At 62.5% G+C, this 54,612-nt stretch carries 59 protein-coding genes, 1 tRNA gene and 1 pseudogene (2 of these 61 only partly in view); 48 read left to right on the top strand and 13 right to left on the bottom strand.

All coding sequences use genetic code 11. The features are described 5' to 3' along the window. Positions 1-19: the 3' portion of an HlyU family transcriptional regulator gene (locus tag DPM33_RS18125; RefSeq protein ID WP_112098813.1), read on the top strand. It extends 275 nt beyond the left edge of the window; 19 of the gene's 294 nt are visible here — the last part of the coding sequence; its start codon lies beyond the left edge, outside the window; the stop codon is at positions 17-19. A 267-nt stretch (positions 20-286) separates the two neighbouring features. Here DPM33_RS18125 and DPM33_RS18120 read toward each other — a convergent pair. Together DPM33_RS18120 and DPM33_RS18115 are read right to left on the bottom strand one after the other, a co-directional pair. Next, positions 287-544, bottom strand: a pseudogene (locus DPM33_RS18120) (3-keto-5-aminohexanoate cleavage protein); the annotation flags it as partial. Between the two features lie 105 nt (positions 545-649). Beyond that, positions 650-1,282, bottom strand: coding sequence for an FMN-dependent NADH-azoreductase (locus DPM33_RS18115; protein ID WP_112098812.1), 633 nt, complete (start codon positions 1,280-1,282; stop codon positions 650-652). A gap of 115 nt (positions 1,283-1,397) precedes the next feature. Between DPM33_RS18115 and DPM33_RS18110 the strand changes: the two genes are divergently transcribed. Beyond that, a complete protein-coding gene (locus DPM33_RS18110; RefSeq protein WP_112098811.1) occupies positions 1,398-2,312 on the top strand; it encodes a LysR family transcriptional regulator in 915 nt (304 codons plus the stop codon). Here DPM33_RS18110 and DPM33_RS18105 read toward each other — a convergent pair. Next, positions 2,287-2,913: a TetR/AcrR family transcriptional regulator gene (locus tag DPM33_RS18105; protein ID WP_112098810.1), complete on the bottom strand. Its 627-nt coding sequence runs from the start codon at positions 2,911-2,913 to the stop codon at positions 2,287-2,289. The two genes, DPM33_RS18110 and DPM33_RS18105, sit on opposite strands and share 26 nt — an antisense overlap. A gap of 66 nt (positions 2,914-2,979) precedes the next feature. Here DPM33_RS18105 and DPM33_RS18100 point away from each other — a divergent pair, with 66 nt between their 5' ends. Next, positions 2,980-3,405, top strand: coding sequence for a VOC family protein (locus DPM33_RS18100; RefSeq protein WP_112098809.1), 426 nt, complete (start codon positions 2,980-2,982; stop codon positions 3,403-3,405). Between the two features lie 14 nt (positions 3,406-3,419). Here DPM33_RS18100 and DPM33_RS18095 read toward each other — a convergent pair whose 3' ends face one another. Next, the gene (locus tag DPM33_RS18095; RefSeq protein WP_112098808.1) at positions 3,420-4,364 is read right to left on the bottom strand and encodes a S1C family serine protease; all 945 of its coding nucleotides are present in this window, start codon (positions 4,362-4,364) and stop codon (positions 3,420-3,422) included. A gap of 160 nt (positions 4,365-4,524) precedes the next feature. Between DPM33_RS18095 and DPM33_RS18090 the strand changes: the two genes are divergently transcribed. The 3 genes from DPM33_RS18090 to DPM33_RS18080 all read left to right on the top strand — a co-directional run bounded on the left by DPM33_RS18090 (position 4,525) and on the right by DPM33_RS18080 (position 7,021). Next, positions 4,525-5,400, top strand: coding sequence for a S1C family serine protease (locus DPM33_RS18090; RefSeq protein ID WP_112098807.1), 876 nt, complete (start codon positions 4,525-4,527; stop codon positions 5,398-5,400). 8 nt (positions 5,401-5,408) lie between these two features. After that, positions 5,409-6,050: a helix-turn-helix transcriptional regulator gene (locus tag DPM33_RS18085; protein ID WP_112098806.1), complete on the top strand. Its 642-nt coding sequence runs from the start codon at positions 5,409-5,411 to the stop codon at positions 6,048-6,050. A gap of 104 nt (positions 6,051-6,154) precedes the next feature. Next, positions 6,155-7,021 (top strand): SDR family oxidoreductase, encoded by an 867-nt coding sequence (locus DPM33_RS18080; RefSeq protein WP_112098805.1) that lies wholly within the window; start codon positions 6,155-6,157, stop codon positions 7,019-7,021. Between the two features lie 16 nt (positions 7,022-7,037). Here the strand turns inward: DPM33_RS18080 and DPM33_RS18075 are convergent, their stop codons facing one another. Then, the gene (locus tag DPM33_RS18075; RefSeq protein ID WP_112098804.1) at positions 7,038-7,556 is read right to left on the bottom strand and encodes a TIGR00645 family protein; all 519 of its coding nucleotides are present in this window, start codon (positions 7,554-7,556) and stop codon (positions 7,038-7,040) included. 405 nt (positions 7,557-7,961) lie between these two features. Next, positions 7,962-10,337 carry an OmpA family protein gene (locus DPM33_RS18070; protein WP_112098803.1) on the bottom strand — a complete coding sequence of 792 codons (2,376 nt, stop codon included), beginning with the start codon at positions 10,335-10,337 and terminating at the stop codon, positions 7,962-7,964. A gap of 198 nt (positions 10,338-10,535) precedes the next feature. Between DPM33_RS18070 and DPM33_RS18065 the strand changes: the two genes are divergently transcribed. Beyond that, complete coding sequence (locus DPM33_RS18065; RefSeq protein ID WP_112098802.1) at positions 10,536-10,982, top strand: YcgN family cysteine cluster protein; 447 nt, start codon at positions 10,536-10,538, stop codon at positions 10,980-10,982. A gap of 264 nt (positions 10,983-11,246) precedes the next feature. After that, a complete protein-coding gene (locus DPM33_RS18060) occupies positions 11,247-11,597 on the top strand; it encodes a hypothetical protein (RefSeq protein ID WP_112098801.1) in 351 nt (116 codons plus the stop codon). Positions 11,598-11,768: 171 nt separating this feature from the next. On the opposite strand, the gene DPM33_RS18055 is transcribed toward DPM33_RS18060, so the two are convergent. Further along, positions 11,769-12,479, bottom strand: coding sequence for an SIMPL domain-containing protein (locus tag DPM33_RS18055; protein ID WP_112098800.1), 711 nt, complete (start codon positions 12,477-12,479; stop codon positions 11,769-11,771). 222 nt (positions 12,480-12,701) lie between these two features. Here DPM33_RS18055 and DPM33_RS18050 point away from each other — a divergent pair. Further along, a tRNA-Ile gene (locus DPM33_RS18050) sits at positions 12,702-12,777 on the top strand. A gap of 116 nt (positions 12,778-12,893) precedes the next feature. Here the strand turns inward: DPM33_RS18050 and DPM33_RS18045 are convergent. The 3 genes from DPM33_RS18045 to DPM33_RS18035 form a co-directional block, all read right to left on the bottom strand. Beyond that, the gene (locus DPM33_RS18045) at positions 12,894-14,084 is read right to left on the bottom strand and encodes a tyrosine-type recombinase/integrase (RefSeq protein ID WP_112098799.1); all 1,191 of its coding nucleotides are present in this window, start codon (positions 14,082-14,084) and stop codon (positions 12,894-12,896) included. Positions 14,085-14,113: 29 nt separating this feature from the next. Next, the gene (locus tag DPM33_RS18040; protein ID WP_112098798.1) at positions 14,114-14,335 is read right to left on the bottom strand and encodes a helix-turn-helix domain-containing protein; all 222 of its coding nucleotides are present in this window, start codon (positions 14,333-14,335) and stop codon (positions 14,114-14,116) included. A 63-nt stretch (positions 14,336-14,398) separates the two neighbouring features. Continuing rightward, entirely contained in the window at positions 14,399-14,650 is a 252-nt protein-coding gene (locus tag DPM33_RS18035) for a hypothetical protein (protein WP_112098797.1), read from the bottom strand. Between the two features lie 423 nt (positions 14,651-15,073). Between DPM33_RS18035 and DPM33_RS18030 the strand changes: the two genes are divergently transcribed. The 24 genes from DPM33_RS18030 to DPM33_RS36290 all read left to right on the top strand — a co-directional run bounded on the left by DPM33_RS18030 (position 15,074) and on the right by DPM33_RS36290 (position 38,943). After that, positions 15,074-16,264, top strand: a complete 1,191-nt coding sequence (locus tag DPM33_RS18030; protein ID WP_112098796.1) for a DUF932 domain-containing protein — start codon at positions 15,074-15,076, stop codon at positions 16,262-16,264. Between the two features lie 169 nt (positions 16,265-16,433). Then, positions 16,434-18,530, top strand: coding sequence for a ParB/RepB/Spo0J family partition protein (locus DPM33_RS18025; RefSeq protein ID WP_112098795.1), 2,097 nt, complete (start codon positions 16,434-16,436; stop codon positions 18,528-18,530). Continuing rightward, entirely contained in the window at positions 18,472-19,644 is a 1,173-nt protein-coding gene (locus DPM33_RS18020) for a DUF7146 domain-containing protein (RefSeq protein ID WP_245442209.1), read from the top strand. Before DPM33_RS18025 ends, DPM33_RS18020 begins: the two co-directional genes overlap by 59 nt. A 322-nt stretch (positions 19,645-19,966) precedes the next feature. After that, positions 19,967-20,896 carry a DUF2493 domain-containing protein gene (locus DPM33_RS18015; RefSeq protein WP_112098794.1) on the top strand — a complete coding sequence of 310 codons (930 nt, stop codon included), beginning with the start codon at positions 19,967-19,969 and terminating at the stop codon, positions 20,894-20,896. Between the two features lie 319 nt (positions 20,897-21,215). Next, entirely contained in the window at positions 21,216-21,383 is a 168-nt protein-coding gene (locus tag DPM33_RS36295) for a hypothetical protein (RefSeq protein ID WP_167449125.1), read from the top strand. Positions 21,384-21,649: 266 nt separating this feature from the next. Continuing rightward, complete coding sequence (locus tag DPM33_RS18010; RefSeq protein WP_112098793.1) at positions 21,650-22,654, top strand: LacI family DNA-binding transcriptional regulator; 1,005 nt, start codon at positions 21,650-21,652, stop codon at positions 22,652-22,654. A gap of 50 nt (positions 22,655-22,704) precedes the next feature. Beyond that, complete coding sequence (locus DPM33_RS18005) at positions 22,705-23,982, top strand: ABC transporter substrate-binding protein (RefSeq protein ID WP_112098792.1); 1,278 nt, start codon at positions 22,705-22,707, stop codon at positions 23,980-23,982. Positions 23,983-24,070: 88 nt separating this feature from the next. After that, entirely contained in the window at positions 24,071-24,994 is a 924-nt protein-coding gene (locus DPM33_RS18000) for a carbohydrate ABC transporter permease (protein ID WP_112098791.1), read from the top strand. Continuing rightward, complete coding sequence (locus DPM33_RS17995) at positions 24,994-25,842, top strand: carbohydrate ABC transporter permease (protein WP_112098790.1); 849 nt, start codon at positions 24,994-24,996, stop codon at positions 25,840-25,842. Before DPM33_RS18000 ends, DPM33_RS17995 begins: the two co-directional genes overlap by 1 nt. A 3-nt stretch (positions 25,843-25,845) precedes the next feature. Continuing rightward, positions 25,846-26,913, top strand: coding sequence for an ABC transporter ATP-binding protein (locus DPM33_RS17990; RefSeq protein ID WP_112098789.1), 1,068 nt, complete (start codon positions 25,846-25,848; stop codon positions 26,911-26,913). A gap of 220 nt (positions 26,914-27,133) precedes the next feature. Next, complete coding sequence (locus DPM33_RS17985) at positions 27,134-28,828, top strand: GH32 C-terminal domain-containing protein (protein WP_112098788.1); 1,695 nt, start codon at positions 27,134-27,136, stop codon at positions 28,826-28,828. 1,132 nt (positions 28,829-29,960) lie between these two features. Beyond that, positions 29,961-30,287: a DUF736 domain-containing protein gene (locus tag DPM33_RS17975; RefSeq protein ID WP_112098787.1), complete on the top strand. Its 327-nt coding sequence runs from the start codon at positions 29,961-29,963 to the stop codon at positions 30,285-30,287. A 176-nt stretch (positions 30,288-30,463) separates the two neighbouring features. Then, positions 30,464-30,724 carry a DNA -binding domain-containing protein gene (locus DPM33_RS17970; RefSeq protein WP_112098786.1) on the top strand — a complete coding sequence of 87 codons (261 nt, stop codon included), beginning with the start codon at positions 30,464-30,466 and terminating at the stop codon, positions 30,722-30,724. Between the two features lie 108 nt (positions 30,725-30,832). Next, positions 30,833-31,057, top strand: coding sequence for a transcriptional regulator domain-containing protein (locus DPM33_RS37005; RefSeq protein WP_342634351.1), 225 nt, complete (start codon positions 30,833-30,835; stop codon positions 31,055-31,057). Between the two features lie 226 nt (positions 31,058-31,283). Next, positions 31,284-31,613 carry a DUF2285 domain-containing protein gene (locus tag DPM33_RS17960; protein ID WP_245442208.1) on the top strand — a complete coding sequence of 110 codons (330 nt, stop codon included), beginning with the start codon at positions 31,284-31,286 and terminating at the stop codon, positions 31,611-31,613. 126 nt (positions 31,614-31,739) lie between these two features. Next, the gene (locus DPM33_RS17955) at positions 31,740-32,021 is read left to right on the top strand and encodes a helix-turn-helix transcriptional regulator (RefSeq protein WP_112098784.1); all 282 of its coding nucleotides are present in this window, start codon (positions 31,740-31,742) and stop codon (positions 32,019-32,021) included. Positions 32,022-32,121: 100 nt separating this feature from the next. Continuing rightward, positions 32,122-32,640: a DUF2840 domain-containing protein gene (locus tag DPM33_RS17950; RefSeq protein WP_112098783.1), complete on the top strand. Its 519-nt coding sequence runs from the start codon at positions 32,122-32,124 to the stop codon at positions 32,638-32,640. Then, the gene (locus DPM33_RS17945) at positions 32,637-33,182 is read left to right on the top strand and encodes a S26 family signal peptidase (RefSeq protein WP_112098782.1); all 546 of its coding nucleotides are present in this window, start codon (positions 32,637-32,639) and stop codon (positions 33,180-33,182) included. Before DPM33_RS17950 ends, DPM33_RS17945 begins: the two co-directional genes overlap by 4 nt. Positions 33,183-33,251: 69 nt before the next feature. Continuing rightward, the gene (locus tag DPM33_RS17940; protein WP_112098781.1) at positions 33,252-33,590 is read left to right on the top strand and encodes a DUF736 domain-containing protein; all 339 of its coding nucleotides are present in this window, start codon (positions 33,252-33,254) and stop codon (positions 33,588-33,590) included. Further along, positions 33,590-34,363: a lytic transglycosylase domain-containing protein gene (locus DPM33_RS17935; RefSeq protein WP_112098780.1), complete on the top strand. Its 774-nt coding sequence runs from the start codon at positions 33,590-33,592 to the stop codon at positions 34,361-34,363. The genes DPM33_RS17940 and DPM33_RS17935 overlap by 1 nt, the downstream gene beginning before the upstream one ends. 243 nt (positions 34,364-34,606) lie before the next feature. Next, positions 34,607-36,346: a relaxase/mobilization nuclease domain-containing protein gene (locus DPM33_RS17930; RefSeq protein WP_112098779.1), complete on the top strand. Its 1,740-nt coding sequence runs from the start codon at positions 34,607-34,609 to the stop codon at positions 36,344-36,346. A gap of 22 nt (positions 36,347-36,368) precedes the next feature. After that, complete coding sequence (locus DPM33_RS17925; RefSeq protein ID WP_112098778.1) at positions 36,369-38,354, top strand: conjugal transfer protein TraG; 1,986 nt, start codon at positions 36,369-36,371, stop codon at positions 38,352-38,354. A 5-nt stretch (positions 38,355-38,359) separates the two neighbouring features. Next, entirely contained in the window at positions 38,360-38,800 is a 441-nt protein-coding gene (locus DPM33_RS17920) for a CopG family transcriptional regulator (RefSeq protein ID WP_112098777.1), read from the top strand. Positions 38,801-38,805: 5 nt separating this feature from the next. Beyond that, a complete protein-coding gene (locus tag DPM33_RS36290; protein ID WP_167449123.1) occupies positions 38,806-38,943 on the top strand; it encodes a hypothetical protein in 138 nt (45 codons plus the stop codon). On the opposite strand, the gene DPM33_RS17915 is transcribed toward DPM33_RS36290, so the two are convergent. Both DPM33_RS17915 and DPM33_RS17910 read right to left on the bottom strand, forming a co-directional pair. Further along, positions 38,903-40,213: a type II toxin-antitoxin system HipA family toxin gene (locus DPM33_RS17915; protein ID WP_112098776.1), complete on the bottom strand. Its 1,311-nt coding sequence runs from the start codon at positions 40,211-40,213 to the stop codon at positions 38,903-38,905. The genes DPM33_RS36290 and DPM33_RS17915 overlap by 41 nt on opposite strands. Next, positions 40,213-40,467 (bottom strand): helix-turn-helix domain-containing protein, encoded by a 255-nt coding sequence (locus DPM33_RS17910; RefSeq protein ID WP_112098775.1) that lies wholly within the window; start codon positions 40,465-40,467, stop codon positions 40,213-40,215. The genes DPM33_RS17915 and DPM33_RS17910 overlap by 1 nt, the downstream gene beginning before the upstream one ends. Before the next feature lie 769 nt (positions 40,468-41,236). Here DPM33_RS17910 and trbB point away from each other — a divergent pair. From trbB to DPM33_RS17855, 11 genes are read left to right on the top strand one after another with little or no spacing between them, the layout of a single operon-like run. Next, a complete protein-coding gene (trbB, locus tag DPM33_RS17905) occupies positions 41,237-42,172 on the top strand; it encodes a P-type conjugative transfer ATPase TrbB (RefSeq protein WP_112098925.1) in 936 nt (311 codons plus the stop codon). After that, positions 42,169-42,495 carry a TrbC/VirB2 family type IV secretion system protein gene (locus DPM33_RS17900; protein WP_112098774.1) on the top strand — a complete coding sequence of 109 codons (327 nt, stop codon included), beginning with the start codon at positions 42,169-42,171 and terminating at the stop codon, positions 42,493-42,495. The genes trbB and DPM33_RS17900 overlap by 4 nt, the downstream gene beginning before the upstream one ends. Next, positions 42,495-42,776: a VirB3 family type IV secretion system protein gene (locus DPM33_RS17895; protein ID WP_112098773.1), complete on the top strand. Its 282-nt coding sequence runs from the start codon at positions 42,495-42,497 to the stop codon at positions 42,774-42,776. Before DPM33_RS17900 ends, DPM33_RS17895 begins: the two co-directional genes overlap by 1 nt. A gap of 10 nt (positions 42,777-42,786) precedes the next feature. Further along, positions 42,787-45,243, top strand: coding sequence for a conjugal transfer protein TrbE (gene trbE, locus DPM33_RS17890; protein WP_112098772.1), 2,457 nt, complete (start codon positions 42,787-42,789; stop codon positions 45,241-45,243). Then, positions 45,240-45,998, top strand: a complete 759-nt coding sequence (gene trbJ, locus DPM33_RS17885; protein ID WP_112098771.1) for a P-type conjugative transfer protein TrbJ — start codon at positions 45,240-45,242, stop codon at positions 45,996-45,998. Before trbE ends, trbJ begins: the two co-directional genes overlap by 4 nt. A gap of 11 nt (positions 45,999-46,009) precedes the next feature. Further along, entirely contained in the window at positions 46,010-46,333 is a 324-nt protein-coding gene (gene trbK-alt / locus DPM33_RS17880; protein WP_112098770.1) for a putative entry exclusion protein TrbK-alt, read from the top strand. A 2-nt stretch (positions 46,334-46,335) separates the two neighbouring features. Further along, the gene (gene trbL / locus DPM33_RS17875; protein WP_112098769.1) at positions 46,336-47,712 is read left to right on the top strand and encodes a P-type conjugative transfer protein TrbL; all 1,377 of its coding nucleotides are present in this window, start codon (positions 46,336-46,338) and stop codon (positions 47,710-47,712) included. Between the two features lie 3 nt (positions 47,713-47,715). Then, the gene (gene trbF / locus DPM33_RS17870; protein ID WP_112098768.1) at positions 47,716-48,405 is read left to right on the top strand and encodes a conjugal transfer protein TrbF; all 690 of its coding nucleotides are present in this window, start codon (positions 47,716-47,718) and stop codon (positions 48,403-48,405) included. Beyond that, complete coding sequence (gene trbG / locus DPM33_RS17865) at positions 48,402-49,463, top strand: P-type conjugative transfer protein TrbG (RefSeq protein ID WP_112098767.1); 1,062 nt, start codon at positions 48,402-48,404, stop codon at positions 49,461-49,463. Before trbF ends, trbG begins: the two co-directional genes overlap by 4 nt. Next, a complete protein-coding gene (locus tag DPM33_RS17860) occupies positions 49,460-50,596 on the top strand; it encodes a TraB/TrbI/VirB10 family type IV secretion system protein (protein WP_112098766.1) in 1,137 nt (378 codons plus the stop codon). The genes trbG and DPM33_RS17860 overlap by 4 nt, the downstream gene beginning before the upstream one ends. Before the next feature lies 1 nt (position 50,597). Next, complete coding sequence (locus DPM33_RS17855; RefSeq protein ID WP_112098765.1) at positions 50,598-50,822, top strand: DUF2274 domain-containing protein; 225 nt, start codon at positions 50,598-50,600, stop codon at positions 50,820-50,822. A gap of 10 nt (positions 50,823-50,832) precedes the next feature. On the opposite strand, the gene DPM33_RS17850 is transcribed toward DPM33_RS17855, so the two are convergent. After that, positions 50,833-51,798, bottom strand: a complete 966-nt coding sequence (locus DPM33_RS17850; RefSeq protein ID WP_112098764.1) for a LysR family transcriptional regulator — start codon at positions 51,796-51,798, stop codon at positions 50,833-50,835. A gap of 179 nt (positions 51,799-51,977) precedes the next feature. Between DPM33_RS17850 and DPM33_RS17845 the strand changes: the two genes are divergently transcribed. From DPM33_RS17845 to DPM33_RS17830, 4 genes are all read left to right on the top strand, one after another. Further along, entirely contained in the window at positions 51,978-52,199 is a 222-nt protein-coding gene (locus DPM33_RS17845) for a helix-turn-helix domain-containing protein (RefSeq protein WP_112098763.1), read from the top strand. A 401-nt stretch (positions 52,200-52,600) separates the two neighbouring features. Beyond that, positions 52,601-53,260 (top strand): ABC transporter permease subunit, encoded by a 660-nt coding sequence (locus tag DPM33_RS17840; RefSeq protein WP_112098924.1) that lies wholly within the window; start codon positions 52,601-52,603, stop codon positions 53,258-53,260. A gap of 12 nt (positions 53,261-53,272) precedes the next feature. Further along, positions 53,273-54,022, top strand: a complete 750-nt coding sequence (locus DPM33_RS17835) for an ABC transporter permease (RefSeq protein ID WP_112098762.1) — start codon at positions 53,273-53,275, stop codon at positions 54,020-54,022. A 53-nt stretch (positions 54,023-54,075) separates the two neighbouring features. Beyond that, positions 54,076-54,612 carry the 5' portion of a transporter substrate-binding domain-containing protein gene (locus DPM33_RS17830; protein ID WP_112098761.1) on the top strand. The gene runs 312 nt beyond the window's last position, so 537 of the gene's 849 nt are visible here — the first part of the coding sequence; it begins with the start codon at positions 54,076-54,078; the stop codon falls past the right edge of the window.

Here is a 54,612-nt window from a genome sequence, read left to right as displayed (position 1 = left end):
CGAGCGGATGTTCGGCTAGAGCGTTTCACCGTTTCACGGAATCGGCGAACCGCTGTATCTCGCAATTCCGGACGGAAGGCTACGGCGAAGTCGCCGAGCCTAACCGCTCGCACTTTTCCTGGAATTGCTCTAGCAGGCTGATGAAAAAGTCTCGGAGATACCTGTTTTGACTCTGATCTGTGCCGGGTTTGATTCCGATACGTTCCGTGAACAAAACAGTTTTTCAACAGCCTGCTAGCTGCCTCGGCGGCTTCCGATCCCGCTGGCTCGCTCCTCTCCGTTCCGATCAGAATGCGACCTTCTCGCCGCCCTTAGGCTGCAGGATCTGCCTCGCCTCGCCGGGGGTGGTGACCGAGGCGCCGAGGCCTTCGATGATCTGGCGGACCTTGGTCACCTGTTCGGCGCTGGAGCGGGCAAGCTTGCCCTTGCCGATCCACGGCGAATCCTCAAGGCCGACCCGCACATTGCCGCCGAGCGCGATCGCCTGCGTGGCGATCGGCAACTGATGGCGGCCGGCGCCCAGCACCGACCAGTCATAGTCATCTGGCCCGTGGTGCTGCCGCGGCTGCAGGGCGGCCACCTATCAAGGCGAATTGCAAAAGAGGCAGACGCTGGCGGGCGCCTGCCTCTTTCATTCGAGTACCGGCAATCAGGCGGCTGCCTGATCGGTATTGGCGGCAGCGATCGCGTCTACCTTGGCGGTGGCCTTGGCGAGCGCGGCGGCGACGGCGTCAGCGCCCATGCCGACGCCTTCGACGCGGATGACTTCGACATCAGTCATGCCGAGGAAGCCGAGCACGCTGCGCAGGTAAGGCACGGCATGGTCCATCTGGACCGCGGCGCCCTCAGAATAGATGCCGCCGGAAGCGAGCACAATATAGACCTTCTTGCCGCTAACGAGGCCCTTCGGGCCGCCTTCGCCATAGGAGAAGGTCTTGCCGGAGCGGGCGACATGGTCGACCCATGACTTCAACGTCGAGGAGATGTTGAAGTTGATGAAGCCGGTGGCGAGGATGATCGTGTCGGCGGCGAAGACCTCGTCGAGCACGGCATCCGAAACGCCGACGACTTCAGCCTGGCGCGGGGTGCGGGCCTCGGCCGGCGTATAGATGCCAGTCGAATAGTCGGGATCGATATGCGGCAGCGGATTGGCAACCAGGTCGCGCACGACAAGCGTGTTGGACGGATCGGCGGCAACCAGCTTATGGGCGAGATCGGTGGCGACATGGGTCGAGTGCGAAGCAGCGCCGCGCGGGCTGGATGTAACGAGAAGAATAGACATGGCGGTGTCCCCTTGGGGTTGGATTGAACTTTCCCCGCCAATATGGGATTGCTGCCCTATCAGGATAACTGGTATAAAATATATACAATCCATCAACAAAACGGATTGATGTCCCATGCAACCGAACCCGACCTTAGATCAGCTCCAAATCCTGGTGGCGGTGGCCGACACCGGCAGCTTCTCGGCCGCCGGGCGCAAGCTCAACCGGGCGCAGTCGGTGGTGAGCTACGGCATCGCCAATCTCGAAGCGCAGCTCGGCCTGAAATTGTTCGAGCGCGAAGGCGTGCGCGAGCCGCAGCTGACCGATGTCGGCAAGGCGATGCTGGAGGATGCACGGCGCATGGTCAGTGTGCTGCAGCATATGCGCTCGCGGGTCGACGGCCATCATCAGGGGCTGGAGGCCGAAGTCGCGCTGTCGGTCGATGCGACGCTGCCCTCGCCGGTGCTGGTGCGGGTGCTGAAGGCGTTCGAGGCGCAGTTTCCGACCGTGATGTTGCGGCTGCATATCGGCACGCTCGGCATCATTCCGGATCATGTCCTCAGCGGGCAGGCCGACCTTGGCATCGGCGGCATGCTCGGTGAGGTCGATGTCCACCTCGTGCGCATCGGCTTCATGTCGATCGTGCTGGCCGCCGCGCCCAGCCATCCGCTGGCGCTGCTGCCGAAGCCGGTCGCGATCGAAGATGCGCGCGCACACACGCAGCTTGTCGTCACCGACCAGTCCGAACGTACCAAGGGGCGCGACTTTGGCGTTTTTGCCTACCGCACCTGGCGGCTGACGGACGTGCGCACCAAGCATACGCTGATGCGCGAGGGGCTGGGCTGGGGCGGGCTGCCGCGCTGGCTGATCGCCGACGACCTGGCGAGTGGCAGGCTTGTGGAACTCGACCTCGAGCTGTTCAGGGAGGTGCGCTCGCCGCTGTTTGCAATGCATCGTACCGACAGCAGCCCGAAGCCGGCGGCCGCCTGGCTGATCGACCAGTTCAAGCGGCAACTCGGTTGTTTCAATGAGATGGAGCCGGGCGCATAGACCGACGAGGAGATGGAGACAGTCCGTCGATCAGCGCCGTAAGCACGACGCGGTACTCTTCGCTCGATGCTCCGGCCTCGATGGCAAGTGCGGCACGGTCGAAGGCGGCGGCCAGCAGGGCGGTCAGTGCTTCGGCGGGCAATCTGGTCATCGCCTGCGCGCGCATAGCCGCGACAAGCCCTTCGCGCAGCGAGCGGTTGCCGTGACGGTTGTCGATCTCGTCCATGGCGGCGCGGCCGAGCACGGCCGGGCCGTCAAGCAGCAGCAGGCGCGTGCGGCCGGGCGCCCGCATTGCCTTCAGATAGGCGTCCGATCCGGCGGTCAAGGCGTCGCGGGCGGATAGCGAAGGTGGCGAGGCATGATCGATCTCCGCCGCCACTGCCGCCGCCTCCTGCTCGACGACCGCTGCGAACAGCGCCTGCTTGTCGGCGAAGTGATGGTAGAGCGCGCCGCGCGTCACGCCGGCCTCGGCGACGATCTCGGGCGTGCCGGTCTCGGCATAGGATTTTTCGGTAAACAGCTTTCGCGCCGCGCGGATCAGATCGGCGCGCGTCGCCTCGGTGCGGTCGCGATTGGAGCGGCGTCCGGATTCCTGTTGCATACATGCAGCCTGTATGTTACTTGAGTTTACATACAGACTGTATGTTGGATGAGAGGAGAAGGAAAGATGAAGACGACCAGCTATTATCCGGTGCTGATGACCGGCGACGTCGCAGGCACCGCGGATTTCTATGTTGAGCACTTCCGCTTCGAGCCGCTGTTTCAAAGCGACTGGTATGTCCATCTGCGCTCCAGCGAGGACCGGCGCGTCAACCTCGGCATCGTCCAGGGCGACCATGAGACGATCCCGGAAGAGGGGCGCGGACGCACGTCGGGCCTGCTGATCAATTTCGAGGTCCGCGATCCCGACGCCATCTATGAGCACGTCGTCGCCGCCGGCCTGCCGATCCTGCGTACGCTGCGCGACGAGCCGTTCGGCCAGCGCCATTTCATCACCAGGGATCCCAATGGCGTGCTGATCGACGTCGTCAAGCCGATCCCGCCGAGCGAGGAATTCCTGGCGCAATATGCCGAGGGCGCGGCTGGAAGCTAGGCTGACGGTTTCAGTTATGTCCGCGCCACCGGCGTCACCACCACCTGGCTGACGCCGGTGCGGCGCACGACGGTGCAGAGCGTTTCGCGACCGATGCGCTCGGCGTCGAGCATGCGCACCAGGTCGTCGACGCCGGTGACCGGCCGGCCGTCTATTGCCGCGATGATGTCGCCTTCCTTCAGGCCGGCCTTGGCGGCGGGGCCGTTCTTCTCGACGCTGCGCAGGCGCACTGCCGTGTTCGTGGTCACCTGCGACAGGAGCGCGGCGCGGCGCGGCAGGTTCGTCGTGTCGGCGGAGACCCCGATGAAGGCGCGGCGCACGCGTCCGAAACGGATGATTTCGGAGATGACGAAATTGGCGGTGTTGGAGGCGACCGCGAAGGCGATGCCCTGCGCGCCATGGATCATGGCGGTGTTGACGCCGATCACCTCGCCCGCCGACGACACCAGCGGGCCGCCGGAATTGCCGGGATTGAGCGCGACATCGGTCTGGATGACGTCGTCGATCAGCCGGCCGGTCGAGGCGCGCATCGAGCGGCCGAGCGCCGAGACGACGCCAGCGGTGACGGTCCATTCGAAACCGAGTGGATTGCCGATCGCGATCGCGATCTGGCCGCGGCGCAGCCGCTTGGAATCGCCGAGCGGCGCGACGTCGGCGAAATTGCCGTCGGCACGCACCAGCGCGATGTCGGTATCGGGGTCGCGGCCGAGCACCTGGCCTTCGCGCGCGGCGCCGTCCGGCATGGTGACGCGCACGGCGCGCGCATCGCCGACGACGTGGAAGTTGGTGATGACCAGCCCATCCTGCGCGATGACGAAGCCGGAGCCAGGGCCGCCGGCGCCGATGCGCTCGATGCGGCAGACCGCCGGGCCGATGCGGTCGACCGCGTCGGCGACGGATGCCGAGTAAGCGTCGAGCAAAGTGTCATCGGATGGAAGTTTTTCGGCTGCGAAAGCCATCGGCGTGTTCCCGTATCGAATGATGACTATATGTGCGGAGCAGCCGCGGGCGCCGCGACCTGACCACATGGCCAGTTCGCCCGCCGACTAGCCGTCAGGCGAGTATGCGCGGCTGCGTCTTGGAGCGATATCTGGGTCACCGAACCCAGGAGATTTTCTTATGAGCGACTTCAACCTCAGTGCCTTTTCCGACGCCATTGCCGACGTAGCGGCGGCGGCCGCTCCGGCGCTGGCGAGCTTCGCCACGCACCACCACCGCACCGCGAGCGCCTTCCATTGGCGCGACGGCTACTTCGTCACCGCCGAGGAGGCGGTCGAGGCGGGCGAGGAGATCGAACTGACGCTGGCCTCTGGCGAAACCGTCAAGGCCGAGCTCGTCGGCCGCGACCCTTCGACGGGTGTTGCCCTGCTGAAGCCGGCTTCGGCTTCCGCCGGTCTGCCGCAACTGGCGCAGTCCGGCGCCGTGCGCCCCGGCAATCTGGCGATCGCCGTCGGCAACAGCGACGGCGCCGCGCTTGCCGTGTTCGGCACGGTCGGCGAGGTCGGTCCGGCCTGGCGCTCGATGCGCGGCGGCACGATCGACCGGCGCATCAACCTCGCCATCAACACCGGCGGCCGCTTCGAGGGCGGGCCGGTGCTCGATGCCAAGGGAGGCTTGATCGGCATGCTCTTGTTCGGACCACGCCGGCGGGCCCTGGTCATGCCCTATGAGACCATCGAGCGCGCGGTGGCGACGCTGCGCGAGAAGGGGCATGTCGCGCGCGGCTATCTTGGCGCCGGGCTGCATCCGATCCACAACGGCGACACGAAAGGCGCCATGGTGATGAGTCTTGACGACAACGGTCCGGCCAAGGCCGCCGGGCTGCATGTCGGCGACATCGTCGTCGCCTGGAACGGCGAGGCCGTGCATGGCCCGCGTGAGCTGATCCGCAAGCTCGGCCCGGACAGCGCCGGCACCACCGTGATGCTCGGTGTTTCGAGCGGCGGCGCGCAGCGCGACGTCTCGATCACCATCGGCGAGAAGCCGCTGAGCTGAGAGGACCGATGGCGAACAGCGCAGCACGAGTGATCGCGCGACCGGAACCGTTAGCCCACCGGCTGACGGTGCTGGTGGCGCTCGGCGATGCCCAGCGCGCCGAGCAGCTTGCGGACGCGCTCGCCGCCAGTGACGACCTGCTGCCGACACTGGCTGGGCGCGGCACCGGCCAGCCAGCGGATGTCGCGGTGACCGATGACAGCGCGTTGGAGGGTCGAGCCATCGGCTCGACGATGCCCGTTGTGCTGATTTCCCGCCGCAGCGGGCAGGAACCGCTTCCCGGCAACGTGGTTGCCGTGCTGCCGCCGTCGGCCGATGGCCTGTTGATCGTCGCCGCGGCGCGGCTGGCTGCTTCCGGCTATCGCGTCAGCAGGGCGGGACCGTCAGAGGCCGCGCATGACGATTTCCACGATGACCTCGCCGACGAGGATGTGTCGGACAGTCTGGCACGCCCGGCCTTGTCGCCGCGCGAGGCGGAGGTGTTGGCGCTGCTCGCCGAAGGCGCGCCGAACAAGGTGATCGCCAGGCGACTCAACATTTCCGTGCACACAGCGAAGTTCCATGTCGCCGCCATCCTGATCAAGCTCGGCGCCGCCAACCGAACCGATGCGATCGCGATTGCCATGCGGCAGGGGCTGGTGCTGGTCTAGACCTTTCGGCACGACGCTGCGTAAGCTCGGACGGGCGCCTTGGGCCTTGCGCCAGGGCTGTCCGCCGCGCAAGTTGCCTTCCCACATGCAGAGGGAGGCGAAGGATGTCGCTCAACGGAAAGACGCTGTTCATCTCGGGCGGATCGCGCGGCATTGGTCTCGCCATCGCGCTGCGGGCAGCGCGCGACGGCGCCAATGTGACGATCGCGGCCAAAACCGCCGAGCCGCATCCGAAACTGCCAGGCACGATCTACAGCGCTGCCGAGGAGATCGAGCAGGCTGGCGGCAAAGCGCTGCCGGTGCTTTGCGACATCCGCGACGAGGCGCAGGTTGCCGATGCGGTGGCCAAGACGGTGGAGCGGTTCGGCGGCATCGACATCTGCGTCAACAACGCCAGCGCCATCCAGCTCACCGGCACGCTGGAGACCGACATGAAGCGCTACGACCTAATGCATCAGATCAACACGCGCGGCACCTTCCTGGTCTCCAAAACGTGCATCCCGCACCTTAAGTCGGCGAAGAACCCGCACATCCTCAATCTGGCGCCGCCGCTCGACATGAAGGCCAAGTGGTTCAAGAACCACGTCGCCTACACCATGGCGAAGTTCGGCATGTCGATGTGCACGCTGGGCATGAGCGCCGAGTTCGCCAAGGATGGCATCGCCGTCAATTCGCTCTGGCCGATCTCGACCATCGATACGGCCGCGGTGCGCAATCTTCTCGGCGGCGCGACGGTGGCGGCGATGAGCCGCTCGCCCGACATCATGGCCGACGCCGCGCGTGCGGTCTTCCTGCGCCCGTCGCGCGAGGCGACCGGCAATTTCTACATCGATGAGGAAGTGCTGCGCGCCGAAGGCGTGACGGACTTTTCGATCTACGCGCCGGGCGCGGCCGATCAGCTCGCGGGCGACTTTTTTGTCCCCGACGAGGTGTTTGCGAACTCGCAGACGAAGGTCAAAAGGATCTACTGACGGAGCGCGCCCCGCCTCAATCCATCTCGGCCTTCTTGCCTTTGGCCAGCGCCATGACGCGGTCGATATAGGCCAGCATCAGCGCCGAGACGACGAAGGCGAGGTGGATGATGGTCAGCCACATCAGCTGGTCGGTCGTATAGGACACGGAGTTCAGGAACACCTGCAAAAGGTGGATGGAGGAGATGGCGACGATGGTCGAGGCGACCTTGACCTTCAGCGAGCCGACGTCGATCGTGCCCAGCCAGTGGACCTCGCCGTCCTGCTCGTCGAAGCGGCTGACGAAATTCTCGTAGCCCGAGATGATCACCATCACCACCAGCGAAGCGACGAGAGCGGCGTCGATCAGGCCGAGCATCTTCAGGATCGTCTCGGTATCACCGAGTGTGAAGGCAGTCATCACGAACTCGTAGAGCTTCTTGCCGAACGACAGCGCGTAGATCGCCAATGCCACGCCGAGGCCGAGATAGAAGACGACGAGCAGCCAGCGCGAGGCCAGGATGACGGATTCGATGGCGAGTTCGAGACGCTTCATGAAGGGTTCCGGTCAAATTGCGATAGGGCGTATTTCGGCCAGATAGGACCAGTTTTCAAGACAAAAACCCCGCCGGAGAGGGGATCCGGCGGGGCTCAGTATGTCCCGCTGGAGTCGGGACAGGGCAGGGAACGCCCCTGTCCGGAATCTGGGTGCCGCAATGCGGCGATTCAATGAGCAGGGCGGGCCGGGCAGGACAATTCTTCTCGAGCCGGCAAGAAAAAGGCCCGTCCGGGCGGACGGGCCTTGATCTTGCGCACTGATTCCGAAAATCCGGGCAGGATCCTGAAATCAAACGCTAAACCGCGTCGCGCTGAATGGGCTCAGCGCGACGCGGTTTATGTCTCTGTTTAATGCATGTCGTTTTCCCAAAACCGCTGCACACTTTTGGGCGACATGCACTGATCACTGATCGCTGTTGCTTGCCACCGGCGCCACCAGCGAAGTGATGCGGCGGATCGCGACACGCCGGTTCTCACGGTTCGGACCGGGCGTGTTCACCTTGAGATACTCCTCGCCATAGCCCTGCGTGGTGAGGTTTTCGGCCGGGATGCCAAAGGCATTGGTGAGTGCCTCGGCAACCGCTTCGGCGCGGCGGTCCGAGAGGGCAAGATTTGCCTCCGGCGTGCCGACGGCGTCGGTGTGGCCTTCGATCAGGAAGGTCTCGGCAGGGTTTTTCTTCAGCAGCTTTTCCATGGCGTTGGCGACGCCATCGAGCTTCTGCACCTCCGCGTCGGAGATAGTCGCCGAGCCGAATTCGAAGTTCAGCGTGTCGAGATCGATACGCCGGGCGATGTCGCGCACGCGGGCCGAGCGCTTGACCTCGTCGATCGAATAGAGACGCTGCACTCTTTCCACCGGTGGCTGCTCGAGGAATGTGTAGTAGTCGTCGTCGCTTTCGACATCCTCGGAACCGAGAATGTAGTCCCGCCGCGGGATGGTGAGGCGCATCGGCGGCAGGTCGTCGCCGGGATCGCGCCAATCCTCGTTGTCCTGGTACTGCCGCTCGTCGACATAGCTCAGGATATATTCGCGGCCATCCGGCATGATGCGCGAGCGCTGGATGACATCGCCATAGCGGTTGCGGATGGTGACGACGCGAACGCCATTGCCGCGTTCGACCGTCTCGCGGGTGCGGCCGCCCGACAGATCCTCATAGTAGACGTCCCTGGCGCCGCGGGTGATGCGTGGCGCCTCATTGCTTTCGACGAACGTCTGGTTGTTGAACTGGAGGATCACGCGGTCGCCGAACTGCTTGACGACATCCGTGCCCTGCGGCCGGCGGCGTTCGCGGACGATCTGATCGGGCGTGAGCTCGATCCGCTTGCCCTTCTCCTCGTCCACAGGAACGATCTTCTCGGGCTTGATCGCCTGCTGCGCCGACTTGTCGTCGGTGGGCGGCGGACCCTGATCGACCGAAGCCGGCTTCTGCGTCTGCTGGCCACCTTGCTGCTCTCCGGCCTGATTGGCGTTTTGGCCGGTGCCGGCCTGGCCATTTTCGGTTTGAGCGCCACCGGTCTGAGCCCCGCCGTTCTGGCCGTTGTCGTTGCGGCCCCGGTGCTTGCGCACGGCATCCTTCTGGCTGTCCAGGACGGGCGCCTCGTTCGGATTGGCGGTTTCGCCCTGCGCGGCGTTGCCGCCATTGGCCGGTTGGTTGTTGTTGGCCGGCTGTTCGCCGTTGGCGGGCTGCTCGCCGGTTGCGGGTTGCTGCTCGCCGTTAAGGAGTTTGCGGCCGGTTTTTGTCTGCTCGCCGGTCTTTGGCTGCTCACCCGTCGCAGGCTGCTCGCCCGTCGCGGGCTGCTCGCCATTTGCCGGCTGTTCGAAAGTCGGCTTCTTGCCGCGCTTCTTCTTGTCCTGGGCCTGTTCACCCTGGGTCGGCTGCTCGCCATTTTGCAGCGGCTCGGCCTGCGGCACGGGTTCACCTGCCGGCGCCGGCTTTTTGGCCGGCTCGTTGGTCTGCGTCTGCTCGGCCGGGGCGGTCTCGCCCTGCTGGTTCTGCTTGTGTCTCTTCTTGAACTGATTGCCGCCTTGCTGGTTGTCGTTGGCGGGGGCCGCCTGTTCTGCGGGCGCAGCCTGGTCAGCAGGTTGCTCGGTCGAGGTGCCCTCCGTCTGCTGCTTGCGCTTCTTCTTGAACTGGTTGCCCTGCTGTGGTTGCTGATTGTCGGTCGCAGGGGCCAATTGCTCGGCGGGCTGTTCGGCCGGCGCCGCTTCGAAGTTGCGCTTCTTCTTGCGTGGCTGCTGGTCATCGGTCACAGGCGCGCCACCCTGATCGGCAGGAGCCGTTTCGGTCTGCTGCTGTTGATCGCGCTTCTTGCGCGGCTTGATCGGCTGTTCGTCGGTCGCAGGCTGGCCACCCTGATCGGCGGGCGCGGCCTCGATCTGCTGTTGCTGCTGTTCGCGCTTCTTGCGCGGCTTGAACTGCTGCTCGGTCGGGGCTTCCCCGGACTGGGCATTGTCCATCTGCTGCAGCTGCCGCTTCTTGCGCGGCTGTTGCTCGGTCTCGGCGGGCGCGGCTTGTTCAGCCGGCGCTGATCCGCTTTGCTGCTGCTGTTCGCGCTTCTTCTTGCGCGGCTGTTCGGCTCCCCCCTGCTGGCCACTACCCTGTTGGGCGCATTCCTCGGCCGACTGGCCTTCGGCGCAGGCAGCCTGCGCCAGGACGAGCGGTGTGCCGTGCAGGCTGCTGGAGGCGACACCCCCCTGCAGCGGGTACGCGCCCAACGGCGCGGATGCCATAAGCAGGCCGATTGCCGTGCCCGCCAGAATCCGTGGTTGGCGTTTCATATCAATTTTCTCCTAGTGGGGTCCCATCCCTGCCCAAACTTTCATCAACCGCAATTGGTTCCGTTACGAGGCATTGACGCCAGCCAAGGATGTTCGGCCGGCCTTTTGAAGGCAATTTCGTGTTTTTCTAATGTTGATACCGGGTCACTGTGACAGCAGCGCTTGACCGGAGAGCCGCGGAGGGCCAAATCCACCAAAATGACAGCGCCATTCTGGAAAACCAAGACGCTTGAGGCGATGACCCCGGCCGAGTGGGAATCGCTCTGCGACGGCTGCGGCAAATGCTGTCTGTCGAAGCTCGAGGACGAGGATACCGGCGAGATCTTCTGGACCAGCGTCGGCTGCCGGCTGTTCGATGCCGACAAATGCCGCTGCTCCGACTATGAGAACAGGCTCGCGCGCGTGCCCGATTGCGTTGGGCTGACCCCGCAGAATGTGCGCACGATCACCTGGCTGCCAAAAACCTGCGCCTACAGGCTGATCGCCGAGGGCCAGGATCTTTACTGGTGGCACAGGCTTGTTTCGGGAAGTGCGGAGACCGTGCATGAAGCCGGCATTTCGATCCAGGGCCGGGTGAAGGCCAAGGAAACCGACCTGAACGAGCCGGACGACTATTTTGATTATGTACTAGAGGACGAACCCTGAGGGGTGCTTTTTGACGAGGAACGACGAACCCTGCGGGTTCGCGTTTAGGTGAGGACGACCTTCGGGTTCGCTTGGACGACGAGCGACGAACCCTGGCGGGTTCGCGCTTACATGGGGACGACGAACCCTGCGGGTTCGCGTTTACATGAACCGGACATGAATGGCCGGTTCGCGGAAAGTTCAGACACAAGAAGGCATTTTCCAATCATTGGTTCGCCAATCATCGGTGCGAAGGGCTACAGCCCACAACAAGGAGAGAAGACGATGTTCAACATAATCAAGGCGGCAGCCCTTTCGGCCCTTGTCGGGCTTGGCACGCTCGGAGCGGCCCATGCGGACAGCCTCTATCTCGGCTTCGGCAACAAGCACGACCCGCGTTTCGGCGTCTACACCGGCGATGAGGAAGACTATAACCGCCGCGACTGGCGCCGCGACCGCGACTGGCGCGGCTGCTCGCCGGATCGAGCGCTCGACAAGGCCGAACGCATGGGCCTGCACCGCGCCCGCATCGTCGACATCAGCCGCCGCACGGTGAAGGTGGCCGGCCGTCAGTACGGCGACCGCGTGGTGGTGGTCTTCGCCAATGAGCGCGGCTGCCCGATCATCTATCGCTGAGGCCAGGGTGCCGAAGGACGATCCTCCGCGAGGATCGACTGTGGATATGACCTTCTGAAGTCAGTCTCGAGTAGCTGAGCCCCTTCAACCAGCTTGAAGCGTGGGGCTCGAAAAACCCCGGAGGGTCCGACCCTCCGGGGTTTTATTGCCGGTCCGGCCGTCGCCCGGATGTCACTTCAGCTCGAAGGTGACCGTCACCTGGACGTTGTAGGAGTTTTCGCCAGCCTGCACCGGCACGGCCGAGCGGGCGGCATCGAACGACTTGGCGGCCATCGGCATTGGCACCGGCCCGATGTTCTGATCGGTGATCTCGAGCACCTTGCCAAGGCTGACGCCGGCCGCTTCGGCGAGCGTCTTGGCCTTCGCCACCGCGTCGGCGACGGCCTTCTTGCGCGCCTCGGTGATCGTCGCCTTCGGATCGTCGTTGGTGAAGGCGATGCCGCCCCCCTGGTTGACGCCGAGCGACACCGCCTTGTCGAGGATCTCGCCGGTCTTGTCGACGTCGCGCACGCGCACGGACAATGTGTTGGTCACCTGATAGGCGACGAGCTCGGCTTCCTGGCTGCCGTCGGCCTTGTTGGTGTAGTTGTAGCGCGGGTTGATCTGGATGCCCGCGGTCTGCAGGTCGCGGTCGGCAATGCCGGCGGACTTCATCGCCGCGATCACCGCCGCCATGGCGTCGTTGTTGGCATCGAGCGCCTCGCGCGCGCTTTTTGCCTCGCGCATGACGCTGAGCGAAAGGATCGCCATGTCCGGCGCCACGGTCGCTTCGCCTTCGCCGGACACGATGATGCGGGGCGGCGGTTGTGTGTCGGCGGCGCTTGCAAGCGCCGGGAACGCGACCGCGGCAGCGAGCGCGATGGGCAAAAGATGTCTGGTCATGAAAACTCCTCGAGGTCTGCGATCCGGCGCGCTTCGCGCAGCATCTGCCCCGACTCGCAATGGCGTCGATGCCGGCGGTGCGGCGCTAAGGCCCGGACCTGTTTCGCGCCATACGGGCGCAGGCCGCTCTACGGCGCGAATATGGGCTGATTTTGACGTTTGGCGCCAGCGCTTTCGAAAGCCTTGTGCGGACGAGCGAAAAACACTAAGCCAGCCCGCGTGGGGCCTGTAGCTCAATGGTTAGAGCCGGCGGCTCATAACCGCTTGGTTGGGGGTTCGAGTCCCTCCGGGCCCACCATTGCCATTGATTTCATTGAAGAAAAATGGCCTCGGCCCAAAACGTTGTGGGCCTATTATGGGCCCACTGAAAAAGACGGCCAGTGCCGCCCTTCGATCGGGTTCTAATCTGCTCGCTCATTTGATGACGCGCAGTGGGGTTCGTTGGCGCATGGCATCGCGTTTAGCTTCTCGCTGGTTGATCGCACGGGCGATATCAATTGCAATCCGCTTCTTGTTTGCCTCGCGCACATATTCATCGGTCACGGTCATCGAGGAATGGCCCATCGCCTCCATGATGGCACGCGCCTGAATGTTGCATTCGGCGAGGTAGGTGCCGAAGGTGCGGCGCAGGCCGTGAAGTGTGTATCCTTCGGGAATGCCGGCCTGCTTGGTCCAATGTGCCATCATTCCGGTGAGGCTCTTTTCAGCAAACGGGAGACCATAGGCATTCTTGAGTACTGCACCGCCTTCAGACCGATCCAGAGGCTCCAATGCCAGTGCTAGTTTGTCGACGATTGGAATGAACATCTCGCGACCGCCGTGGCGGTTTTGGTTTTTTTGCTGACGGAAGTCGAACGCCTCGATCACCTCGATCGAACCGTCAAAAAGTTCTATCTCCTCAATCACCAAATGCTCCCAATCGAGCGCCGCGACATCGCCGCGCCGGTTGCCGAGCCAGAAGGCAAGTGAATAGCAGGTACGCGCTGCGGATCCGACCGGGTGATGTGCCTCGAATTTTTCGCGGATCGTGATTGGCCAGGCCGGATTTGCCGTGGATTTGGCTATGCGGACACGAACAGACAATGATGGGTCGTTCTGTGGCTTGATCCACTTCTCGACATGAATCGCCACCCACAGGAGCTTCTTGATCGCAACCAGGATGTGTTTCGCGACAGTCCGGTTGGTAGCGAAGATTGCCTCTACAATGACGCGTAGCCGATCTGCATCAAGATGTTCCACCGGGGTATCGCGCCACTTTAGCGGGTAGCCAGGATCAACCTTCATCTCGAGGAAACGTTCGATCAGTCGTGCGTTCTTCTGCTGCGTCGCTTCGTCGAAATCCAGCCATTCCATTGTGGTCTCAAGTCGACGTGCCGCGTGGCCGAAGGTCTTTGGCAGCGCCCGACCAGGCAGATCGATGATCGCGGCCAACTTGCCATGACCTTGCGTGGCCTTCTGGTATTCTGCTTCGAATTCCGGATCACCGGGGTTCCCGGGAAGTCGAATTTCGGGCATGCCCTTTGCCCTATAGCGGTAAACGATCCTGCCGTTCTTGATGCGCGAAGAGACGCCGGGGTAGCGGGCATCCTTGAAAGGTCTGGCCATTACGATCTCCTCCGGCACTTCTGCCGCAGCTAATCCTTGCGCGACGATTTCTGCTGCATTTCCTTGAGTGAAAGGGCATTGCATTCCATGGCGACGCGCAGGAGCAGCGAGTACGGGAAGCCTCTCCCTTGCTCGATGCCTTCAAACGTCCGCTTCGGTATTCCGAGCAGTTTTGCCGCGGCTTCGGCGGTGTATCCTGCTTCAGCTCGCCAGGCTTTCACTTCAAGCGCAAGCTTTTCAGTTTCGTCCACGTCGCACCTTCTTGAGGGCCAGCAAGGTTAATACGCCAGCAGCGTATACGCAAGCTGCGTATTCTACAACTTCTTTGCGTCCCTTTTGCTGCGATCCAAAAGCTCTTGCAGACCATTGTTTTTGTCGGGCAGTGCGGTGAATGCGATGTCGAGCGCAACGCGATCCCAGATGGCACGACTGTTGACGCTCTTGGGTTTTGGCATCCGCCCATCGACGACCATCTCGTCGAAGAGCGTTGCACCGACACCAACATATCGAGCCGCTTCATCCCGCGAGAGGCCTCGCGGCGGGTATGAGATAGCGTCACTCGTCATAGGTATAGCCCTAAGCCGTCGCCGCCCGCCTGCGGCTGCGCCAATCGACGGTCCGACGAAAATCGCACTGCCCGCTGCTGGATGACGAACGAAGATACATGCTCGCGAGTAACGAATTTCCGCCGCCACAGTTAGCGGACTGCGCGTTGCGCGGAAGACCGCGCAACAGCTTATCCGGCAAAAAGAAGCCGTAGCGTGCAATTCGGATAGATGTTGGGGTTGTGTGCCGCTGCGATCACGCCGCGATACAGGGCATCAGTGGCGAAACGCTGCGGTGGGGGCCGTCTGGCGCACTGGGCCTGTCGTCCGGACGCCGCTGTTCGCGGAAGACCCTACGACACATAGAGTTAGAGTTTGGATCAGCTTCAATGACGGGTTGAGGGCTGGGAGAGAAGCTCCCGGCGCCCGTCATGGAGACGACCCATGACACAAGTTTTGGACGCTACGCGTGATCGTTCCGGCGGCTATAAGGTTGATCTGAGCCGCGGCGAGCGGATTGGCCGCGTGTCCTCCGAATGGTTTTCGCGGCCGGCCGATGAGCGGTACCTGTCTTTGTCGGAGCTATTCGAGGCAGTGCAGATCCGGACAGAACGCAGCCGGACGAGGACGGTGGACAGCGCGGCTATTCGGGTGGAGGCGAGCCGCGACGATGCCGAGCGCCTCACTCTGGTGCTGCCGGGCTCCGATGCCCCGATCGCCCCAACCCATTGGAGCTTCGGCCAACTCGCGAGCCTTGTTGGCGCGCCGGCGGCCTATCTGCGCCAACTGCCAGCACCGCTCGCAGGCATTAATTTGCAGTACGGCCTGACGTCCCACCGCGCCGAGCAGGTAAAGACCCTTGAGATCGAAGATGGCCGGGTCGAACTGCGTGCGGTCACCGGCCCGGACTATGGCCGCATCTTTGACCACGAACTCGTGACCGCCGTGCAGCGTATTGCTGGCAACGGCATCGGCGACACCCGGTGGAAAGTGCCCGGCGTCCTTGAATGGTCGACCGGCATCTACAATCCTCGAGCCGCCATAACCAAGGACAGCACGACGCTCTATGCCTCCGACCGCGACGTTTTCCTTTTCCTCGTCGACGACCTCAACCCGATCGAGGCTGGTCGGCTCCCCGACGGCTCACCCGACCTCTATTTCCGCGGCTTCTATTGCTGGAACTCCGAGGTCGGCGCCAAAACGCTCGGCATTGCCAGCTTCTACCTCCGAGCCGTCTGTCAGAACCGGAACCTCTGGGGCGTTGAGGATTTCGAGCAGATCACCATCCGCCATTCGAAATATGCGGCCTCGCGTTTCGCACATGAGGCAGCGCCAGCGCTGGCACGCTTTGCCAACTCCTCACCGGTGCCCTTCATCAATGGCATCAAGGCGTCGCGCGAGCGGATCGTCGCCCGCTCCGATGACGACCGTAGCGATTTCCTGCGCAAGCGCGGTTTCTCCAAGGCGGAGGCGACGAAAATCATTGAGACGGTGCTGACTGAGGAGGGTCGTAAGCCCGAGAGTGTGTTCGACTTCGTGCAGGGCATCACGGCAGTCGCCCGCGACAAGGCTCATCAAGATGCTCGGCTTGATCTGGAGGCGCGGGCGAAGAAGCTGCTCGACCAGGCGGTATAGCCTCTGGGTACCGGGAGATGCGAACCTGCCCTCAGCGGGATCGCTTTGCGTTCCTTCTTTCTCGTAGCCCTTGGCGCCGTCCTCAAGAGTCAGAGGGCGGCGCTGCGCTTCGTGACGGGTTGGAGGCCGAGAGAGTGGCTTTCGGCCGCCCGTCGCGGAGTACATATCGATGGCTGCTATTGCCAAAAAGATCATCCTGTCGTCCTCGCGCGACATCCCTTTCAACAAGCTTGTGCTCAGCCAGGCGAACGTCCGGCGCGTGAAAGCCGGCGTCTCGGTCGAGGAATTGGCCGAGGACGTCGCCCGCCGTGGCCTGCTGCAGGGTCTCAGCGTCCGTCCGGTCAAGGACGAAGCGGGTCTGGAAACAGGCATGTTCGAGATTCCGGCTGGTGGCCGGCGCTATCGGGCGTTGGACCTGCTGGTGAGGCAGAAGCGCCTCAGCAAGACCGCGCCGGTCCCCTGCATCGTGCGAGAGGAAGGCATTGCCGAGGAGGACTCGCTGGCGGAAAACGTCCAGCGCGCGCCCCTTCACCCCCTAGATCAGTTCCGTGCCTTCCTCACTCTGCGGGAGAAGGGCCAATCGGAGGAGGAAATCGCTGCTGCCTTCTTCGTCTCGGTCAGCGTGGTCAAGCAGCGCTTGAAGCTGGCTTCGGTGTCACCGGCATTGCTCGAGATTTATGCCGAAGATGGTCTCTCGCTCGATCAACTCATGGCGTTCACGGTCTCAGGCGACCACGAACGCCAACAACAGGTGTTCGAGCGGCTGAAGGCTTCTTATGACAAGCAGCCCTATGCCATTCGACGCATGCTGACGGAGGGCGCCGTGCGTGCGTCAGACAAGCGGGTACAGTTCATCGGCATCGATGTCTATGCCGATGCCGGAGGCATGGTCATGCGCGACCTTTTCCAGGGCGATGACGGTGGTTGGCTACAGGACGTCGTGCTGGTAGATCGGCTGGTCGCGGATGAGTTGGAACGCCAGGCGGAGGGAGTTCGCACGGAAGGCTGGAAGTGGATCGAAATCGCGCCCGACTTCGCCTACGGTCACAACTTCGGACTCCGCCAACTTCGCGGCGAACCGGTGCCACTTACCGCCGATGAGGTGACCACCCGCGAGGCCTTCCAAGCCGAGTATAATCGCTTGTCCGAGGAATACGACTGCGTTGAAGATCTTCCGGAAGGGATCGATCAACGACTCGCTGAATTGGAGACCGGGCTCGAATCTTTCGAGGGCCGCCCACTCGCATTCGACCCTGCCGAGGTTGCCCGCGCCGGCGCCTTCATCAGCATTGCACCTGACGGTTGTCTGCGCGTCGAGCGTGGCCTTATGCGTCCTGAGGACGAACTCCCGATGGATGTACAGCCGGCTGAAGGAGCAAGCGAACCTCTCTCGGCTGCGGCAAGCCGCGATGACGACACCGTCACGACGGACAGTGGGCCACAGGCAGAGCTCGAGGACGCTGAAGGGCTGTCGCCTATCTCAGACCGGCTCATGACGGAATTGACCGCCCATCGCACGCTTGGCTTGCGCCAGGCACTCGGCGAACGGCCAGAGGTCGCTTTCCTCGCGGCGTTGCACGCGCCTACGCTGAAGACCTTTTATCATTATGGATTGGATAGTTGCCTTGAACTCGACCTGAAAAGCACTAGCTTCGGCGCACAAGCTCCAGGGTTGAACGACAGCATCTGTGCTCAGGCGATCCGAGTGCGACACGACAACTGGGCCAACGCGTTGCCGAAGGAAGCAACTGACCTGTGGGACGCACTGCAGGATTGGGACTGCGAACGCCAAACCGCACTGTTTGCCCATCTCGTCAGCCTGTCGGTTAACGCAGTGCACGAAGCTTGGAACCGGCGGCCGCGTGCATTCGCCCATGCCGACAAGTTGGCGAAGGCTGTTGACCTCGACATGACGGCGGCCGGGTGGCGTCCGACCGTGGACAGTTTCCTCGGGCGCGTAACGAAGGCCCGCATCCTCCAGGCGGTCACCGAAGCGAAAGGACAGCAGTCTGCTGAACGGATATCGCACCTTAAAAAGGGCGATATGGCTAGTGAGGCGCAGATACTGATGGCCGACAGCGGCTGGCTGCCTGAGCCACTGCGCACGCCGGGGCATTCGGATGCTGAAGCCGGGGAAGCGCCTACCTCGGAAATCTCGGTCGAGGCGACGGCGGAGAACGGCGGCGAAACGTCCATGGCTGAAGCGGATGGCTTCGCTCAAGATGGTGAAGCCAAGAAAGAACTTCACACGATCGCGGCCGAATAGGCAGCAGCAAGTCTTTAATTGGCCCGCCAGCGACGGCGGGCCTTTTCTTTGGAGGCGCACCGTGCCGAGCAACCAGCATGATCTTGCGCGCCGTCTCGGCCGGCAGGCGGAGGCGGTATGTCGCAATTATCTCTCCAACGGCCGACGCCAGGGCAACTATTGGCAGGTTGGCGACGTCCGAAACACACCGGGGCGATCAATGTACGTGCGGCTCAACGATTCTCCCAAAGGCCCGGCCGGCAAATGGACCGACGCTGCCACGGGAGAGCACGGCGACTTGCTCGACGTGATCCGGGAAAGCTGTTGCCTGATCGACTTTCTAGATGTCGCCGCGGAGGCCCGTACCTTCCTGAGCCTGCCCTGCTGCGAGCAGCAACTGGGAGCACCGAAGTGGAGCAAGATGCTTAAATCGTCCGGCTCCGCAGAGGCGGCACGGCGGCTGGTTTCCATCTCGCAGCCGATTTCACAGACGCTCGTGGAGACCTACTTGCGTGCACGCGGAATAACGGCTCTTCACGAAACTGGATGTCTGCGGTTTCACCCACGTTGTTATTACCGTCCGGACGAGCATGGCCCGACCGAGACCTGGCCTGCGATGATCGCAGCCGTCACCGACCTCGCTGGCAAGGTCACCGGCGCCCACCGAACCTGGCTCGATCCACAAGGTTTCACCGAGGCCCATCTTGGCCGGGCACCGATTGCCACGCCGAGGCGAGCCATGGGCGAACTGCTCGGGCACGCCGTCCGGTTTGGCACTGGCTGTGACGTGATGGTCGCGGGTGAGGGTATCGAGACCGTGCTCTCGCAACGCTCGGTGCTGCCTACCATGCCGATGATCGCAGCCCTGTCGGCGGCCCATCTGTCAGCGATCCAGTTCCCCAACGCCCTGCGGCGCCTTTACATTGCCCGAGACAATGATCCGGCAGGAGATGGGGCAATGATGACGCTCATCGAACGCACCAACTCGGCGGACATCGAGGCGGTGGTGCTGACGCCCCGGCTAGGTGACTTCAACGAGGATCTGCGGCTGCTCGGTTTCGAAGCCCTCAGGGCGATCCTGCGCTCTCAAATCGCTCCTCATGACGTCACCCGCTTTATGGCCCTGGCGGCCTGACCGGAAAGAGGAGTTGACGGGGCAGGTCGCTGTCGGGAGGTCCCGGTATGCGTGGTGATCCTCCCCGGAGAGGACCGACCCATGGCCTTCCAGAGGGCGATCGGGCGGCGGCCGACCCAGACCGGCAATGGCTGCGCCCGGCCATTTTCCGGCGCGCCCTTAAGGGGCGCGTTCCATCGCGAAACAAAATAGCCGGGCTTCGCCATCCTCCACTGCCGTTTCGGCCCTGCGCTGGCGCTACGGGTGCAAGTCCAGTCCGCCCGCCGCCTTCGTCGCCATGAAGGCCGCGATGGTGCGGCCGTTCCGGAGAAGGAAGACCACCATGAACGACCACGATGACATCACCTTCGAACCATCGCATGCCTCATCCCCAACTGACCATGTCCTCCAGGAACTCCAGCTCTATGGTTACCGTCCCTTCGAAGACGAACCCGATCCGCGTCCGCTTCCCGAAGGCCAAATTATCGCGGCCAGCATCGCCGACATCTTCGACGCCATGGTCGTGGCGCTAGCCGACACACGGCTCGAACCCGACCTTGAGGAACTCCTGTGGGGCTCGGTCAACCTTTTCCATCGCGCAACCCACCGGATCGAACGCGAGCTCGACGAGAACGAAATCGCTCAGCGTCGCCTCCAGCGGGAACAGGACGGATCCGAGGTCAAGTCGGTCGAACTCGAAAGGCTCATTGCACAGGGTCAGACGCTGCTCGAACGACGCGGCGCCTTCGAACTGATGCGCGACCAGGCCGCCGAGCACTTCGAGCGCCACACCCTTTCGATATGGCGGCCGCGTTCGGGCTCCAGGGTCGATCATCGGAATCTCACTGCGGCAATGATCGACAGCCGCGATTTTCTTGCCGCAAAGAAGCACGCCGCCGCTCAGGTGCTCTTGCCTCCCGGGCCGAAGGTAGCCCTTACCGGTGGGCTCGACTTCAGCGACCACCGGCTGATATGGGCCAAGCTCGACCAGGTACACGCCAAGCACCCTGAGATGGTCCTGCTCCATGGCGGATCACCCCGCGGTGCGGAGTTGATCGCATCCAAATGGGCCTACAGCCGCAAGGTGCCACAGATCGCCTTCAAACCTGACTGGACCAGACACGCCAAGGCCGCCCCCTTCAAACGTAATGACGCCATGCTCGATACGATGCCGATCGGGGTCGTCCATTTCCCCGGCACAGGCATCCAGGACAACCTTGCTGACAAGGCACGCATGCTGGGCATCCCGGTCATGAAATTCGGCGCCCCATGAGGGGGTGGCCAGTCAACGCCACACGCCATGCCTGTCCAATTGTGGTCGCTCCGATACCTCGGTCCGGCGATGGGAGGTCGTGAGCTTAGCGCCTCGCCTTGCCGGCTCCTGTTTGGAAGCGGGGATCGACCCACGCGTTCATAAGCGCAATTCCTTGGTCCGGTCCGAGGACCTGATGCCATCAACCCGTAAAGGGTCGGACTACGCAAAGCGTGCCGCCATTTCGGCTTCGCCTTCACGGTGATTGCTGCCCTCGGCCGGTCACATCGGGCGCCTGTCACGCGGGGATCGATCCCCGTTCAAAACAGGAGCCGGATCAATGTCCCTCATAGAAGCAAACGCCTTCGCCTTCAGCCTTGCCACCAGCCTGATGGTCAGCATCGTCATCTTTCGTGCCGGCGATGGCACGCTCGCCGTTATGCCGGCAGACGAGTACGACGGCGACAACTCGGAGATCATCGGGGAAATAGACCCCCACGCGGCTTGAGGCGCCGGTGCCTGGCGATTTGCCCGCAAGGCGCAACGCCTGGTTGCGTCCTGTTTGCCGGATGCTACTCCATGTCGGGCACTTCGCCGCCTACATAAAGCGTTACTGGCTCGCCATACTCGCCAATCGACGTGTTAGCCTCACGCGACCCGCGATGACGCGGGCATGGTTTTCCTGCCAGCGTCTTGGCGCTCCCCGATGGGATTGACAATATCTCGAGTTGCGAATATTCAAGATGGGTAATCGTTAACCCAGGCGACGCTATCTTGACCGCATCCCTCAATGACATTGCCTTGCGCGCCGGGGTCTCCGTGAAAACGGCGTCCGGCGCCCTGCATGGCGGCTCGGCCCGAATGTCAGACGCTACGCGCCAGCGCATCCTCGAGATCGCTGGGGAGCTAGGTTACGTCACGAACTTTGCTGCACGCAGCATGCGCCAGGGCTGGATGCCGCTGATCGGTGTTATTTCGGACGAGTTGATCACGTCGCGCTTTGCCACCGAGATCATTCGCGGCCTCGATGGAGCGGCGCGTGCGGCCGAGATGGCTGTTTTCGCCGTGACCCTCGGCAATCGGCGCGATGTGGGAAAGACCCTAGGGGAGATCCGCCAATTCCGGCCGCGCGCAATCGCCTATGCCGCCATGTATCACAAGAGAGTCACGCTGCCCCCAAGTGCAGCTGAAGCGATCGCGGTCATGATCAATTGCCAGGACGACGCCGGCCTCATTCCTTCCCTTGTGCCGGACGAGGAAGGCGCCGCGATCGAGGTCACGCGATATCTTCTTGAAAATGGGCGCAGGGCCATCGCCTTTATCAATCTGCCGGGGCTCCTGGCCGGTGCGTTACGCGAGGAGGGGTTTCGGAGGGCGCTTGTCGACGCAGGGATGGATGGCGAAGCAGCGCCGGTTTTACCTGCCGTCCGGCAGACGATCTACAGCGACCGTGCGCAGAGCCTTGTCAGTGCTCATGTAGCAGCCCTTCTCGATAGCTCATCTCCGCCGGATGCCATTCTCTGCGGCAACGACCGCGTGGCCATGGAAGTCTATGCTGCGCTCCGGCGCGCTGGGCGCAGCATTCCCGAAGATGTCGCTGTTGCAAGTTTCGACAATCAGGTCGACATCGCCACGCGTCTTGATCCGCCGTTGACGACAATGGCGCTGCCCCATCGCGCTATGGGCCGTATGGCCGCCAACATCCTCTTGAGTGCCGAACCTCCGCCAGTCGAGGTGCACAGATTGCCGTTCCAACTTGTGGAGCGGTCTTCTGTCTGACTGAGCAAATGCCAAAAAAATGGAAACAACACCCAAATGGGAGCAGGGACATGAAAATACCGAAGATAATGATGGCGACGGCAGTCGGATTGGCCGTCTCGGCGGGCAGCGCGCTGGCCGATTCGACCGTGAGGCTAGTCGAAGTCATCACCAGCCCGCCACGCACGGTGCTGCTGAAGAAGCAGATCGCCGAGTTCGAGGCGGCCAATCCAGGGGTCAAGGTCGAGGTGGTCTCACTGCCCTGGGGGCAGGCCTTTGAGAAATTGCTGACCATGGTGCAGGCGGGCGACACGCCCGACGTGGTCGAGATGCCCGAACGCTGGATAGCCCTTTACGCCAACAACGGCCAGTTGGCGGATCTCGGGCCTTACATGGCCAAGTGGGACGACGCCAAGACGCTGGGCGAGCGAGCCAAGCAGTTCGGCTCGTCGGTCAACGACACCCAGTACATGATCCCCTACGGCTACTACATCAACGCGTTGTTCTGGAACAAGAAGCTGTTCAAGGAGGCCGGCCTCGACGGCCCGCCGGCAACGCTCGACGATTTCGTCGCTGACGCCAAGAAAATCTCCGCCATTCCCGGCAAATACGGCTATTGCCTTCGCGGCGGTCCCGGCGCCTTCAACGGCATGCACATGTTCATGAACATTGCGCAGGGCAAGGGCGGCTATTTCAATGAGGACGGCACCTCGACCTTCAACGAGGAAGGCTCGGTCAAGGGCCTGCAGATGCTGGCCGACATGTACAAGGACGGGTCGGCGCCGAAGGATTCGGTAAGCTGGGGCTTCAACGAGACAGTAACAGGCTTCTATTCCGGCACCTGCGCTATGCTCAACCAGGACCCGGACGCGCTGCTTGGCGTCGCCGACAAGATGAGCGCCGACGATTTCGCGGTAGCGCCGCTCCCGGTCGGGCCTAACGGAAAGTCCTACCCGACGCTGAGTTACGTCGGCTGGACGATGTTCGCCAACTCCAAGGTCAAGGATGATGCCTGGAAGCTGATGGCGACGCTTTTGTCGCCCAAGGACAATCTTGAATGGACCAAGGAGGTCGGCGTCCTGCCGATCCACAACGGCGCCGATCAGGATGCCCACTTCAAGACCGAGCAGTTCAAGGGCTGGTTCGAGGAACTGAGCGACCCCGGCAAGTATGAGATGGTGACGCCGCCCACGCAGCTGGAAAACCTCGGCAGCTTCGTCGAGAACGTCGCCATCAAGGACTTCCAGCAGGTGCTGCTCGGTCAGAAGAGCGCCAAGCAGGCCACGGACGAATGGGCCGCCTTCCTGACCAAGGAACAGCAGGACTGGATGGCGAAAAACAAGAAGTAGGCGCCAGTCATTTCCTTCCCCTCGTTCGCGGGGGGAAGGACGCTGTCGCCGTCGCCGCATTCACTCGTCACCCATAGGGCCAGAACTTATGACCTATGCAATGTCCGAAATCCGATCCGCCGGCAGGCCGCGCAAGAAGCGGCTTTCCTACGCGACGGTCGAGCCCTGGCTCTATCTCAGCCCGGCGATCGTGCTGCTGGTCGCGGTACTTCTCGTGCCGCTGGTCATCGGCATCAGCTATTCCTTCCGCAAATTCTCGGCCTTCAAGTCGGAATATGTCGGGCTCGGCCAGTATCAGGCGATGCTATCGGATCAGGTGCTGGGCCAGGCACTGGTCAACACGCTGTGGTGGACGGTCGCCAGCCTCTTCTTCCAATTCTTCCTCGGTCTCGGCCTCGCGCTGCTGCTCGACAAGCCGTTCTATGGCCGCAAGCTTGTGCAGGCGGTGGTGTTCCTGCCCTGGGCGGTTCCGTCATTCCTCTCAGGCCTTACCTGGGCCTGGCTGTTCAACCCGATCATCGGCCCGCTGCCACACTGGCTATTCGCGCTTGGCCTGAAGGCCGAGCCGACCAACGTCCTCTCCGATCCGGCCACCGCCATGTGGGGGCCGATCGTCGCCAATGTCTGGTACGGCATTCCCTTCTTCGCCATCACGCTCCTTGCCGCGCTGAAGTCGATCCCGTCCGAAATGCATGAGGCCGCGGCAATAGACGGGGCCACACCCTGGCAGCGATTCAGCAAGCTGACGCTGCCTTTCCTGGCGCCGACCATCGCCATCACGGTCATGCTGCGCACCATCTGGATCGCCACTTTCGCCGACCTGATCTTCGTCATGACCGAAGGCGGCCCAGCGGGCTCCACCAGCACCGTGCCCGTCTACATCTATGTCAGCGCCTTCAAGTCGCTGGATAAGGGCTATGCCTCGGCGATTGCCGTGCTGTTACTGGTCCTTCTCATCGCCTATGCGATCGCGCTGATCGCCATCCGCCGCTCGCTTGTGAGGCACGTCTGATGATCGCGGGACGCTCCACCTCCTCACGCATCATCGGCGGCGTCGGCCTCTACGGCGCCATTGCCGCCTACATGATCTTCGCCCTGTTCCCGATCTTCTGGACGTTGAAGATCTCGGTGACGCCCGAGCGCCTGCTCTACTCCGAGGGCATCACCCTGTGGCCGTCGCAGACGACGCTCAAGAATTTCGTCACCGTGCTCGAGGCCTCCGATTTCCCGCGCTATTTCCTCAACAGCGTCATCGTCTCGGTATCGACCGCGGCATTGGTGACAGTCATCGCCACGCTTGCCGGCTACGCCATGTCGCGCTTCACCTTTCGCGGCAAGGCGACGCTGGCGATCCTGCTGCTGCTCACCCAGACCTTCCCGCTGGTCATGGTCATCCCGCCGATCTACCGGATCATGGGCCAGATCGGCCTGACCAACAGCCTGACCGGGCTGATCATCATCTACACCGCCTTCAACACCGCCTTCGCCACCTTCCTGATGCAGTCTTTCTTCGACGGCATTCCCAAGGATCTGGAAGAAGCGGCGATGATCGACGGCTGCACGCGCGCTCAGGCGATGCGCCGGGTGATCGTGCCGCTGACGCTGCCCGGCATGGGCGCCACGCTCGGCTTCGTCTTCACCGCCGCCTGGAGCGAATTGCTGTTTGCGCTGATGCTGATCTCCAGCGACGAGCAGAAGACGTTCGCCGTCGGCCTGCTCACTTTCATCGGCAAATTCGGCGTCGACTGGGGGCAGATGATGGCGGCCTCCATCCTGGCGCTGATCCCGGTCTGCATCTTCTTCGCCTTCCTGCAACGCTATCTCGTCACCGGCCTCACCGCTGGCGCTGTCAAAGGATAATCGATGGCCTCCGTCACACTGCAACATGTCGAGAAGGATTATGGGTCGCTGCGCATTTTGCACGGCGTCGATCTTGAGATCGCCGACGGCGAGTTCGTCGTGCTGGTCGGCCCGTCCGGCTGCGGCAAGTCCACGCTTTTGCGTATGATCGCTGGCCTTGAGGAGGTCTCCGGCGGGGAGATCCACATCGGTGAGCGCCTGGTCAACGATGTCGCGCCCAAGGACCGGGACATCGCCATGGTCTTCCAGTCCTACGCGCTCTACCCGCACATGGACGTCTCGAAGAACATGGGCTTCAGCCTGATGCTGAAGAAAGCCGAGAAGACGATGATCGATGGCAGGGTGGGTAGCGCGGCCAAGCGGCTCGGCCTCGACAGTTTGCTCGGCCGCTTGCCCAGGCAGTTGTCGGGAGGCCAGCGCCAGCGCGTCGCCATGGGCCGCGCCATCGTCCGCGACCCGAAAGTGTTTCTCTTCGACGAGCCGCTTTCGAACCTCGACGCAAAGCTGCGCGTCCACATGCGTGCCGAGATCAAGGCGTTGCACCAGCAACTCAAGACCACTTCCGTCTATGTCACGCACGATCAGATCGAGGCCATGACCATGGCCGACCGAATCGTCGTCATGCATGACGGTTATGTTCAGCAGGTCGGCGCGCCGCTCGATCTCTACGACCGGCCAGCCAACATTTTCGTCGCCGGATTCATCGGTTCGCCCGGCATGAACTTCCTACCGGCGACGGTCGAGAAGGGCGGCAAGGTGGACGCCGTGCTGGCCGACGGACAGAGGCTCCGGCTGCCGGATGGCCTACCGCTGAAGGATGACGATAAGCTGACCGTCGGGCTGCGGCCGGAACATATCCGGCTGGCCGATGACGGCGCGCTCAAGGCCGAGGTCGAAGTGGTCGAGCCGCTGGGCCTGTCGACGCAGTTCTATATCAAGTTGGACAACCAGCAGGTCTGCGTGTTCGCCATGGGCCGCGCCGGCGTGAAGCCTGGCCAGACCGTACGGTTGTCAGCCGATCCGGCGGCGCTGCACATCTTCGATCCGGTAAGTGGAAGCCGCATTGGATAGGCCTAACGGAGCCGCCCGTATTGACGGCCTGCAGCCCCGATAGGAAACCATGTAGGCCGAGATCCGGCCCTTTCGAGGCCATCAGCATGTCTTCATCCTCTTCCGGGGCCGCGGCATGGCCACCTAGGTGCGAATGATGTTTCCCATCCCGCCTTCTATTTTGCCTTCCGGCGTTGGTTCGTCATTTCCTTCGTCGGATCGGTCATCAAAGGTTGAAATCATGAATGAACCGACGAAACAACCAGCTGCCACACGTACCGCGTTCCTGGATTCTGGAACCTTGCTGCATGTGTGGCTGAAGGCGGTGGTCCCAGGCAGAGCTGCGCGGCTTGACCTCTCACTCGATGGTCGCGCGGTCGCTTCTGCGGAAACCGACAATATTGAGGAGTTCGCGTTTCGTGTCCTTGATACGACAGCAGGCGGAATGGCTGTTCTGACCTGGGAACCACAGACTACATCTCTCTCCGTCGTCTATGCCTTCCGGCCCGACACTGTCATGGCCGACGGCATCATGCTGCTTACGCACAACGAGACAAACGCTCCGCCCTCTCCGTCGCCACTCTATCACTTCGTCCCACCATTCGGCTGGATGAACGATCCCAACGGTTTCGGCCGCTTCGCTGGCAAACCGCACCTGTTCTATCAGCATTACCCGCACAGCAAGCGATGGAACAACATGCATTGGGGGCACGCGGTTTCGGACGATTTCCTGCGCTGGCGCCATTTGCCTGTCTTCCTGTTCCCCAGCGAAGATATTTCGCAGCGCCCGGACGGGCGCGGTGGCGCCTACTCGGGTTCGGCGATTGCGGCGGGAGACGGGGCAATCCGGGTCTTCTTCACTGACAAGATGGAGAACCGTGAGCCCGAAGAGCAGAACCAGTGGACTGCCGTTTCGGCGGACGCAATCGCCGCTGCGCCCGCGGACCTTATTGTGCCGAGGCGTCCCGAAGGATTGAACCTGACGCGTGATTTCCGCGACCCCTATGTGTTCAAGGGCCCGGATGGGCGCTGGAAGATGCTGCTCGCCAGCCGCGACCGAGAAGGCGGCGTCGTGCTGCTATACGAAACCGCCGATCCCGCAGGCGCCAAAGGTTGGCACTTCCTAGGCATTCTCCACCGGGAGAATCGTTTCGGAATGAAAGCGGCCGAATGCCCATGCCTTGTTCCGCTCGGGCACACGGGTCACTCCGAAACGCGCTGGGCGCTAATCGTCGGGCTCCTGACCAGCCGTTGCGCCGAAACTGGCCGGCGCAATCTTACGACCGCAACGGTCGGCAGGTTCGACGGGAGGAACTTTACACCGGAATTCGAGCAGGAGCTTGACTTCGGGACAGATGCCTATGCTTTCCAGGCCTTCTCAGATGGGGATGTTGTCGTTGGCATTGCCTGGCTTGCCAACTGGGCAGAAATATCGAGACAGATCGACTACCAAAGCGCTGCTACCCTACCGCGCCAACTGGTGCTGCGAGGCGGGTCTCTGTGCACGCCGCCGGTTCATTCTGTAACGAGCCTGCGCTCCGGCATGCTCGACACCCAAGCCCTCCAGGATGGCGGGCGCATGGACCTTGGCGACGGAGCTGTCGAAATCCTGCTTGAACTCGCGGCACCCGGTTCGGCCTTCAAGATCGATTTCGAGCACCCCGATCTCGAATTCGGCGTCGAGCAGAACGCGGATGGCTTGGCAATCCTGTACCAGGCGTCCGCAGATAGAACCTCGCCACGCTATCTGGCACGCGGAGCAAGGGCAAAGAGCTTGCGCATTTTCCTCGACCGGGGGTCCATCGAGGTTTTCGCGGACGACGGGCGTTGGACTGGCACCAAACGGTTGAGAACCTTCGCGGCGGTGCGCGCGGGGCGGATTAGTGAGGGCATAGAGAATCTGACCGCTGCTGCAGCTTGGCAACTCCGTCTTTGAACGTTGATTGCGCTTCGGATAGATATGACATCGGATCCATTGACCCCGCAGAAAAAGCTATAGTGCTATTCCGGTTATTCATGGTGTGTCCCTCGACAATCCCGCCAGGGACCCCTTTGGCTGTGGAAAATCGAGGCTTTTGCGCATACTCGCGGGGCTCGGCCAAGTTGAAGAACAAGCCACGAACGACAGTATTTGGCACGATCGTTCTTCACCACCGATCTCATTGGTGTCCGCTTCGATGGTGCATCGGTGGCTCTCGGTGATGTTGAACATCCCGGCATAGAGGTGCTCGATTTTATCGTCGAGGCTGACACCGGATCGTCGTAATGGTGACCGTCAGTTGGCAGTCACAATTGCCGGTCTTCACCATGGCATAGTCGCGTTCCAGCAACGCTCCGATCCACTCGCGAGCGGGTTTCCTGCCGCGCTGCTTGCTGATCTTTGAATTCCCCTCTTCGAACCCATGTGCCCAAGTTTTCGAGACCAAGGCAACTGATTGTCATAGTCCAACTCGGATGTCCGATCCGCGCGGGGGGCCCGTCTTCGCTCCGCCTGTTTGGGCTTTTGAGAAACGATTACGATCACCGACGCCGTCATCCATTGCCGAGGCGCCGGCAACCGGCGGCGAGACAGATGCGATTAAGATTGGCCACCTGCGAGCATCGTCTTAAGGTCAGCGAATGATCCGGCGCACTCTGCGGATGGCGGACAAAAACCGCATACCGCAGTCATCACGTCGCGCGCGAGTTGGTCGACGCAAAGGCTCGGGCCAATTTGTGAAGGCGGGAGCCGATCGCGTGAAATTTTCTTTGCTGGGTCGGATCGGGCGCAGGTCGCCAAAGTCTCCTGGCCCCAACCAGTTCTGTCCAGCACCGAAGCGGTCTCTTCGATTGGTGTTTCTGGTCTGAAGGACGGCTTCGCCTCGATCGCCTATGACGCAACGACGCTCCGCGACTTTCTTCCCCTGCCGGCTGCGCCGTCATTCCTCGCGCAACAACAAAGTCGCTCCCGCGCCATCCTCCGCTTCGCTTCGGCCCAAAGGGTGCGCCGTCAATCGCCTCCGACCTTTTGACCACCATCGAGACCGCAATGGTGCGGCTCGAAACAGACAGGATCGAGGAGAACTATCATGGCTACCATCGGCACCTTCAAGAAGTCCGGCAACAACGAGTTCACTGGCGAAATCGTCACTCTCAGCGTTCAGGCCCGCGGCGTCCGCATCGTCCCCGAAACCCGCGCCAACGGCGAGAACGCCCCCAGCCACCGGGTCTTCGTCGGCCGCGCCGAGATCGGCGCCGCCTGGGCCAAAAAGTCCAACGAAGGCCGCGACTATCTGGGCCTCAAGCTCGACGATCCGAGCTTCACCAACCCGATCTTCGCCAACCTCTTCAGCGACGAGGACGATGAGGCCCACAGCCTGATCTGGTCCCGTCCGAGCCGCCGCAACGCAGAATAGGAGGCTTCAGAGGTCCCGCCCGGTTCATCCGGGCGGGACCTCGTGCGGAAGCCAGATGGTGCGCAGTGGTTGGCGATGCCGACTTGGCATCGTGTGATGCTCGAAAAGCGGCCTCCGCAGCCACCGCGACATCTGTAAGAACTTCATTTATGTCTCGCGCGTTGGGAGTGAAAATCATGATCGAGCCGTTCGACGACACCGCGCCCACCGGTGAAGAACTCACCGATTATGATCGTAACCATATCAAGCTCTACATGCGCCTGTTTGACGCCGACGCCGACGGCGCCGATTGGCGCGAGGTGGTCAGGATCCTCTTCGGGATCGATCCGAAAGAGGAGCCGCAGCGTGCCCGACAGGTTCACGACAGCCATCTTGCGCGGGCGCGCTGGATGACACGAATCGGTTATCGGCTTCTTCTGCGCAAGACCGACACCTAGCCAACATTGTCGCCCCGGTGATGCCGAAAAGGCATCACGCGATGTGCATCCAGGGTCTTCCGCCAATGCCAATCGCCCGGAATCGATGCAGGCACGACTTGCAGTTTGATGAGGACCGACACGATGAAGCCAAACACGTCGCGTTGGGGGGACGATAACAGCTACGACTTCTTTGACAGCTTGCCAATCGAAGGACTCGCCTGGGAATGTCTACGCCGCTCAAATTCTTATCAGCGGCACTACCTGGCGCTTGTGCGCTCGGGAGCAGAAACGAAACCGTTCCCAACAGAAGTGCAGAGACGCTGGGGGTTGCGATTTCGCGGCCCGGCCTGACCTGTCCGCATTGACGCAAAACGTTCTGTGGTCGCCTCTTGCCGATCCTGCGGTGCTTACCTTGGCGCCGTCGCCGGATTTCCTGTCATCCGAATCCTCTACGGTGCTCGTTGGGATCGGTGGCCATCGCGACAGCCCGCAAGGAGCGCATGTCGTTCATGGTGGCGAGATAGCAACGCAGCTTCTCCTCCTTCCCGGGAGCGACGCGGAGAGATCCCTGGCTGCCATGATCCCGCTGGATTCGCACACGCTCGGACGGGTGGAGGCTCTCGTCCGTTTCTGGCGTGCCTATCACAAGCGGCCTGTGCCTGCCGACACGCGAATGACAATCCAGCAAAGGCGCCGCCTGCGCCTGATGATGCGGGCCGCCGATGGTCGTACCAACGGAGCCAGCTACCGCGACATTGCGACTGCTTTCTATGGGACGGGGCGTGTTGCCTCCGCTCCGTGGAAAACCTCATCCTTGCGCGACACCGTGGTCGGTCTCGTCAAGGGTGGCGGAGCCATGATCGCCGGCGGTTATCTGCAATTGCTGAGCCATCGCAAGCGGTCCTAGCGCCTGGGGTGGGTATTTCAGGCCCCCCAATCTTCCCCATCCCCTTCGAAGCCACCTTTCCGCCACTGTGATCGTCGTCCGCCGCTGAGCGCCAGCGGTTCGCCGAAACCCCATGGAGGCCCGATTATGCGACCAGATCTAGCCGTTTTGCCGCCGCGATTTCTGCGCACCAAGGAGGCTGCCGCGTTCCTCAGCCTGTCTTCTCGAACCCTCGAAAAGCACCGCACTTACGGTACCGGTCCGGCCTACCGCAAACTTGGCGGCCGCGTCGTTTACGCCGTCGAGGATCTGCAGGCCTGGGCCGAGCGCGGCGCGATGACCTCGACATCGGACCCGCGCGGTTCCGTGCTTCCAGCCAAGCGTCATCCCCCGGCGGCGCTCGCATCGACCGGATGGCGCGGGCGCTGAGCTGCGGCTGCGCCGCGCAAAGCGCGCGGCCGACCGCCACTCGCGCGCCCCTCCAGCAAACATGCATAGCGGAAAGCTTTGCGCAAACAGGAGACGGCCAATGGGCCCCGTCGTTGACTTCCGTTCAAACCGAACGCTGCTCAGCGTGATGGACGATGACGGCTTATCTCACGTCGAGCTGACATGGGTCGAGAAGAAGATCGAGTACTGGATACGCTTCGGTTCGGTCGCTCAGGAGAAGGTGCTCGACCGCCACCGGCGCATCGTCTCGTTTCGTCCGGGTACAGTCTTCGCCTTCGTTCGCTGGGCCGCGAACGACTTCGGCACGATCATTTCCCGCGTCGACATCGTTCGCGCGGTCGCTAACGGTGAAGCCCATCAGACGCTGCCTTTCGTGCGACCCGGCGGCGACATCCTGCTCAAGGCTGAAGGCTGGCCCAAGGTGGAGCGGGTGCTGCAGGCGATCGACGGCATCGAGCAACTCGGCATCAACCTTGAAGCGGTTTCGCCCGATCACTGGCGACACTTCCACAACCGATCGACGGCGGGGCTGGAGCCGCGCGCTTACACTTGGGACCTTCACCGAGCCTACGTCCTGCGTCAGCGGGTCCAGCTATGACCCGGTCCGCGATTGCCCTCGCGACGACACTGGCGACCACGGCCGCACTCTATCCGGCAGTCACTGCGGTATCGCCAAGGTTCATCTGGAACGCTTCAGCCAGCACACCAATCGGCCTGTACCGGATAGATGGCGGCGTGCCGTTTTCGGCGCCCGATCTCGTTGCCGTTGCGCCGCCCGAACCGCTCGCAACATTGCTTGCCGAGCGCGGCTATCTGCCGAGGGGCGCGCTGTTGCTCAAGCACATCGTTGCGGGTTCTGGCCAAACCGTGTGTCGGAATCTGCTGGCCATATCAGTTGACGGCATCGAAGTCGGCCAAGCGCTCAAGCGCGATCGCGCTGGTCGCGACCTGCCAGATTGGCAGGGCTGCCGTCGCATTCCCGTCGGCGCCGTTTTCGTGATGAACCGCCAGGTTCGCGACAGCTTCGACGGACGTTATTTCGGCCTCCTCCCGACAGACCACATCGTCGGCCGCGCGGTTCCGTTGTGGACGGACGACCAGGGCGGCGGCCGCTTCCAATGGCGTGCGCCAGCGCGGTGAGCGCGCCACCGGCGGCGCCTAGCGTGCCGTTCGATCGTCACCGCAATCATCAAAGCAAGGAGACAGAACATGCCACAGATCGGAGAGTTCATGCGCCATCAGACCGGGTACTCGGGTCGAATCCGCACGCTCAGCCTTGACCTCGAAGTCGCGATCGTCGCGGCGGAAGCGAGCGATGCGGACAATGCGCCCGACTATCGTGTGCACGCTGGCGCAGAAGACGGCACCGCGATTGGCGCCGGTTGGAAACACTCCAGCGAAAAGGCCGGCGAGTTCGTAACGCTGCAACTAGATGACCCGACTTTCGCGCAGCCGATCCGCGCCTATCTGTTCCAGAACGGCGACGACAAGAAGTACTGGTCCCTGCAATGGTCGCGCCCGCGTGACCGCGCAGAGAAGGACAAGTGATGTCGGCGCGCCGCCGGCCGACGCCCCAGCCGGGAGCGTCCTCGCCGCCTCGCAAATGCCGGCGTACAACGCTCGTTCTGCTTGGCGGGCTCAGCATCCTCTGCCTGGCCTCCGCGCACGCCCTGGCGCAGAACCCAGCAGTCGTCTTGCCGTCGGCGCGCAAACTCTATGACGTCCACATCGCGGAAGCGGCGAGGCGCTTTCGGCTTCCGGCCGCCTGGATCCACGCCGTTCTCATCGCCGAAAGTGCCGGCGACCAACGCGCCACATCGCGCAAGGGCGCCATGGGTCTCATGCAGATAGTGCCCGATACCTGGTCCGATCTTCGCGTCCGGTATGGTCTTGGCGGCGATCCCTATGATCCGCACGACAACATCATTGCCGGCTCGGCCTATATCCGCGAGCTGCTCGACCGCTACGGATCGCCCGGCTGGATCGCCGCCTACAATGCCGGCCCCGGACGTTACGAGGCCTCACTGCAAGGCAGGCGGCTGCCTCGCGAAACGCGCGCCTACGTCACCGTTGTTACATCCGCCATCGGCAATGACCGCGCTGGGGAAGCTGTTAGTCGGGCAATCCCGACACAGCACAATTGGAAGCAGGCACCGCTCTTCGTTGTGCAGCCGGGCGACCGGCCCACCGACCGTTTGCTGCAACTGCGACGTTCCCGCGATGATGGTTCAGAGTCTGTGCCCAAGGAAGGACTGGTTGACGCCGAACCTCGCTCACCCGGCGTGTTTGTGCCCAAAGCAAGTGAAAGGCCCGCGCAATGAGCCGCGTGAGCGCTTTTCGCACAGTCTCGTGCTCTGTCGTAGCAAGGCGTGCGCGGAGGGGAGAGGCAGGCAAAACAACCGAGGGATGGCTAGATAAAAGCCCACACATTGTGTGCTGGCCGGTCGGTTGGTTTTTGGGGATTTTCAGGTGCTCTGCGCACATTGCGGTCATTCGGCGCAATGTGCGTCGAATACCCAAGGCTTTGTATCGGCATCCTCTTTTCCACGTTGCGGGACAACGGCATGGCCGATGAGCGCGAGCTTCGCATCCGACCGGGTCGCATTCGCTCCAGCCGCGATCAGGCCGTGCGGCCGTTCATCGCACAGGCACTGGCGGCGGCGAAGAAAGCCGGCGGAAGCATCTCCCGCACCGGTCAAATCAGCCCTGGCAACCGATCGCGCTTCGGCCGGGGCCGGATCGCCAACATCCAGGCCAACCGCCTTCTGACCGGCCGCTCGCGCGTCACGGTCATCAAGACCCGCGTCGTTCGTCACTCTGCGCGTTCCGTGCCGCTCGCCGGACACCTTTCCTACCTGCAACGCGAGGGCGTGACCCGTGACGGGCAAAAGGCCCGCATGTTCGGCCCCGAAGCTGATGATGCCAACGTCAAGGTGTTTGCCGAACGCTGTGATGGTGATCGCCACCATTTACGCTTCATCGTCTCGCCAGAGGATGCGCCGGAGATGTCGGACCTCAAATCCTTCACCCGCGACCTGATGGGGCAGATGGAGAAGGATCTCGGCACGAAGCTCGATTGGGTCGCGGCAGACCACTGGAACACCGACAATCCCCATATCCACGTCATCCTGCGCGGCCGCACAGGCGACGGGCAAGATCTCGTCATATCACGCGACTACATCAAGGAAGGGATGCGTGCCCGAGCCGCCGATCTCGTTACCCAGGAACTCGGGCCTCGCTCCGATCTCGACATCCGCCGCAATCTGCAGCGGCAGATCGAAGCCGAACGCTGGACCCAGCTAGACCGTCGGCTGCTCCGCGACGTTGCGCGCCCCGGCTTCATCGAACTTGCCCCAAGTGCCAAAGGGCCGCCCGACCAGTATCACGTGCAGAAGGTCGGCCGCCTGCGCAAGCTCAAAGCCCTTGGTCTTGCCGATGAGATTGCGCCTGGCCAATGGGTGATTGACGACAGGGCCGAGACGACCCTGCGCGCGCTCGGCGAGCGTGGCGACATCATCAAACGAATGCACCGCGCGTTGACCGAGCGCGGGATCGAGCGTGGGTCGGGCGGTTATGTCTTGGCCGCCGAAAGCCTCGATACACCCATTGTCGGGCGGCTGCTTGATCGCGGTCTAGACGACGAGCTGAGGGGCACTGCCTATGCGGTCGTCGACGGCGTCGATGGACGCACGCACCACATCAGACTTGGCGATCTGGAGGCAACCGGGGACGGCCTGCCAGGGTCGATCGTCGAATTGCGCAGCTTCGAAGATGAGAGGGGCCGGCGCAGGGTTGCACTCGCCGTCCGCTCCGACATTGATGTGCATGAGCAGGTCACGGCAGCGGGAGCGACCTGGCTCGACCGGCAGGCCATCGCTCGCGAGCCTGCTGCCTTGAGCGCGACAGGCTTCGGCGCCGAGGTTCATGAGGCTTTGGATCAGCGGGCCGATTACCTGGTCAGCGCAGGCCTTGCGAAGCGTTTGGGTGCGCGGGTCGTTTTCACCAGCAACCTGATCGAGACGTTGCGCCGCCGGGAACTCGAACTGGTTGGTGCGAAGCTCGCGGCTGAGTCCGGACAACCGTTCAACCGTCCTGCCAGCGGAGCCTATGTCGCCGGCATCTATCGCCAGCGCTTGTCGCTTGCTTCCGGCCGCTTTGCCATGGTCGACGACGGCCTTGGCTTTCAACTCGTGCCCTGGACGCCCTCGCTCGAAAAACATCTCGGCCAGCATGTCTCCGGTGTCTCCCGTGATGGCGGAGGTGTCAACTGGAGCTTTGGCCGCAAGCGGGGGCTTGGCCTGTAAGGACACAAGAAGGGATCATGCCATGTCCGCCACCAAAATCCTCTGGGGCCAGATACTCACGGTCTTCCTGATCGTCCTGTTGACGATCTGGACAGCGACGCAATGGACCGCGTGGAGACTTGGCTACCAGGCACAACTCGGGCCGCCCTGGTTCGATCTGGCCGGCCTGCCCGTCTACTATCCGCCTTCCCTGTTCTGGTGGTGGTACTTTTACGACGCCTACGCTCCGGATGTTTTCGTGGAAGGCGGCCTGATCGCCGTGTCAGGGGGCTTCCTCTCGATCACTGTTGCGATCGGCATGTCGGTGTGGCGGGCGCGTGAAGTCAAAAATGTCTACACCTATGGTTCGGCTCGATGGGCCGGAAAGAGGGAAGTGGAGGCGGCTGGTCTGCTCGGCGCCGACGGCGTCGTGCTCGGGCGCTACGATCACCACTACTTGCGCCACGATGGACCCGAGCATGTGCTGTGCTTCGCTCCGACCCGGTCCGGCAAGGGCGTCGGCCTGGTGGTGCCTTCGCTGTTTGCCTGGCCGGGTTCCGCGATCGTCCACGACATCAAGGGTGAGAACTGGCAGCTCACCGCCGGCTTCCGCGCTCTGCACGGTCGCGTGCTGCTCTTCGATCCGACCAATTCGAAATCGTCGGCCTACAATCCACTCCTGGAAGTCCGTCGCGGCGAATGGGAGGTCCGTGACGTCCAGAATATTGCCGACATTCTGGTCGACCCAGAAGGAAGCCTGGAAAAGCGAAACCACTGGGAAAAGACCAGTCACGCGCTCTTGGTCGGCGCGATCCTCCATGTCCTATATGCCGAGAAGGACAAGACGCTGGCCGGCGTTGCCGCGTTCCTCTCCGATCCGAAGCGTCCGATCGCATCGACGCTGGCGGCGATGATGCGAACCGCGCATCTTGGCGAAGCGGGTCCGCACCCGGTCATCGCCAGTGCTGCGCGCGAGCTGCTCAACAAATCCGACAATGAACGGTCGGGCGTACTCTCCACCGCGATGTCCTTCCTCGGTCTCTACCGCGATCCCGTCGTCGCCGAGGTGACAAGGCGCTGCGACTGGCGGATCGCCGACATCGTCGGCGGCAAGCAACCGGCGACGCTCTACCTGGTCGTGCCGCCATCCGACATCAATCGGACCAAGCCGCTCATACGCCTCATCCTCAACCAGATCGGACGTCGCCTGACCGAGGACCTGCACACAAAGACTAGCCGCCACCGGTTGCTGCTCATGCTGGATGAGTTTCCAGCGCTCGGCCGCCTCGACTTCTTCGAGAGCGCGCTGGCCTTCATGGCAGGCTATGGGCTGAAGAGCTTCCTGATCGCTCAGTCGCTGAATCAGATCGAAAAGGCTTACGGCCCAAATAACTCCATCCTCGACAACTGTCATGTTCGCATCAGCTTCGCGACCAACGACGAAAGAACCGCCAAGCGTGTCTCTGACGCGCTCGGCACCGCAACCGAGATGCGGGCAATGAAGAACTATGCCGGGCACCGGCTGTCGCCCTGGCTCGGACATCTCATGGTGTCGAGGCAAGAGACCGCCCGCCAGTTGCTGACCCCTGGAGAGGTCATGCAGCTTCCACCGACCGACGAGATCGTGATGGTGGCGGGTACGCCGCCGATCCGAGCAAAGAAGGTACGCTACTACGAGGATGCCCGCTTCCAGGAGCGCGTGCTGCCGCCACCCGAACTGGTCCGTACGGAAGGGAGACATCCCGATGATTGGAGCCACCTGCCGGTCCTGGCCGGCCGCGCGGTCGACGCTTCTCAAGGTTCGCCGCGACAGGACGATGAAGATCCGACGGGATCCGAGCAGCGCCAACAGCCCGAACTCAATCGCGCGCCGCCAGTCGAGAAGACGGCCGCGATCGAGAACGAGTTCGAGATCGACCCGGTGGATGATGGCGACGATGATGCCGTCAGCAATCGACGTCTGGCTCGCCTCGCAGAGGGCGTGGCGCGTCAGGTTTCGCTGGACCCCGATGACGGCATGGAGTTGTAGCCGCCATGACCGCTCGTAAGAAAAAAGTGCAGATTTCCGTCTATCTTGATCCGCCCGTCATGACGATGCTCGCCGACTATGCGTCGCGGCGCGAACAATCCCAGTCCATGATCGCAGAGGCTGCCATCGCATCTTTCCTGTCGCCCGACGCCGACGAGCGTCGCGAGGCCGCGATCTCCAAACGCCTCGACCAGTTCGATCGGCGTCTGGCCAGGCAGGAACGCGATATCGGCATCGCGGTAGAGACCTTGGCCGTGTTCGTCCGCTTCTGGTTGGCGACCACACCCGCCTTGCCCGAGCCAGCAGCACAGGCTGCGCGATCCAAGGCAGCGGAACGCTACGAGGCCTTTGTCACTGCCCTGGGCCGGCGGCTGGCGAAGGGGCCGAAGCTGCGGCAGGAGATTTCGGAGGATATCAATCCGATGGACGAGGGCGGAATACGATAAGGTCGATGGCGATCTTCGCCATGGTGATGGCGATGATTGGCAGCGCGACGATAGCGATGCGGGCCGATGACGATGATGCCGATGATGATCAGCAGACCGTGATCAATTTGCGTCGGCGAGAAGACTTGCGCGCTTGCCTATAGCCAATCTGACTGACTCGACAACCTGCTCGGGAAAGCCAGGTTGCAATGAGGAGATTACGATATCGGCCTGCTTCTCCACGTTTGCAGCGATCTGTTCGAAAATTCCGCGTATGACAGGTGTACCCACGCCGGCAATGTCCGCGGTCTGGATGAAGTGGCGGGGCATAATCTCATGGACCGAATAATGCCGGCTTTTGCCGACTGACATCGCCAACTTGAATTTCTTTCGAGGGATCTGCCCGGCATCAAAGCTGGGCTGTGCGGTCAGTACGTCATAGAGGGGCGTCATACGGAACCGCCCGCCAGGGCTGAGAAAGATACTGAAATTCTTGGCGTGGCCATCGGTAGCGCCGATCAGCCAGAACACAACGCTGGCGCGCATGAAGACGGTGATGTCTTCTTCGGGCGTGTCACTGCCCTTCAAAAGCTCGACAATCTCAGTGATGCCGGGGCCGCCTTCGGACTGATACTTGCGTGTGGGCGGCACCGACAGCGCCTGACAGATGTCCTCCTGCGGCAGGCGCAAAAGGCGGCCATCGCGAGCCCACAGCCGGTCGAAACGCTCGACGATCAGCGTGGGCCGTCCGCTGAAATCAGCGATTTCTGCCTGAGCAGCGGGAACGCCGAAGGCCTGGAGCAGCTTGAGGCACAGATACTCGTTCTCAACGCTATGGGAGAGGTCGATACCGTTCGGCAACTGGCCGATCTGTGGTTTGAGAATATGGGTGGTCGCGGCCGTTCCGATCGGCTTGAACCAGCCTCCATCCTTGCGCAGCAGCGCGGTTTTTTCCTGGGCGCCCGCAATCGAGATGCGGAAATCCTCGTCCTCGCCCAGACCGAGAGGAGCGGTGGCAAGGTTTTCGATTATTCCGGCGATGTCCTCGTTGGAGACTGGCTTGCCGTCGATGCTGCCTGTGGTGCCGGGATCGATGCCGTCAGGCAGGAACTGCAGCGCGCCGACGCAATCATGCCCGACCGCGGAGAGCATGCTGTAGGCGTCCGTGCCATCAGCGCCGACGCGTTCGGCAACACGCTTGCGGATGGCGTCATTGTCGGGAAGAAGGTTGTCGAAAACGTTGATCACCGGCGCGCCGATATAGCGATCCTCCCGCAAAGGAAGCGAGAGCGAGACCGGGAAGGTGCCGCGCCAGTCCAGCCATTCGCGGGCGTACTGGAAGTCTATCGCGCCCGTCGATGCTCTGCGCAAAACGCCCACCAGACGCCCGTTCAGCAAGACATTCAGCGGCGTATGGGCCGGTCGCCGCGCCATCAGAACAGGTCCTCGACGTCAGCGGCGTTGCCTTTGCTGCGTGTGCGAACGACGAGTTCAAGGCCGAGAGCAGAGAGTGCCGCCATCACTGTACGAAGCTGCACAGCCGGCTCTCCGGCTTCAAGGCGCGATACCGTGCCCTGGCGTAAGTGGATCTGATCGCCAAGCGCCCCTTGCGCGAGGCCGGCCTGCTTGCGGGCGCGACGCAGGATGGCTCCGAGTTGTTTTTCGTTGCGGGCGATCTGATCGGTCATGGTGGACCTCCAGGCGTCATTATACGGGGTCGCGTATATTCTGTCAATATACGCGATTGCGTATATTGCGAAGCTATACGCGTTCACGTATAAAAACTAGATATACGTAATCGCGTATGAAACGACACGCCATGTTCCCCAGCCAAGCCAGGTCGGCCAACGGCGGGCCGGTCTGAAGTGCGGAGAGCGCCTCAGCCAATTTCTCATGCGGCCGTGCCATGATGGGCAATCTTAGGTTTTCCCGCTGTGCGACTATTCGGGTTTTGCGCCGTGCTTTCACTAGGGAGTTATGCTGTGTGAAAGTTAGGTTATCGTGCCGTGGCACAATTAGGGAATTATGCGAAAGACGATTAGAGCGCCTACGAAAAATGCGCCATGTGAACGGTGCATCCACCCCGAATTCGGTGGGGACGTCGACAGATGACCGGCGACGGCGAAGAACATGATCAGTGGCAAGCTCGACAAGCCGATAATGTCGATGCCGACGCTGCCGACAATCATGCCGACCCGCCCCCTCGCGAGTAGCGCTCGCGGCCTGACGGATTCGTTCCAGCACCGTTCTTGAACCGGAGGAAGACAACAACAGCACCGCCGTCCGCCTGTCTTTGCACGCCACCATACGACGGCAACGGAAACTTGTTGAATCGACCCGATTTCTGGCTCTCTTGATCATCTCCGAGCGGGGACGGCCTCAGAGGTTCCCGACTGAAACGGGGACCGGATCGTGGTTTCACCCAGCAATTCCGAAGGCCGCGCGCGCAGTTCGCGCATGCTGCGCACAGCGCTCGGAGCCGAAATAGCACGGCTGCTGGACGATCCCGCGGTCGTCGAAGTCATGCTGAATCCCGACGGCCGTATCTGGGTGGACCGCCTCACCGAAGGTCTGGCCGAGACGGGGAAGGTGCTGTCTGCCGCCGATGGCGAGCGCATCGTGCGGCTGGTAGCTCATCACGTCGGCGCGGAAGTGCATCCGCGCTCTCCACGGGTCTCTGCTGAACTGCCCGAAACCGGAGAACGGTTCGAAGGCCTGCTGCCGCCGGTCGTCTCCGCGCCGGCCTTCGCCATCCGCAAGCCAGCTGTCGCGATCTTCACACTCGAGGACTACGTGGCGGCTGGCGTCATGACAGACGACCAGGCGGCGATGTTGCGCGCTGCCGTCGCTGCCCGCGCAAACATCCTCGTCGCTGGCGGCACGTCCACGGGCAAGACGACGCTCACCAATGCCTTGCTCGCCGAAGTCGCGAAAGGAGCCGATCGCGTCGTCATCATCGAGGACACGCGCGAACTCCAGTGCGCCGCGCCCAACCTTGTCGCCATGCGCACAAAAGATGGTGTCGCTACGCTTTCCGACCTGGTCCGATCCTCAATGCGCCTGCGACCCGACCGCATCCCGATCGGCGAGGTGCGCGGCGCCGAGGCCCTTGACCTTCTGAAGGCATGGGGCACCGGACACCCCGGCGGCATCGGCACCATCCATGCCGGATCCGGGATCGGGGCGCTGCGCCGTCTCGAGCAGCTCATCCAGGAAGCCGTCGTCACGGTGCCGCGCGCGCTGATCGCAGAGACCATTGATCTTGTCGCTGTGCTGTCGGGACGCGGTTCCGCGCGGCGACTGACCGAACTCGCACGCATCGATGGGCTTGGACCCGACGGCGACTATCGCATCTCCCAAGCCACCCCGAACAACACAGGAGACAAATCATGATCCGCAAGCTTTCCCGCGAGCAGCTGGCTACGGCGGCGACAACCCTCGTCATCTCTCTCATGGTGGCCCCGGCCGCCAATGCCGCCGGCTCGTCGATGCCCTGGGAGCAGCCACTCGAGAAGATCCTTCAGTCGATCGAAGGGCCGGTCTCCAAGATCATTGCCGTCATCATCATCATCGTCACCGGCCTGACGCTTGCCTTTGGCGATACGTCCGGCGGCTTCAGGCGGCTGATCCAGATCGTTTTTGGCCTGTCGATCGCCTTCGCCGCGTCGAGCTTCTTTTTGTCGTTCTTCTCGTTTGGCGGCGGAGCGTTGATCTGATGGCAACCGCTTTCGAACAGCTCGACGCGGTGCCCGGTTTCACCGTCGCCGTTCATAGGGCACTGACCGAGCATATTCTGCTAGGCGGCGCACCCCGGTCCATCGCAATCCTGAACGGCACACTGGCAGGTGCGGTTGGCCTTGGCCTGCGCCTCTGGCTGGTCGGTCTCATCATCTGGGCGCTTGGGCATTTCATGGCGGTCTGGGCCGCCAAGCGCGATCCGCTGTTCGTGGAAGTCGGCCGCCGGCATCTGCGCCTCCCCGCTCATCTGTCTGTTTGAGGGCGCGATCATGATGAACCTTGCCGAATATCGCCGCACCGTCAGCCGCCTTGCCGACTACCTGCCATGGGTCGCGCTCGTCGCCCCTGGCGTGGTGCTGAACAAGGATGGCAGCTTTCAGCGAACCGCCACGTTCCGCGGGCCGGATCTCGAATCTGCCGTCGCGGCCGAACTGGTCGCGGTGGCCTCGCGCATCAACAATGCCGTCCGTCGCCTCGGTTCGGGTTGGAGCCTCTTTGTCGAGGCGCAGCGGCACGACGCCGCGACCTATCCTGAAAGCCAGTTTCCCGATCCCGCCTCTCGCCTGGTCGACGCCGAACGCAAGGCCGAGTTCGAAGAAGAAGAAGTTCATTTCGTATCGAGTTACTTCCTCACCTTCCTCTATCTGCCGCCGGCCGAGGAAGCCGCCCGCGCCGAGACGTGGTTCTACGAGGGACGCGATCAATCCGGCATAGATGCCAACGAAGTCCTGCGCGCCTTTGTCGATCGCACCAAGCGCGTGCTCTCCCTGCTCGACGGCTTCATGCCGGAATGCCGCTGGCTCGATGACAGCGAGACGCTGACCTACCTGCATTCGACGGTCTCGACCAAGCGCCATCGCGTGCGCGTCCCGGAGACACCCATCTATCTCGATGCGCTGCTGGCCGACCTGCCACTGACCGGTGGGCTCGAACCGCGCCTTGGCGACCAGCATCTTCGCGTGCTCACCATCGTCGGCTTCCCGACCGCGACCACGCCGGGTCTGCTTGATGACCTCAACCGGCTCGCCTTTCCCTATCGCTGGTCAACACGCGCGATCCTGATCGACAAGACTGATGCCGCCAAGCTGCTGACGAAGATACGGCGGCAATGGTTCGCCAAACGCAAGTCGATTGCGGCGATCCTGAAGGAGGTCATGACCAACGAGCCGTCCGTGCTCGTGGACACCGACGCCGCCAACAAGTCCGCCGACGCCGACATGGCCTTGCAGGAACTTGGGGCAGACGTGGCGGGCATGGCCTACGTCACTGCGACCGTCACGGTCTGGGACGCCGATCCGCGCGTGTCGCATGAGAAACTTCGTCTCGTCGAGAAGGTCATTCAGGGCCGCGACTTCACGGCCATGGTCGAAACCATCAATGCCGTCGACGCCTGGCTGGGCTCATTGCCCGGACACGCCTACGCCAATGTCCGCCAGCCGCCAATCTCGACACTCAATCTCGCCCACATGATTCCCCTCTCTGCCGTGTGGGCGGGGCCGGAACGGGACGAGCACTTCGGTGCGCCCCCCTTGCTTTACGGCAAGACCGAGGGCTCGACCCCGTTCCGGTTGTCCCTGCATGTCGGCGACGTGGGGCACACGCTTGTTGTAGGCCCCACCGGCGCCGGCAAGTCGGTGCTGCTGGCGCTGATGGCCTTGCAGTTTCGCCGCTATGCGCAGGCCCAGGTCTTCGCCTTCGATTTCGGCGGTTCGATCCGCGCCGCGACACTTGCCATGGGCGGCGACTGGCACGATCTCGGGGGCGAACTCACAGAAGGTACGGAAGCTTCGGTCTCGCTCCAGCCACTTGCGCGCATACACGACACCTACGAGCGGGCCTGGGCCGCCGACTGGGTCGTGGCGATCCTGGCGCGCGAAGGCATCGCTATTACCCCGGATGCCAAGGAACACATCTGGGCCGCGTTGACCTCGCTCGCCTCGGCGCCAGTGGAGGAGCGCACCATCACCGGCCTCAGCGTGCTTTTGCAGGCGAACGATCTGAAACTGGCCCTTCGCGCCTATTGCATCGACGGTCCCTACGGCCGGTTGCTCGATGCCGAGGCTGAGCACCTTGGCGCGGCATCCGTGCAGGCGTTCGAGATCGAGGGTCTTGTCGGCACCGGAGCCGCACCGGCGGTTCTTTCCTACCTCTTCCATCGCATTGGTGACAGGCTCGACGGACGGCCGACATTGCTCATCATCGACGAGGGCTGGCTCGCCCTTGACGACCAAGGTTTCGCCGGCCAGTTGCGGGAATGGCTGAAGACGCTGCGCAAGAAGAACGCCAGCGTCATCTTTGCCACACAGTCGCTGTCGGACATCGACAATTCGAACATCGCGCCCGCGATCATCGAGAGCTGCCCGACCCGGCTGCTCTTGCCGAATGAACGCGCGATTGAGCCGCAGATCACGGCGATCTATCGCCGCTTCGGCCTCAACGACCGTCAGATAGAGATCCTGGCGCGGGCAACGCCGAAACGCGACTACTACTGCCAGTCCCGGCGTGGCAACCGCCTCTTCGAACTTGGCCTGTCCGAAGTTGGGTTGGCGCTCTGCGCCGCATCCTCAAAAACCGATCAGGCCTTGATCGCCAGCATCGCCGACGAACACGGACGCGACGGCTTCCTCGCAGCCTGGCTGCGGGCCCGAAACGTCGGCTGGGCCGCTGACCTCATTCCCGATCTTTCCACGTCCCCACCGCAAGCTGAAAAGGAACTCCAATCATGAATAGCCTTGGAAACTGCTCTCGCGCTGTGTTGCTGGCCGCCACCTTGCTCGCCGCACCGGTCGCGGCCTCGCTGATGGTGACTGCGCCGGCGCAGGCATTCATCGTCTTTGATCCGTCCAACTATTCGCAAAATGTGCTGACGGCGGCGCGATCGCTTCAGCAGATCACCAACCAGATCACATCGCTGCAGAACCAGGCCCAGATGCTGATCAACCAGGCCCGCAATCTCGCGAGCCTGCCCTTCTCCTCGCTGCAGCAGTTGCAGCAATCGGTGCAGCGCACGCAGCAGCTTCTCAGCCAGGCGCAGAACGTCGCCTTCGACGTCCAGCAGATCGACAAGGCGTTCCAGCAGCAATATGGCAGCGTCTCGCTCTCCGCATCCGACCAGCAACTCGTCACGGATGCGCGCTCGCGCTGGCAGAATACGGTCGGCGGTCTGCAGGACGCCATGCGCGTGCAGGCGGGCGTGGTCGGAAATATCGACACCAATCGCACGCAGATGTCGACGCTTGTCGGCGCCAGCCAATCAGCGACCGGCGCGCTGCAGGCGACGCAGGCCGGCAACCAGCTCCTCGCGCTTCAGGCGCAGCAGCTCGCGGACCTCACCGCCGTCGTCGCCGCCAACGGGCGCGCCCAGGCGCTGACAGAGGCGGAACGTGCCGCCGCCGCCGACCAGGGCCGCGAGCAGCGCCGTCGCTTCCTCACCGCCGGCTCCGGCTACCAGGCCGGCAATGCCACAATGTTCAATCGCTGAGGGTTCCGACCGTGGATGGAAAGTCACTCGCCCGCGTCGTCGCCGTCATCTTTGTCGCGGTCGCCGTTACGGCGACCGCGCTTGAGATGACCCGGAAGGAGGAAAGGCCGCACGATGCCGCTACTCAGTTGCCTGCCGCTTTGGCGCCGAGCCCGCCCCGCGAGGGTCTGCGCCGCTGCCAGGCATTGGGTGAGGTCGCTTTGCGTGACAGCGGTTGTTTGCGCTTGTGGGCCGAACAGCGCGACCGGTTCCTCGGGCTTAATGCGCCATTTGCGACCTCGGCGTCTGGGCCGGTCACCTCGCCGAAAGATGCGACCTCGCCGGAGGCGCGATAGGCATGGGCAACACCGGCGTCATCGACCAATTCCTCGCCACCTTCACCCGTTACATAGACAGTGGGTTCGGCCTGCTTGGTGGCGAAGTCGCCTTTGTCGCCACCACCCTGATCGTCATTGACGTGACGCTCGCCGCCCTCTTCTGGAGTTGGGGCGCCGATGACGACATTCTCGCGCGGCTCGTCAAGAAGACGCTATTCGTTGGCGTCTTCGCCTACCTGATTTCCAACTGGAACAGCCTTGCTCAGATCGTCTTCGAAAGCTTTTCGGGGCTCGGGCTGAAGGCGAGCGGCACCGGGTTTTCAGTCCAGGATCTGCTTCGTCCGGGCAAGGTCGCGCAAACCGGCCTCGATGCCGGACGACCCCTGCTTGAGGCGATCTCGGGGTTGATGGGCTACGTGTCCTTCTTCGAGAACTTCATCCAGATCGCCTGCCTGCTCTTCGCCTGGGCGCTCGTCCTGCTCGCCTTCTTCATCCTGGCCGTGCAGCTCTTCGTCACCCTGATCGAGTTCAAGCTGTCGACGCTGGCCGGCTTTGTTCTCATCCCCTTCGGTCTCTTCGGCAAGACGGCCTTCATGGCCGAACGCGTGCTTGGCAACGTCATCTCATCGGGCATCAAGGTGCTTGTGCTTGCCGTGGTCATCGGCATCGGCTCGACGCTGTTTGGCGAGTTCACCCAGGGCTTCGGCGGCGAGAACCCGACAATCGATCAGGCGATGGCGATCGTGCTGGCGGCGCTGTCACTGCTTGGGCTCGGTATCTTCGGTCCCGGCATTGCCAACGGTCTTGTCTCCGGCGGACCGCAGCTTGGGGCGGGAGCGGCCGTTGGAACGGGTCTCGCGGCGGGCGGCATGGCGCTCGTCGCCGGCGGCACTGCTGGTGTCGCGATGCGAGGCGGTAGTGCGGCTTTGTCTGCAGCGCCATTGGCGGCACGGAGCGGCTCATCTCTCGCAGGCGGCGCGTCTGCCGCCTATGCTCTCGGTTCCGCCGGCCAGACCGGTGCCGCGGGGATCGCCTCCGGGCTGGGCGGCGTTGCAGGCGCTGGTGTGTCAGCTGCTGCCTCGCCGCTCAAGCGCGCCGCCGCGCGCGCCAGCCAATCCATGAAGTCGAGCTTCGCTTCCGGGGTCAATTCGGCCGTCGAGGCCACCGGTGGTTCATCGACCCTGGGGACCGTCGGAGGCGGGGCTGGTGCAGCCAATGATCCGTCATTCGGCCGCGGCGGCCAGACGAGCAGCGTGGCCAAGAGCCCACCGGACTGGGCCAAACGCATGCAGCGATCGCAGCGCCTATCACATGGCGTCCAGACCACAGCGCATGCCGTGCGTGCTGGCGAAGCCCACGGCAGCGGCACATCGATTTCTCTCTCGGAAGGCAAATGACCAATGAACATCTTTCGACGGCCCACCATCCACTACGGCAAATCAGCTCAACCGGAGACGCCCTATCAGAAGGCGTCGCAGATCTGGGACGAGCGCATCGGTTCCGCCCGCGTGCAAGCCAGGAACTGGCGGTACATGGCCTTCGGGTCGCTGATCCTCTCGGCTGGCCTCGCCTGCTCGGTCGTGTGGATGTCAGCACGCGGCTCAGTGGTGCCGTGGGTGGTCCAGGTCGATGCGCTCGGACAGGCGCAGACGGTCGCGCCGGCGACTGCCGACTACAAGCCGACCGATCCGCAAATCGCCTGGCACCTCGCCCGCTTCGTCGAGCAGGTGCGATCGATCCCGGCCGATCCGATCATCGTGCGCCAGGATTGGCTGCGCGCCTACGAATGGACGACCGACCAGGGTGCGACGGCGCTCAATGATTATGCTCGTGCAAACGACCCCTTTTCCAAAGTCGGCAAGCAGCAGGTGGCGGTCGAGGTCTCTTCGGTCATCCGTGCCTCCGCGGATTCCTTCCGCGTCGCCTGGACCGAGCGTCGCTACGAAAGCGGTCAGCTCTCCACCACGGAGCATTGGACCGCGATCCTCACAATCGTAGTCCTGCCGCCGCATGACGCCGAACGGCTTCGCGTGAACCCTCTCGGCATCTACGTCAACGCCATCAATTGGTCGCGGGAGATGAGCCAATGAGCCTCGCACTGCCTGCCGTCGCATTTCCAGCCGTTCGTGGATCCGTACTCGCCTCGGCGCTCCTCTCGGGGCTCGTACTCACGAGCTGTGCCAAGCTCCAGAAACCGCCACAGATTGGCTATGATTCCTACGTGCCGCCGCTGCCACGCGTGCCGGCAGGACCTGCCGAACAAAAACCCAAGCCGCCACACATTCCGCCGGGCTGGACGCCAACGCTGGGGGGTGCGGCTGGCGATACACCGACTGCGCGCGTCGTGAACGCCAACGCGGCCGCGCGCGTCCAGCCGCGACGCGAGGGATACTACAACGCCATCCAGATCTATCCCTGGAGCGAAGGGGCTCTCTACCAGGTCTATGCCGCACCCGGGCAGATAACAGACATCGCTCTTGAGCCCGGCGAGAACCTGACAGGAGGCGGACCGATTGCGGCGGGAGACACCGCGCGCTGGATCATCGGTGATACCGAGAGCGGTTCAGGCGTGACCCGGCGCGTCCATGTGCTGGTGAAGCCCTCGCGCGCCGACATCACCACCAATCTCGTCGTCACCACCGACCGGCGCAGCTACATGATCGAGCTGCGGGCAGGCGAAAAGCCTTACATGCCGGCCGTGGCATGGGCCTACCCGGCGCAGCCAACCGATCGGCGGCAGGTTGTTCCTGCCACGCCGATGATCCCGGATACCGTCCAGCGCAACTACCGCTATGATCTCACAGGTGGCAAGCCGCCCTGGAAGCCCGTCGCCGTCTATGACGACGGCAGGCGCGTCTACGTCGAGTTCCCGCACGGGATCGTACAGGGTGAGATGCCGCCGATCTTCGTCATCGGCGCGGACGGCGAAGCCCAAATCGTCAACAGCCGGGTCTTCCAGAACATTCTGATTGTCGACCGTCTCTTCGGCGCGGCCGAACTGCGCCTCGGCAGTGGCAAACAACAACAAACCGTGAGGATCGTCCGAAGCGACGGGATCACGAAGGATCGATTGCCTTTGATGCCGACCTCTAGTTCTGCGTCGAAAGTCACCAATCCACCGAGTCAAAGGGGAGGGGAGCAATCATGAGCGAGAACGAAACCGCGGCCGCTCCCATGCGGCTTCGCGCCGACCCGCCGCGAGTGACCCGCCTGTCGCGCAAGGTGCTCGCCGGCGTCGCCTTCGCCACATCGCTCGGCATTGGCGGCGCGCTGATATACGCGCTTCAGACCCGTGACAGAGGCTCAAAGGGCGAGGAGCTCTATTCGACCTCCAACCGGCAGCCCGCAGATGGGCTGGCTAGCCTGCCCCGCGACTATGCCGGCCCGATCCTTGGGCCGCCGCTGCCCGGAGATCTCGGCCGCCCGATTCTCGATGCGCGAAACAAGGGGCAGCCCGTTGTCACGCCGACCATCGCGACGCCCGCTGTTGACGAGGCCGAACAACGCCGGCGAGCGGAAGAGGAGGCGGCACGAACATCGCAGGTCTTCTTCCAGACAGCGGCGAGAGGCGGAGCTACAGCCGAACCGCCAAGCGATATCGCCACACCGAACCTTGCCGGTCTGGAGCCCGCCGAACAGCAGGATCGCCAGCTTGCCTTCCTGAACTTGGCCGCTGACCGCCGCACCGTGGCGCCGGACCATGTCATGCCACCGGCATCGCCATATGTGCTTCAGGCCGGAGCGGTCGTCCCGGCAGCTCTCATCACAGGTATCCGTTCCGATCTTCCCGGTCAGGTCACCGCTCAGGTGACCGAAAACATTTACGACAGTCCGACGGGAAGGGCGTTGCTGATCCCCCAAGGGACACGTGTTATCGGGGAATATGACAACGGCGTCGGTTTCGGGCAGCGACGCGTGCTGCTTGTCTGGAGCAGGCTGATCTTCCCCAATGGTCGCTCGATCGTTTTGGAGCGTCAGCCCGGCGCTGATGCGCAGGGCTATGCCGGCCTAGAGGATGGTGTCGACTATCACTGGGCTGAGTTGTTCAAGGCGGCTGCGCTTTCCACCATCCTCAGCGTTGGGGCGGAGGCTGGCTCGTCGGGTCAGGAAAGCGATATTGTGCGCGCGCTGCGCAGCGGCGCCTCCGACAGTGTCAGCCAGGTTGGCCAGCAGATCGTCCAGCGCCAACTCCAGATAGCGCCGACGCTCGACATTCGCCCGGGTTTTCCAGTGCGCGTTCTCGTCACCCGCGATCTCGTGCTCGAACCATACGGAGGCTGAAATGGCGAAGCTGAAACTCGGCCCCATTGCCGAGGACAAACCTGTCAAAGTCACAATCGAGCTTCCGGCGCCGCTGCATCGCGACCTGACCCGATATGCCGAAATTCTCGGACGCGAAGCGGGGCAATCCTCCACCGATCCCCTGCGCTTGATCGTGCCCATGCTCGAGCGTTTCATCGCGACGGATCGCGGCTTCGCGAAGGCAAAGCATGAGCGGAAGGGTTAGTCCGGAGCCGTTAGGAGGGACGGTCAGCACCGCGGGCAGCGGCGTGTATCGGGAGAACAGCAGGTCCACTTTGCGCCGCCGGATGAAAGGCCGACAGGATTGCCTCGAGAGAGACTTCCAACACGTTGGAAAAGACCCTGCCTTTCTGCCAGACCGCAACGTAGTGATAGAGTGCCGAGGGCTCCACCGGCTTTGCTTCCAGCTCGAACGCCGCATATTCGCGGGCAATGATTTCGTTGGTGATGGAAACACCGAGACCGGCCGAGACGAAGCCGACCTCGTAACCATTGCAATCGTATTCCACCAGTATGTCCGGCTCGATCCCAGCGAAGCGCAGCGCGTTGAAGTTCATTTGATGCGACGCAAACTGAGGGTCGATATCGACGATCTGTTCCCCCTCCAGGTCGTGCGCCTCGACACATGATTTCTTTGAGAAACGATGCTTGGGGTGGAAGATGCACACATTGTGTGCCGAACCGATTGGTGCCCATTCAAACAGCCGGGGATCCAGGGGCAACCTCGAGATTCCAAGATCTGCCCGCCCCGACAGGATATGCTCACCCACCTGCTCGTAGTTTCCCGAAATTGACCGGACACTCGAAGCCGTCTTCGATCGGATAGTCGCTACAACCTTCGGCAATGTCACGAAACCGAAGACGGCGGGTGCGGCAATTGCGATCCGCTGCTTCTCGTCGTTCTTGATCGCGAAAATCGACGCTTCCAGGCGGTCCATGGAAGTCAGGGCCAATTCCACATTCCGCAGGAGCTCCCAGGCTTTCCTCGACGGAATAATGCGGTTGGTCGATCTTTCAAAGAGAGCTATGCCAAGGGCGGCCTCGAGCTGCTTCACGTGCTGGCTGACCGCAGGTTGGCTTATCCCGAGCGCAGCAGCTGCCTGCCTCGTCGATCCGGTCCGCAACACCTGACGAAAGACCTGCAGTTGTCGGAGCTTCAAGCCGCTTTGCAGCAACTCCATTTTACGCCCTTTTCCCGAGAACGCCCGAGCCACTGTGAATTGACTTGGCGGACCGAGCTGAGAATTGGTTCGGGGCCGAGCGCCTTAAAACTAAAGCCGCCAAGCAAGCTCCGAATCCATCACCATATAGTCACTATAGTGACTGGTAAAGAGGAGGGTTTGCTTGTGCCTATGCGCGCATGCGCCTTACGGAGATTTTTGGAGCAAACGTTCGTCGAGTCCGGAAGGCGCGCGGCATGACTCTTGAAACCCTGGCAACCGAGGCTGGCCTTGCGTACAGCTACATGGGCGGCATAGAGCGAGGGCAAAAAAACCCTTCTCTCAACGTGGCAGAGAAGATCGCAAAGGTGCTTGAGAGCGATCCGGCCACGCTATTTTGCGCGCCCCTCAAGGCGGAGTAGTCGAACGCGGGCTCAGCTAGCACGTCAGCTCTCATGCCGTCGTGAGGGTTCTTGCCCTGCGGCACCAAAGCCGCTCTTGAAAATGGCGCCGACCGTGGGCATCGCCTGGCATGTCGGGAATTAAATTCCCTCAACCTGCGCGGTCCTGGCTTGGCCAGACGAGTAGCAGTCTCTCTCTTTCAGATTGTTTGGAGGGATAGCGTATATAATTAGCCATTATACCAAGATTTCTGAAAGTTATAGATTGAATAAACAGGCAATGTCGGTAATGTGGAGGAAATCCTGCAAATCTATTGCAGAATTATCCTTAGAAGATTTCGCAATATCAGGTCAAAAGCCGTAGATTTGCCGTGGCAAGACGCGGCATATATTGCGATATTGCAAACCGATGGATGAGCCTCATGGGCGGTTTTGCTGCTCAATTCGCTGCCGCTTTCATGGTTACCGTCGGCCTTGCTCTTGTTAGTGGCTTCCTCGGAACCCTATTCGGCCTGCTGTTGGCCATCTCGAAAGGCACGCCTGCAGGCCGTTTCAGAAGTGTCGTGACCGCTTACACGACCGTGGTTCGGGGTGTTCCGGAGCTCCTCATAATCCTCCTCATCTATTTTGGCGGAACCACCTTCGCCAGCAAGATCGCTGGCAGGTATGTCGAGGTGAACGCTTTCACTGCAGGGGTCATCGCGCTTACTGTTGTCTTCAGCGGCTATGCGACCGAAGTTTTCCGCGGTGCGATTGCGGCGGTGCCAGCGGGGCAGATCGAAGCAGCGAAGTCGCTTGGCCTGAATTCCTGGCGGCGCTGGTTGTTCATCGTTGGTCCGCAGATGCTGAGGCTGGCGCTGCCCGCCTATGGCAATCTTTGGATATCGCTCTTCAAGGATACGGCACTGGTCTCTGTCGTCGGCCTGACCGACATCATGCGCGTTGCCTATGTCGGCGCCGGATCCTTGCGCGCGCCGTTGACCTTCTACCTTGCAGCATCCTCTTTCTATCTCTCCTTGACGACGATCACCTTGCTGTCGATCCGGTTGGCGGAGCGGCGCTATCCCGCATTCAGTCGATAGGGGGGCGCCACCATGAACTTTGGCTTGATGTTCGACGCTCTACGGGTACTGCCCTCAGGCATCGGTCTCACCTTGACCCTGACAGTCCTGTCGCTGACGGCCGGATTTCTTCTGTCGGTGCCGCTGGCGTTCGCCCGCGCGTTTGGACGCCCGAGCGTCTCTTACGCGGTGCTGGCCTACACCTATGTCATCCGCGGTACGCCCATGCTGGTTCAGCTCTTCCTGCTCTATTATGGTTTGAGCCAGATCGACGCTGTGCGCGCCAGCGTCTTCTGGGTGATCCTTAAAGACCCTCTCTGGTGCGCCCTGTTCACTTTTTCGCTAAACAGCGCGGCGCACACCACCGAAATCCTGTGCCGCGGTCTCCAGTCCGTGCCGACCGGTATCATTGAGGCCGCAAAGGCGCTTGGCCTGAAACGCTTGCAGATCGCCCGCCTTGTCACCTTTCCGATTGCTTTCCGGATTTCGCTTCCGGCTTACGGAAACGAAGTCGTGGGGATGATCAAGGGCTCATCGCTGGCAAGCACGGTAACGCTGCTCGAGTTAACCGGCATGGCGAGACAGATGGTGTCGGCTACCTTCGCGCCCTACGAGGTCTTCATCGTCGCAGGAGCGATCTATCTGGCGCTCACGACGCTCGCCGTGAAAGCGACCCAGTTCCTCGAACGGCGGCTTTCGAACGAAAACACTCCAAAGCAAAGACGCAAGGCGCGGCTCCGTCCGACCTTGCCTGACCACGAGATCACGACACTCGTGCCGTGACGCTGCAGCCTTACGGCTGCCTTCCCACCCAAACCAAAAGAAAGAGGTGCTCTATGCGCATGCCCTTGGCTATTGCCATTTCTGTCGCGTCCTTGCTCGCGGCATTGCCGGCTCGTGCCGGTACCGAGCGAACGATATCGATCGCTACCGAAGGTGCGTCGCCGCCCTGGGACGGGACAGACTCGGATGGAAAGCTTTACGGCTACGATGTCGATGTCGGTCTCGAGTTGTGCTACCGCATCAAAATCAAATGCACCTTCGTTGCGCAGGATTGGGACGGGATCATTCCCGCGCTGCTGGTGGGGAAATACGACGTCATAATGTCCGGAATGGCGATCACCGAGAAGCGCAAGCAGCAGATCGCATTCTCCAGCCCCTACGCCAGCGGCTACAACCAGTTCGTCGTGCGCAAAGAGCTTGGGCTCGATGCCGGCGACACCAAAGAGAAAGTCAATCTCTCCAGAGTTGGAGACAGTGAGAAGGCAACGATCGAGCGGCTCAGGTCCACCCTCAGCGGCAAAGCCATCGGTGTTCTTCGTTCATCGAACTCCGAGGCTGTTGTGAAGCAGCTCCTCGGCGATGTCGTCACC

The organism is Mesorhizobium hawassense, assembly GCF_003289945.1.
Lineage (GTDB): Bacteria > Pseudomonadota > Alphaproteobacteria > Rhizobiales > Rhizobiaceae > Mesorhizobium > Mesorhizobium hawassense.
This window is presented reverse-complemented; position numbering and strand designations above follow the sequence as displayed.

Bases quoted from the DNA above. Each gene is read 5' to 3' on its own strand.
- DPM33_RS17925 (WP_112098778.1), top strand. From the start codon at position 36,369: ATGTCCGCCACCAAAATCCTCTGGGGCCAGATACTCACGGTCTTCCTG.
- trbF (WP_112098768.1), top strand. From the start codon at position 47,716: ATGAACATCTTTCGACGGCCCACCATCCACTACGGCAAATCAGCTCAA.
- DPM33_RS17995 (WP_112098790.1), top strand. From the start codon at position 24,994: ATGATCGCGGGACGCTCCACCTCCTCACGCATCATCGGCGGCGTCGGC.
- DPM33_RS17850 (WP_112098764.1), bottom strand. From the start codon at position 51,798: ATGGAGTTGCTGCAAAGCGGCTTGAAGCTCCGACAACTGCAGGTCTTT.
- DPM33_RS17895 (WP_112098773.1), top strand. From the start codon at position 42,495: ATGGCAACCGCTTTCGAACAGCTCGACGCGGTGCCCGGTTTCACCGTC.
- DPM33_RS17970 (WP_112098786.1), top strand. From the start codon at position 30,464: ATGATCGAGCCGTTCGACGACACCGCGCCCACCGGTGAAGAACTCACC.
- DPM33_RS17945 (WP_112098782.1), top strand. From the start codon at position 32,637: ATGACCCGGTCCGCGATTGCCCTCGCGACGACACTGGCGACCACGGCC.
- DPM33_RS17935 (WP_112098780.1), top strand. From the start codon at position 33,590: ATGTCGGCGCGCCGCCGGCCGACGCCCCAGCCGGGAGCGTCCTCGCCG.
- DPM33_RS17950 (WP_112098783.1), top strand. From the start codon at position 32,122: ATGGGCCCCGTCGTTGACTTCCGTTCAAACCGAACGCTGCTCAGCGTG.
- DPM33_RS18045 (WP_112098799.1), bottom strand. From the start codon at position 14,084: ATGGCCAGACCTTTCAAGGATGCCCGCTACCCCGGCGTCTCTTCGCGC.
- DPM33_RS18090 (WP_112098807.1), top strand. From the start codon at position 4,525: ATGAGCGACTTCAACCTCAGTGCCTTTTCCGACGCCATTGCCGACGTA.
- DPM33_RS18020 (WP_245442209.1), top strand. From the start codon at position 18,472: ATGGCTTCGCTCAAGATGGTGAAGCCAAGAAAGAACTTCACACGATCG.
- DPM33_RS36290 (WP_167449123.1), top strand. From the start codon at position 38,806: ATGGCGATCTTCGCCATGGTGATGGCGATGATTGGCAGCGCGACGATA.
- trbJ (WP_112098771.1), top strand. From the start codon at position 45,240: ATGAATAGCCTTGGAAACTGCTCTCGCGCTGTGTTGCTGGCCGCCACC.
- DPM33_RS18115 (WP_112098812.1), bottom strand. From the start codon at position 1,282: ATGTCTATTCTTCTCGTTACATCCAGCCCGCGCGGCGCTGCTTCGCAC.
- DPM33_RS17930 (WP_112098779.1), top strand. From the start codon at position 34,607: ATGGCCGATGAGCGCGAGCTTCGCATCCGACCGGGTCGCATTCGCTCC.
- DPM33_RS17975 (WP_112098787.1), top strand. From the start codon at position 29,961: ATGGCTACCATCGGCACCTTCAAGAAGTCCGGCAACAACGAGTTCACT.
- DPM33_RS18030 (WP_112098796.1), top strand. From the start codon at position 15,074: ATGACACAAGTTTTGGACGCTACGCGTGATCGTTCCGGCGGCTATAAG.
- DPM33_RS18000 (WP_112098791.1), top strand. From the start codon at position 24,071: ATGACCTATGCAATGTCCGAAATCCGATCCGCCGGCAGGCCGCGCAAG.
- DPM33_RS18095 (WP_112098808.1), bottom strand. From the start codon at position 4,364: ATGGCTTTCGCAGCCGAAAAACTTCCATCCGATGACACTTTGCTCGAC.
- DPM33_RS18110 (WP_112098811.1), top strand. From the start codon at position 1,398: ATGCAACCGAACCCGACCTTAGATCAGCTCCAAATCCTGGTGGCGGTG.
- DPM33_RS36295 (WP_167449125.1), top strand. From the start codon at position 21,216: ATGTCCCTCATAGAAGCAAACGCCTTCGCCTTCAGCCTTGCCACCAGC.
- DPM33_RS18080 (WP_112098805.1), top strand. From the start codon at position 6,155: ATGTCGCTCAACGGAAAGACGCTGTTCATCTCGGGCGGATCGCGCGGC.
- DPM33_RS17900 (WP_112098774.1), top strand. From the start codon at position 42,169: ATGATCCGCAAGCTTTCCCGCGAGCAGCTGGCTACGGCGGCGACAACC.
- DPM33_RS17855 (WP_112098765.1), top strand. From the start codon at position 50,598: ATGGCGAAGCTGAAACTCGGCCCCATTGCCGAGGACAAACCTGTCAAA.
- DPM33_RS17920 (WP_112098777.1), top strand. From the start codon at position 38,360: ATGACCGCTCGTAAGAAAAAAGTGCAGATTTCCGTCTATCTTGATCCG.
- trbL (WP_112098769.1), top strand. From the start codon at position 46,336: ATGGGCAACACCGGCGTCATCGACCAATTCCTCGCCACCTTCACCCGT.
- DPM33_RS18005 (WP_112098792.1), top strand. From the start codon at position 22,705: ATGAAAATACCGAAGATAATGATGGCGACGGCAGTCGGATTGGCCGTC.
- trbB (WP_112098925.1), top strand. From the start codon at position 41,237: ATGCTGCGCACAGCGCTCGGAGCCGAAATAGCACGGCTGCTGGACGAT.
- DPM33_RS17990 (WP_112098789.1), top strand. From the start codon at position 25,846: ATGGCCTCCGTCACACTGCAACATGTCGAGAAGGATTATGGGTCGCTG.
- DPM33_RS18100 (WP_112098809.1), top strand. From the start codon at position 2,980: ATGAAGACGACCAGCTATTATCCGGTGCTGATGACCGGCGACGTCGCA.
- DPM33_RS18060 (WP_112098801.1), top strand. From the start codon at position 11,247: ATGTTCAACATAATCAAGGCGGCAGCCCTTTCGGCCCTTGTCGGGCTT.
- DPM33_RS18085 (WP_112098806.1), top strand. From the start codon at position 5,409: ATGGCGAACAGCGCAGCACGAGTGATCGCGCGACCGGAACCGTTAGCC.
- DPM33_RS17845 (WP_112098763.1), top strand. From the start codon at position 51,978: ATGCGCCTTACGGAGATTTTTGGAGCAAACGTTCGTCGAGTCCGGAAG.
- DPM33_RS17915 (WP_112098776.1), bottom strand. From the start codon at position 40,213: ATGGCGCGGCGACCGGCCCATACGCCGCTGAATGTCTTGCTGAACGGG.
- DPM33_RS18065 (WP_112098802.1), top strand. From the start codon at position 10,536: ATGACAGCGCCATTCTGGAAAACCAAGACGCTTGAGGCGATGACCCCG.
- DPM33_RS17910 (WP_112098775.1), bottom strand. From the start codon at position 40,467: ATGACCGATCAGATCGCCCGCAACGAAAAACAACTCGGAGCCATCCTG.
- DPM33_RS17955 (WP_112098784.1), top strand. From the start codon at position 31,740: ATGCGACCAGATCTAGCCGTTTTGCCGCCGCGATTTCTGCGCACCAAG.
- DPM33_RS17940 (WP_112098781.1), top strand. From the start codon at position 33,252: ATGCCACAGATCGGAGAGTTCATGCGCCATCAGACCGGGTACTCGGGT.
- DPM33_RS18035 (WP_112098797.1), bottom strand. From the start codon at position 14,650: ATGACGAGTGACGCTATCTCATACCCGCCGCGAGGCCTCTCGCGGGAT.
- DPM33_RS18025 (WP_112098795.1), top strand. From the start codon at position 16,434: ATGGCTGCTATTGCCAAAAAGATCATCCTGTCGTCCTCGCGCGACATC.
- trbE (WP_112098772.1), top strand. From the start codon at position 42,787: ATGATGAACCTTGCCGAATATCGCCGCACCGTCAGCCGCCTTGCCGAC.
- DPM33_RS18105 (WP_112098810.1), bottom strand. From the start codon at position 2,913: ATGCAACAGGAATCCGGACGCCGCTCCAATCGCGACCGCACCGAGGCG.
- trbG (WP_112098767.1), top strand. From the start codon at position 48,402: ATGAGCCTCGCACTGCCTGCCGTCGCATTTCCAGCCGTTCGTGGATCC.
- DPM33_RS17840 (WP_112098924.1), top strand. From the start codon at position 52,601: ATGGGCGGTTTTGCTGCTCAATTCGCTGCCGCTTTCATGGTTACCGTC.
- DPM33_RS18055 (WP_112098800.1), bottom strand. From the start codon at position 12,479: ATGACCAGACATCTTTTGCCCATCGCGCTCGCTGCCGCGGTCGCGTTC.
- DPM33_RS18015 (WP_112098794.1), top strand. From the start codon at position 19,967: ATGAACGACCACGATGACATCACCTTCGAACCATCGCATGCCTCATCC.
- DPM33_RS37005 (WP_342634351.1), top strand. From the start codon at position 30,833: ATGAGGACCGACACGATGAAGCCAAACACGTCGCGTTGGGGGGACGAT.
- DPM33_RS17835 (WP_112098762.1), top strand. From the start codon at position 53,273: ATGAACTTTGGCTTGATGTTCGACGCTCTACGGGTACTGCCCTCAGGC.
- DPM33_RS17960 (WP_245442208.1), top strand. From the start codon at position 31,284: ATGATCCCGCTGGATTCGCACACGCTCGGACGGGTGGAGGCTCTCGTC.
- DPM33_RS18075 (WP_112098804.1), bottom strand. From the start codon at position 7,556: ATGAAGCGTCTCGAACTCGCCATCGAATCCGTCATCCTGGCCTCGCGC.
- DPM33_RS17860 (WP_112098766.1), top strand. From the start codon at position 49,460: ATGAGCGAGAACGAAACCGCGGCCGCTCCCATGCGGCTTCGCGCCGAC.
- DPM33_RS18070 (WP_112098803.1), bottom strand. From the start codon at position 10,337: ATGAAACGCCAACCACGGATTCTGGCGGGCACGGCAATCGGCCTGCTT.
- DPM33_RS17985 (WP_112098788.1), top strand. From the start codon at position 27,134: ATGAATGAACCGACGAAACAACCAGCTGCCACACGTACCGCGTTCCTG.